The 57671-nt window shown below is 43.6% G+C and carries 43 protein-coding genes and 2 tRNA genes (1 of these 45 running past the window's edge); 25 read left to right on the top strand and 20 right to left on the bottom strand.

The genetic code is table 11. From position 1 onward, the window contains the following. The coding region annotated (locus tag ABV001_RS17255; protein ID WP_352423949.1) for an alpha-ketoacid dehydrogenase subunit beta crosses the window boundary (this coding region is incomplete at its 3' end): on the bottom strand, positions 1 to 393 show 393 of its 678 nt. 285 nt of the annotated region lie to the left of the window's left edge. A 206-nt stretch (positions 394 to 599) separates the two neighbouring features. Then, positions 600 to 1592: a thiamine pyrophosphate-dependent dehydrogenase E1 component subunit alpha gene (locus tag ABV001_RS17250; RefSeq protein WP_294081029.1), complete on the bottom strand. Its 993-nt coding sequence runs from the start codon at positions 1590 to 1592 to the stop codon at positions 600 to 602. A 463-nt stretch (positions 1593 to 2055) separates the two neighbouring features. Between ABV001_RS17250 and ABV001_RS17245 the strand changes: the two genes are divergently transcribed. The 5 genes from ABV001_RS17245 (at position 2056) to ABV001_RS17225 (ending at position 6884) form a co-directional block, all read left to right on the top strand. Beyond that, a complete protein-coding gene (locus ABV001_RS17245; protein WP_352423948.1) occupies positions 2056 to 2490 on the top strand; it encodes an RrF2 family transcriptional regulator in 435 nt (144 codons plus the stop codon). Between the two features lie 129 nt (positions 2491 to 2619). After that, positions 2620 to 3081 carry a hypothetical protein gene (locus ABV001_RS17240; RefSeq protein ID WP_294081024.1) on the top strand — a complete coding sequence of 154 codons (462 nt, stop codon included), beginning with the start codon at positions 2620 to 2622 and terminating at the stop codon, positions 3079 to 3081. Positions 3082 to 3105: 24 nt separating this feature from the next. Beyond that, positions 3106 to 5337: a nitric-oxide reductase large subunit gene (locus ABV001_RS17235; RefSeq protein WP_352423947.1), complete on the top strand. Its 2232-nt coding sequence runs from the start codon at positions 3106 to 3108 to the stop codon at positions 5335 to 5337. A 71-nt stretch (positions 5338 to 5408) separates the two neighbouring features. After that, positions 5409 to 6137: an iron-sulfur cluster repair di-iron protein gene (gene ric, locus ABV001_RS17230; protein WP_352423946.1), complete on the top strand. Its 729-nt coding sequence runs from the start codon at positions 5409 to 5411 to the stop codon at positions 6135 to 6137. A 117-nt stretch (positions 6138 to 6254) separates the two neighbouring features. Then, positions 6255 to 6884, top strand: a complete 630-nt coding sequence (locus ABV001_RS17225; RefSeq protein WP_352423945.1) for a thiamine diphosphokinase — start codon at positions 6255 to 6257, stop codon at positions 6882 to 6884. Positions 6885 to 7002: 118 nt separating this feature from the next. Here the strand turns inward: ABV001_RS17225 and recO are convergent, their stop codons facing one another. Then, the gene (gene recO / locus ABV001_RS17220; RefSeq protein ID WP_352423944.1) at positions 7003 to 7725 is read right to left on the bottom strand and encodes a DNA repair protein RecO; all 723 of its coding nucleotides are present in this window, start codon (positions 7723 to 7725) and stop codon (positions 7003 to 7005) included. A gap of 92 nt (positions 7726 to 7817) precedes the next feature. Beyond that, complete coding sequence (gene rplS, locus ABV001_RS17215; RefSeq protein WP_352423943.1) at positions 7818 to 8168, bottom strand: 50S ribosomal protein L19; 351 nt, start codon at positions 8166 to 8168, stop codon at positions 7818 to 7820. Between the two features lie 212 nt (positions 8169 to 8380). Here rplS and ABV001_RS17210 point away from each other — a divergent pair, with 212 nt between their 5' ends. From ABV001_RS17210 to ABV001_RS17170, 9 genes are all read left to right on the top strand, one after another. Then, positions 8381 to 9130, top strand: a complete 750-nt coding sequence (locus tag ABV001_RS17210) for a 5'-nucleotidase C-terminal domain-containing protein (protein WP_352423942.1) — start codon at positions 8381 to 8383, stop codon at positions 9128 to 9130. Between the two features lie 98 nt (positions 9131 to 9228). Further along, positions 9229 to 10062, top strand: coding sequence for a bifunctional metallophosphatase/5'-nucleotidase (locus ABV001_RS17205; RefSeq protein ID WP_352423941.1), 834 nt, complete (start codon positions 9229 to 9231; stop codon positions 10060 to 10062). Between the two features lie 135 nt (positions 10063 to 10197). After that, on the top strand, positions 10198 to 13170 hold the full coding sequence (locus ABV001_RS17200) for a serine hydrolase domain-containing protein (RefSeq protein ID WP_352423951.1): 2973 nt from the start codon (positions 10198 to 10200) through the stop codon (positions 13168 to 13170). Positions 13171 to 13181: 11 nt separating this feature from the next. Continuing rightward, on the top strand, positions 13182 to 14237 hold the full coding sequence (gene aroB, locus ABV001_RS17195; protein WP_352423940.1) for a 3-dehydroquinate synthase: 1056 nt from the start codon (positions 13182 to 13184) through the stop codon (positions 14235 to 14237). A 193-nt stretch (positions 14238 to 14430) separates the two neighbouring features. After that, entirely contained in the window at positions 14431 to 14952 is a 522-nt protein-coding gene (locus ABV001_RS17190; protein ID WP_352423939.1) for an RNA polymerase sigma factor, read from the top strand. A 64-nt stretch (positions 14953 to 15016) separates the two neighbouring features. Then, entirely contained in the window at positions 15017 to 16183 is a 1167-nt protein-coding gene (locus tag ABV001_RS17185; RefSeq protein ID WP_352423938.1) for a FecR family protein, read from the top strand. A gap of 107 nt (positions 16184 to 16290) precedes the next feature. Next, positions 16291 to 19698 (top strand): SusC/RagA family TonB-linked outer membrane protein, encoded by a 3408-nt coding sequence (locus ABV001_RS17180; protein ID WP_352423937.1) that lies wholly within the window; start codon positions 16291 to 16293, stop codon positions 19696 to 19698. 23 nt (positions 19699 to 19721) lie between these two features. Further along, positions 19722 to 21278: a RagB/SusD family nutrient uptake outer membrane protein gene (locus tag ABV001_RS17175; protein ID WP_352423936.1), complete on the top strand. Its 1557-nt coding sequence runs from the start codon at positions 19722 to 19724 to the stop codon at positions 21276 to 21278. 122 nt (positions 21279 to 21400) lie between these two features. Continuing rightward, positions 21401 to 23896, top strand: coding sequence for a glucosidase family protein (locus ABV001_RS17170; RefSeq protein ID WP_352423935.1), 2496 nt, complete (start codon positions 21401 to 21403; stop codon positions 23894 to 23896). A gap of 54 nt (positions 23897 to 23950) precedes the next feature. Here ABV001_RS17170 and ABV001_RS17165 read toward each other — a convergent pair whose 3' ends face one another. From ABV001_RS17165 to ABV001_RS17155, 3 genes are all read right to left on the bottom strand, one after another. Next, positions 23951 to 25030, bottom strand: a complete 1080-nt coding sequence (locus ABV001_RS17165; protein WP_352423934.1) for a glycosyltransferase family protein — start codon at positions 25028 to 25030, stop codon at positions 23951 to 23953. Between the two features lie 181 nt (positions 25031 to 25211). Further along, on the bottom strand, positions 25212 to 26552 hold the full coding sequence (locus ABV001_RS17160) for a dihydroorotase (protein ID WP_352423933.1): 1341 nt from the start codon (positions 26550 to 26552) through the stop codon (positions 25212 to 25214). After that, the gene (locus ABV001_RS17155; RefSeq protein WP_352423932.1) at positions 26549 to 27316 is read right to left on the bottom strand and encodes a polyprenol monophosphomannose synthase; all 768 of its coding nucleotides are present in this window, start codon (positions 27314 to 27316) and stop codon (positions 26549 to 26551) included. The genes ABV001_RS17160 and ABV001_RS17155 overlap by 4 nt, the downstream gene beginning before the upstream one ends. Positions 27317 to 27433: 117 nt before the next feature. On the opposite strand from ABV001_RS17155, the gene ABV001_RS17150 reads away from it, so the two are divergent. The 4 genes from ABV001_RS17150 to ABV001_RS17135 all read left to right on the top strand — a co-directional run bounded on the left by ABV001_RS17150 (position 27434) and on the right by ABV001_RS17135 (position 31547). Further along, a tRNA-Met gene (locus ABV001_RS17150) sits at positions 27434 to 27506 on the top strand. Between the two features lie 194 nt (positions 27507 to 27700). Beyond that, positions 27701 to 29623, top strand: a complete 1923-nt coding sequence (locus ABV001_RS17145) for a carbohydrate-binding domain-containing protein (RefSeq protein WP_352423931.1) — start codon at positions 27701 to 27703, stop codon at positions 29621 to 29623. A 101-nt stretch (positions 29624 to 29724) separates the two neighbouring features. Next, complete coding sequence (locus tag ABV001_RS17140) at positions 29725 to 30831, top strand: sensor histidine kinase (RefSeq protein WP_352423930.1); 1107 nt, start codon at positions 29725 to 29727, stop codon at positions 30829 to 30831. Beyond that, the gene (locus tag ABV001_RS17135; RefSeq protein WP_352423929.1) at positions 30828 to 31547 is read left to right on the top strand and encodes a LytR/AlgR family response regulator transcription factor; all 720 of its coding nucleotides are present in this window, start codon (positions 30828 to 30830) and stop codon (positions 31545 to 31547) included. Before ABV001_RS17140 ends, ABV001_RS17135 begins: the two co-directional genes overlap by 4 nt. Positions 31548 to 31604: 57 nt before the next feature. Here ABV001_RS17135 and ABV001_RS17130 read toward each other — a convergent pair whose 3' ends face one another. The 4 genes from ABV001_RS17130 to ABV001_RS17115 are packed head-to-tail and all read right to left on the bottom strand — an operon-like array spanning position 31605 to position 37150. After that, complete coding sequence (locus ABV001_RS17130; RefSeq protein WP_352423928.1) at positions 31605 to 33899, bottom strand: GH92 family glycosyl hydrolase; 2295 nt, start codon at positions 33897 to 33899, stop codon at positions 31605 to 31607. 21 nt (positions 33900 to 33920) lie between these two features. Then, positions 33921 to 35369 carry a glycoside hydrolase family 125 protein gene (locus tag ABV001_RS17125; protein ID WP_352423927.1) on the bottom strand — a complete coding sequence of 483 codons (1449 nt, stop codon included), beginning with the start codon at positions 35367 to 35369 and terminating at the stop codon, positions 33921 to 33923. 41 nt (positions 35370 to 35410) lie between these two features. Next, on the bottom strand, positions 35411 to 35884 hold the full coding sequence (locus ABV001_RS17120; RefSeq protein WP_352423926.1) for an Lrp/AsnC family transcriptional regulator: 474 nt from the start codon (positions 35882 to 35884) through the stop codon (positions 35411 to 35413). A 24-nt stretch (positions 35885 to 35908) separates the two neighbouring features. Beyond that, entirely contained in the window at positions 35909 to 37150 is a 1242-nt protein-coding gene (locus tag ABV001_RS17115) for a DUF1015 domain-containing protein (RefSeq protein ID WP_352423925.1), read from the bottom strand. A gap of 204 nt (positions 37151 to 37354) precedes the next feature. Here ABV001_RS17115 and ABV001_RS17110 point away from each other — a divergent pair, with 204 nt between their 5' ends. Continuing rightward, a complete protein-coding gene (locus ABV001_RS17110; protein ID WP_294080976.1) occupies positions 37355 to 37855 on the top strand; it encodes a DMP19 family protein in 501 nt (166 codons plus the stop codon). A gap of 143 nt (positions 37856 to 37998) precedes the next feature. Here ABV001_RS17110 and ABV001_RS17105 read toward each other — a convergent pair. After that, a tRNA-Pro gene (locus tag ABV001_RS17105) sits at positions 37999 to 38073 on the bottom strand. A 140-nt stretch (positions 38074 to 38213) separates the two neighbouring features. Between ABV001_RS17105 and aspS the strand changes: the two genes are divergently transcribed. Continuing rightward, the gene (aspS, locus tag ABV001_RS17100) at positions 38214 to 39968 is read left to right on the top strand and encodes an aspartate--tRNA ligase (protein WP_352423924.1); all 1755 of its coding nucleotides are present in this window, start codon (positions 38214 to 38216) and stop codon (positions 39966 to 39968) included. A gap of 21 nt (positions 39969 to 39989) precedes the next feature. Here the strand turns inward: aspS and ABV001_RS17095 are convergent, their stop codons facing one another. From ABV001_RS17095 to ABV001_RS17070, 6 genes are all read right to left on the bottom strand, one after another. Further along, positions 39990 to 40889: an EamA family transporter gene (locus ABV001_RS17095; RefSeq protein WP_352423923.1), complete on the bottom strand. Its 900-nt coding sequence runs from the start codon at positions 40887 to 40889 to the stop codon at positions 39990 to 39992. Positions 40890 to 40983: 94 nt separating this feature from the next. Beyond that, positions 40984 to 42306 (bottom strand): Gfo/Idh/MocA family protein, encoded by a 1323-nt coding sequence (locus ABV001_RS17090; RefSeq protein WP_352423922.1) that lies wholly within the window; start codon positions 42304 to 42306, stop codon positions 40984 to 40986. Positions 42307 to 42428: 122 nt separating this feature from the next. Then, positions 42429 to 43823, bottom strand: coding sequence for an efflux transporter outer membrane subunit (locus ABV001_RS17085; protein WP_352423921.1), 1395 nt, complete (start codon positions 43821 to 43823; stop codon positions 42429 to 42431). Next, entirely contained in the window at positions 43810 to 46983 is a 3174-nt protein-coding gene (locus tag ABV001_RS17080; protein ID WP_352423920.1) for an efflux RND transporter permease subunit, read from the bottom strand. The genes ABV001_RS17085 and ABV001_RS17080 overlap by 14 nt, the downstream gene beginning before the upstream one ends. Then, positions 46980 to 48140, bottom strand: a complete 1161-nt coding sequence (locus ABV001_RS17075) for an efflux RND transporter periplasmic adaptor subunit (RefSeq protein ID WP_352423919.1) — start codon at positions 48138 to 48140, stop codon at positions 46980 to 46982. The genes ABV001_RS17080 and ABV001_RS17075 overlap by 4 nt, the downstream gene beginning before the upstream one ends. Positions 48141 to 48607: 467 nt before the next feature. Continuing rightward, the gene (locus tag ABV001_RS17070; RefSeq protein ID WP_352423918.1) at positions 48608 to 49273 is read right to left on the bottom strand and encodes a Crp/Fnr family transcriptional regulator; all 666 of its coding nucleotides are present in this window, start codon (positions 49271 to 49273) and stop codon (positions 48608 to 48610) included. A gap of 257 nt (positions 49274 to 49530) precedes the next feature. Between ABV001_RS17070 and hcp the strand changes: the two genes are divergently transcribed. The 5 genes from hcp to ABV001_RS17045 all read left to right on the top strand — a co-directional run bounded on the left by hcp (position 49531) and on the right by ABV001_RS17045 (position 56399). Next, on the top strand, positions 49531 to 51180 hold the full coding sequence (gene hcp / locus ABV001_RS17065) for a hydroxylamine reductase (protein WP_352423950.1): 1650 nt from the start codon (positions 49531 to 49533) through the stop codon (positions 51178 to 51180). A gap of 213 nt (positions 51181 to 51393) precedes the next feature. Continuing rightward, positions 51394 to 51750, top strand: coding sequence for a toxin (locus tag ABV001_RS17060; protein WP_352423917.1), 357 nt, complete (start codon positions 51394 to 51396; stop codon positions 51748 to 51750). Then, positions 51747 to 52739: a type II toxin-antitoxin system antitoxin SocA domain-containing protein gene (locus ABV001_RS17055; protein ID WP_352423916.1), complete on the top strand. Its 993-nt coding sequence runs from the start codon at positions 51747 to 51749 to the stop codon at positions 52737 to 52739. The genes ABV001_RS17060 and ABV001_RS17055 overlap by 4 nt, the downstream gene beginning before the upstream one ends. A 172-nt stretch (positions 52740 to 52911) precedes the next feature. Then, on the top strand, positions 52912 to 55776 hold the full coding sequence (locus tag ABV001_RS17050; RefSeq protein ID WP_352423915.1) for an HsdM family class I SAM-dependent methyltransferase: 2865 nt from the start codon (positions 52912 to 52914) through the stop codon (positions 55774 to 55776). A 2-nt stretch (positions 55777 to 55778) separates the two neighbouring features. After that, positions 55779 to 56399: a hypothetical protein gene (locus ABV001_RS17045; protein ID WP_352423914.1), complete on the top strand. Its 621-nt coding sequence runs from the start codon at positions 55779 to 55781 to the stop codon at positions 56397 to 56399. 151 nt (positions 56400 to 56550) lie between these two features. Here ABV001_RS17045 and ABV001_RS17040 read toward each other — a convergent pair whose 3' ends face one another. After that, the gene (locus ABV001_RS17040; protein ID WP_352423913.1) at positions 56551 to 56853 is read right to left on the bottom strand and encodes a hypothetical protein; all 303 of its coding nucleotides are present in this window, start codon (positions 56851 to 56853) and stop codon (positions 56551 to 56553) included. A 125-nt stretch (positions 56854 to 56978) separates the two neighbouring features. After that, a complete protein-coding gene (locus ABV001_RS17035) occupies positions 56979 to 57476 on the bottom strand; it encodes a hypothetical protein (RefSeq protein ID WP_352423912.1) in 498 nt (165 codons plus the stop codon). Between the last annotated feature and the right edge of the window lie 195 nt (positions 57477 to 57671).

The following is a 57671-nucleotide window of genomic DNA, read 5'->3' as shown; positions in this document are numbered from 1 at the left end:
CGCGGCCGAACCAACGCCTCCTCCAGCGGCTGCACGGAATACCACCGGTATCTGTCCTTTTCCTCCGTACATATACCTTGTTTTGGCTGCCTGATTCACAATATTATCCATCATATAGACAATGAAGTCCATAAAAGTGACATCCACAATGGGACGCATCCCTGTCATGGCAGCACCTATGGCCGCCCCGGAAATAGCATTTTCTGAAATAGGGGTGTCGCGCACACGTTCTTTGCCGAATTCTTCGAGCATACCGACCGAGGTACCGAAGTCACCTCCGAAAATCCCTACATCTTCTCCCATCAGGAATACGTTCTCATCACGACGCATCTCTTCCGACATAGCCATGATAATGGCATCGCGGACAGACATGAGCTTTGTATTATTTTCCATCTGTTTTTTATTCAATTGTTATTCGATTGTTATTCAATTGTTGTTCAGTTGTTATTCGGTTGTTATTCAATTGTTGTTCAGTTGTTATTGAGCTACGTGCGAAGCATGAATAACGCACGAAGTGCGAATAACAGCGAAGCTGAATAACAATAAAATTGAATAACAGCGAAGCGAATAACTACTGTATAACGGCAAAGCCAAATATTTTAATCCGCAAAGATATCCTCGAATGCCGATTCCAGTGTCGGTTCAGGACTGCTTAACGCAAACTTCACAGATTCTTCTACTGCATCTTCAGAGGCTTTCTCAATCGCTTCTATCTCTGATGCGGTAGCTATCTTATTTTCAATAAGGTATCCTTTAAATCGTTCGATAGGATCTTTTTTCTTCCATTCATCCACCTCTTCCTTGGTACGGTATTTCCCGGGGTCAGACGTTGAATGTCCCAGCCAACGATAGGTAATCGCTTCTACCAACACCGGACCGTTACCATCACGTACATATTGCACCACCTCCTCGAATTTATTGTAAACGGCAAGCAAGTCATTGCCATCTTCAATAAAGTGTCCGGGAACACCATAAGCGGATGCTCGTTGATAATTGTAATCGATATTGATTACACTCTTGATGGGCGTGCTGATCCCATACATATTATTAATGGAGTAGAAAATCACGGGTAACTTCCAGATAGAAGCCATATTCAATGTTTCATGGAAAGTACCTTCGTTAACGGCCCCATCGCCGAAACAGCAGAGAATGATTTTTCCTGTCTTTTTCATCTTCTGGGTGAGTGCGGCACCAATAGCCATACCCATTCCACCGCCTACAATTCCGTTCGCACCCAGGTTTCCACCATCGAGATCGGCTATATGCATCGATCCTCCCTTGCCTTTACAGGTTCCGGTGGCTTTTCCCATGATCTCGGCCATCATACCGTTGAGATCTATCTCCAGGGCGATACTCTGCCCATGTCCACGGTGATTGGATGTGATCATATCGAATCCTTTCCTTATCGCACCGATAGCTCCCACATTGGCAGCTTCCTCCCCGACGGAGAAGTGCGTCATGCCGGGTATTTTCCCCTTTTTCACAAGCCGGTTTACTTTATTGTCGAAATTACGGATATCAAGCATCAACCGATGCATGTGCAACATTTTTTCTTTTGTTAATTCGCTTTTTTTTGATTTTGTTTTGGCCATAACAGCTATTACTTTACGATATAATATTTCTTAGTGTATCCTTAAATAGTTAGAACAATTCTACATAAGAACAGTTTTTCAATCCTATTGTTTGGAAAAGCAGTTCTTTTATGTTTTATTAAATATTTGACAGGAAGAGGGTAAAGACTTTTTTTAGAACAAAGAGTAAAGAATAAGGAATAAAGACTTTTAGAGTGAAGAACTAAAAACTAAAAACTGAGAACAGAGAACCAAGAGCCCTGAACCAAGACATAAAAAATATTTACGATATTTTTATCGGGAATTAAAAATAATATATATCTTTGGAGAAAATAAGATGCGCCCCGGAAAAGTATAAGCAAGCTTATCTTTTCTCTCGGCTTTCATTATCTTTAGATAAGATAGGATGCGCTTCGGAAATCTTTTGAGAATAAACTCTCACGATTTCTCTCAGCTTTCACTATCTTTGGCAAAAATAGATTGGATGTTTTCGAAAGCTTGTGAATATGGAATAAGGGCTACCCTTTATATCGCTTCTCAATCGTTAAAGGAGAATAGAGTGAAAATCGGCGATATTGTACAGAATACCGGTTCTCCCGAAGCCTTTACAGGGAAGGTACTGGGATTATTGTCAAAAAACGGTATTGTAGAGTCCTATACAGGTCCGAATGGGGGTTTTGAAATCAAGCGCGAAAACCTGCATTATATCACAATGGCCGATATCGTCAGGGCTATCGATGGGAATGCTTTCTTTGAAGGTTGTGCGCTGGGATTGGACCAGTGCGATGAAAAACGTCCCTGCCCCATGCACCACTCTGTGGAAGAGATCAGGAGAACGATGAGGGATGTGTTGAAGGAAACCACCGCTTATGAACTGGCAGTGGGAATAAAAAACAAGGAAACTCTGCTGAAACGATAATTTTTTACGATAATTTACGACAATTTTGTCGTAAATAAAACAGGTGTCTGCTTGAAAACGACTTTAGACATATTACTACGTCATACACAGTCAGATACAGATTTAAATCACGATCAAAATTAAAAAGAGATGCAAACAAAAGAAATTCAATTCTACCTGTTAGCGCTTCCCTCAGTTTTTCTTTGGATAGGATTTGTTTGTGCGATCAGCTTTATGGAGGCATGGTTAAAATTCAGGGCACCCGGAGTGACTTTGCCTTTAGGACTTGGTATCGGCAGTCTGATATTTAAAGCGCTAAACAAAGTAGAATGGGTATTCGCCATTCTCATAGCTATAGATTTGTTCCTGCTTCATCGGGGAATAGGAATGAACCTACCCCGTATACTGTTCCTGGCCGCACTATTGATACTTCTCACCCAAACACTTTGGCTATTACCTGCACTCGACGCTCGTATTCCGCTCTATCAACAGGGATTGGATGTGCCATCCTCACCTCTCCATTTTTATTATGTAGGAACAGAAGTGGTCAAGGTCGTCTGTTTATTCATGATAGGCATTCATTTTATACGATCAATCCGCATCATATCATAAAGTCTAACCTAAAAAATATTCAGTATGTCACAGAAAAAATTATGGATTGCATTTGCATTGGTGGTGGGTATTTCGTTTACCGTATTAATATTTTACGGCACTCAAATCTACCAGCAGGCTCCGCCGGTACCCGGACAAGTCGTTAACGAGTCGGGGGAGTTATTATTTACGGGTAATGACATCAAAGACGGCCAGAATATCTGGCAAAGCATTGGAGGGCAGGAGATCGGTACCGTCTGGGGGCATGGTGCCTATGTCGCACCCGACTGGACTGCCGATTATCTGCACCGGGAAGCGCAGTATCTCCTGAATAAATGGTCACAAGCCGATTACGGGAAACCGTTCGACGCATTGGCTCCGGCCGACAAGGCATCGTTAGAGTCAAGGTTGCAGCAGTTTCTCAGGAAGAACACCTACGATGCAGCAACCAAAACGCTCACTATTTTCAACGAACGGTATGAGGCATTCCTACATAACAAACAACATTATGCGGGACTCTTCATGGATGATCCGGCACTGGACAAATTACGTTCCGATTACGCCATCGCAAAAAACAGTATTAAATCGGAAGAGAGGATGGATAAAATGGCGAAGTTTTTCTTTTGGGCATCCTGGGCATGTGTCACTGAACGCCCCGGCTCGGATGTGACCTATACGCACAACTGGCCCCCGGACACACAGATAGGCAATGTGCCGACCAGCGACCTGGTACTTTGGACGGGATTCAGTATCGTCATGCTGCTTTTAGGGATTGGCATCATGATTTTCGTACAGGCACGCAGCCGTCAGGAGGAAACCCTGAAACCGAGGGAAGACCCGTTGATGAACCAGCACATCACCCCATCGATGTGGGCAGTAAAGAAATACTTCTGGATTGTGAACCTGCTGATTCTTGCCCAGGTACTGTTGGGTGTAATCACCGCCCATTACGGAGTGGAAGGAGATGCGTTTTACGGTATCGATATAGCCAAATTTATACCCTACTCCATCACGCGCACCTGGCATATCCAGCTGGCCATCTTCTGGATAGCCACGGCATGGCTGGCTACCGGATTGTATATTGCGCCCTCGTTGAACGGAAAGGATCCCAAATTCCAGAAGCTGGGAGTCAATCTGCTTTTTATCGCGCTGCTCATTGTGGTGGCAGGCTCCATGATCGGGCAATGGTTTGGGGTTATGCAGCGACTCGACCTCGTGAATAACTTCTGGTTCGGCCATCAGGGATATGAGTATGTGGACCTGGGACGTTTCTGGCAAATACTGCTGGTGGTGGGACTATTTCTCTGGCTCACATTGATGATCCGCCCTATCCTGCCTATCATCAAGAAAGGAACATCCGAAAGGGGATTACTCATCCTGTTCCTGATTTCTTGTGCCGCCATAGCGTTATTCTATGGAGCGGGACTAATGTGGGGAAGGACTACCAACCTGGCGGTAGCCGAATATTGGCGCTGGTGGGTAGTACACCTCTGGGTAGAAGGATTCTTCGAGGTATTTGCTACCGTGGTAGCCGCCTTCCTCTTTACACGCATGGGATTGCTGGGCATTAAATCGGCGACCAACAACGTGCTCTTTGCCACGGTGATTTTCCTGACAGGCGGCATTCTGGGTACTTTCCATCATCTGTACTTCACCGGGACACCGACGGCTGTTATGGCACTGGGAGCTACTTTTAGCGCCCTCGAAGTGGTTCCGCTGGTATTGATTGGATTCGAAGCCTATCACAACTACCGGATGAGTAAAGCCACCGAATGGCTGGCGGATTACAAATGGCCTATATACTTCCTGCTTTCGGTATCCTTCTGGAATTTCCTGGGAGCCGGAATCTTCGGATTTATCATCAACCCTCCCATCGCCCTCTATTATATGCAGGGATTGAACACCACACCGGTACATGGCCATGCAGCACTCTTCGGGGTGTATGGCATGCTGGGTATCGGGCTTATCCTGTTCGTATTGCGCAGTATGTACCGCAAACAAAAATGGAATAACAAACTGATTTCATTCACATTCTGGACTCTCAATATCGGGCTGTTCCTGATGGTAGTATTGAGCCTGCTGCCTGTCGGATTGATGCAGACCGTCGCCAGTGTCAAGGAGGGTATGTGGTTTGCCCGCTCCGCTGAATTCATGCAGCAACCATTGGTGAGCACTTTCAAATGGTTGCGTATTTTAGGCGACACTATCTTTGCGATAGGCACCCTTGCCCTGTTCTGGTTCGTATATACATTAACGATCAAGAAAAAAAAGCAATAATTATTCACATCCGGAGCATCTTCCCCGACCCTCTACCTGGAGTCGGGGAAAGCTCCCTAAAATTTATTATTATGGATATAAACAGTCAAAGTATTATAGGCAAACTTGTGGCAGAAAACTACAAAGCTGCCTCGATATTCAAAAAATACAATATAGATTTCTGCTGCAATGGAAACAGAACAATAGCCGACGCCTGCCGTAAAAAACAAATCGATGAAAACCGGTTGATCGGTGAACTCTCCGAAGTAATCAACGAAAAGGCAGCGGGAGATATCAACGTCAATGCTTTCCCACTCGACCTGCTGACCGATTACATAGAGAAAACGCACCACCGCTATGTGGAGAAAAAGATTCCGGAAATCACACCTTTCCTTCAAAAAGTGGTAAGGGTTCACAGCGATAACCACCCCGAATTGACCGAAGTGGAGCAACTCTTCTTCGACTCGGCGGCAGATCTCTCAGCACACATGAAAAAAGAGGAATTGATGCTGTTTCCCTATATCCGTCTCTTGGTAAGAGCCCAATTATCCGATGGTAAAAGGCCACAGACCGGATTAGGATCAGCCGCTGCCTACATCACCCAAATGGAACAGGAACATACCGCAGAAGGTGAGCGCTTCAGGAGAATCAGTGAATTGACAGGGAATTATACTCCGCCCGAAGATGCTTGTAATACCTATAGGGTGACACTCAGCCTGCTGAAAGAATTTGAAGAAGATTTACATCGCCACATCCATCTGGAAAACAATATTTTATTTCCAAAATCGATTCAGTTGGAGCAGAGACTGGAGAGACTGTAACGGATTTTATATTAAGCAACTGTGGAATTTATCCCTATGGGCATCTTTCATTGATCCTTCTTTTATACCTTTGCGATAATTTCATTTGATAAGAGTATAGAACCAAAGATATAAAAGATGAATAGAAGTAAGTCCGCCAGCACTGCGGTCATCATTGCCAATGGGCGATATCCAAAACACCCGGTTCCTCTCTCCTATATCCGGGAGGCGGAGTATATTGTCTGTTGCGACGGCGCCGCCAATGACTTCATTGCCCGCGGCGGAATGCCGGATGCCATTGTAGGCGACTGTGATTCCATCTCGGAAGAGAACAGGATCCGTTTTGCCGGTATCATCCATCCGAACCCCGACCAGGAGACAAATGACCTCACGAAATCTGTCCTGTATTGTGTGGAAAACGGAAAACAACAGATTATCATCATAGGAGGAACCGGAAAACGGGAAGATCATACCCTTGGGAATATATCACTGTTGGCCGACTATATAGAAATTGCGGAGGTTATGATGGTCACCGATTGGGGTATCTTTACTTCCATTGACACCCAAACGGAGTTCAGGAGCTACAAGGGAGAACAGGTTTCTATTTTCGCCATCGACCCCAAAGAACTCACCACGCACAACCTTAAGTATGAGGTCGACGGAAGAATATTGACAAACTGGTGGCAAGGGACATTGAATGAGTCATTGGGAGATTCTTTCAGTATTGAACCGGAAGGGAGATTGATCGTTTTTCAGGCATATAAATAATTTTAATTACCAATTCACTAATTACAATCACTAATTTGGATGGAATTGGATACTTGACTCTAATCTTGAATCTCCATTTCTAATTTTTAATTTTCCACTTTTCACTCTTAGTTCTTTATTATCCCAACTCCCTCAGGACTTCCAACGATTTCAGCGGCGGGAAATTATAGATATGCAGGCGGTAATAATCCAGTAATTGGTCAACAATCTCATTACGGTTATTCCGTGAGAGTTTAAAAAGGTGCATATTGCCGTAGTTGATGCGATTAAGATCGCGCAGGTAGGCGCTCTCGTTCCTCTTTAGGTAATAGGCGTGCAACGGTTCACTTACCACGAACTCACCATGCTGAAGATCAAAATAGGAGCGGTCACCACTAAATTCAGTGTTGGGATAGATTCCCAAAAATCGGGTTAACCCTATCATAAGAGCCAGATGGAAATTAGCCAAACCCTTCTCCGCGACTTCTAATGTCTCTATCGAATTTTTCAGATAACCGAAAGTCAATTCATTTTTGTCTGATTCACGGAGTACGACCGATAAAAATTCCGAGATAAAAAAAGCAAGGGACACCTTAGTAATGTTGGTACATAGTTCGTATAACGGAAATTGCCTCTCCACCTCCTTCAATCTCTGCACATCACGCAACGGCATATGTTCCACCTCCAGGTGTAATACCGACAAAGGGAAAAAAAGCGAGCTCCTGATTTTCGTTTTTTTTCCGTGTGACATGGGCAAAAGATAGGAGACCCTCCCAAAATCACGTGTAAAAAGATGGGCGATAGAGTAAGTATCGCTGTAGGAAGTCGTGCCGAGTACTATACCTTCTGTTTTGAATAACATGCTGCGGGTTACTGTTTATAGAATGCAGTGTAAATATATAAAAAAACTCCGAATAAATCCGGAGTTCATATATCTTTTTATCCTGCAAGTCATTAATAGACTTTTTTCTTGATACGGGCAGCTTTTCCACGCAGTTTGCGCAGGTAATACAGTTTGGCCCTGCGTACTTTACCTTCGCTGTTGAGTACGATATTATCAATGAAAGGAGAATTCATCGGGAAGATACGTTCCACACCAATGTTATCAGACATCTTCCTTACGGTAAAACGCTTGGCGTCACCATGACCGGCGATCTTGATCACCACACCGCGATACTGCTGTATACGCTCTTTGTTCCCTTCAGCAATACGGTAAGCCACTGTGATCGTGTCACCGCTCTTGAATTTGGGAAATTCCTTTTTTTCTCTCGCGAAAGCCTCTTCCGCGATCTTTATTAAATCCATTTTATCAAAGCTTTATGTTAATAATTAACCCTTTAAAACGCAATATAACGGCCTGTTGCCGACAGAGATTACGCAAAGCGGATGCAAAGGTAGATAATTTTCTTTAATCTCCCGCACAAAACGCATTTTAATATTTATTTTTTGTGCCACGTCTTGGCACACAAGGTAAAAAAATGTACTTTTGAACTGTTTTACACAATAAAAATAATAACATGCGATTAAAAACGATATGGATTGCCTGCATGACTGTCCTGTTCCTATCTTGTAACCAACAATACAGGATCACCAAAATGTCGGGCACAATTGTAGAGATGAACTCTGCATTCGACACGCAACCTCACCAACAGATGGAGGCGCTCGTTCAATCCTATAAAACGGAACTCGACCAGGAGATGAATGTAGTGATCGGCAGGTCGGCCCAATTTATGGATTATAAAAGACCTGAAAGCCTACTGACCAATCTCACGTCGGATGTCATGAAGTCTTATGGGGACGAACAGCTACCGGATGGTGCAGACATAGGCGTGATGAATGTCCACGGACATCGAGCCACCCTACCTGCTGGTGATATAACTGTCGGCAACCTCTATGAGATATACTCGTTCGATAATACCATCACTTTTCTGGAGTTGAAAGGAAATGACCTGAAAAAGATGTTCGACGCTTATGCGCGTATAGGTGGGGCGGGTATCTCTTCTAATGTGAAACTGATCATCGACGACAAAAAAGTAAAAAGTGTCACTATTGATGGAAAAACCATTGACAAGGATAAAATTTATCATATCGTCACTCTCGACTATCTGGCAGAAGGGAACGACAACATGAGCGCCTTCCGCGATGCTGTCAGCAGTATCAACACCGGCGTCACATTGCGTGATGTGATGATCGACTGGGTAAAGGAGCAAACCCGGCGCGGAGAAGAAATTGACTCCCAACTCGATGAACGTATTGTTATTCGATAATATGTTTCGCACGATAAAAATAGATGCTTCTCATGATAGTGCGCTTCGCGCGATAAAAGTTTTTCACTTTTAATTTTTCACTTTTCACTCTAAAAAAAATGTATTCAACAAACAACCTCATCATACTCTGCCTCTCGCTGTTTCTTTCCTTTCCGGCATTCTCACAAAAGAAGATGGTCATTCTTCACACCAACGATACCCATAGCCGCATTGAACCTCTGCCTGAAACCGACAGGACAGCTCCCGGCAAAGGAGGAGTGGTACGACGGGCATCTTATGTGGACAACGTCAGGAAAGAGAATAAGAATGTGCTCCTTTTCGATGCCGGGGATTTTTTGCAGGGTACACCCTATTTCAATCTCTTTAAAGGGGACGTAGAGGTGAAAGCAATGAACCTGATGAAGTACGATGCCGGTACGTTGGGGAATCATGAGTTCGATTACGGGCTGGAAGTACTCGCAGAAGTGATCCGTAAAGCCGACTTCCCCATTATTACCAGCAACTACGACTTTTCTGAAACAGTTTTATCGGGACTCGTCAAACCCTATATTATCCTGAAAAGGGATGGCATACGGATCGGCGTCATCGGCATCTGCGTGCAGCCACAGGGATTGATTGCCGCCGACAATTACAAGGGAATGAAATTTCTTGATCCGGTGAAGACAGCCAATGAATTGGCGGAGCAACTCCGTTCACAACATAAATGCGATATGGTGATCTGCCTCTCCCATCTGGGCTACCAACAGGACCTGTCACTGGCCGAATCAACCCGCAATATCGATTTGATCATCGGAGGACACAGTCATACCTACATGAAAGAACCCGAGATAAGGGAAAATCCCGATAACCAAGAGGTGATGATCTACCAGACCAACGGACGCGGAGTCTATGTGGGGAGGATTGATGTGGAACTGGAGAAAGTGAACAGGTGATTAGGTGGAAAGGTGGGAAAGTGCGAAAGTAGATATTCTCCATTTCTCAACTTCTTAACTTCAGACTTCTAAGTTTTTAGTTTTTCACTTTTAATTTTTCGTTTTTCAGAGAAGAGTGATATGAAGATACAAATGATGAAGAAAATATTATTTTTATTCATTTCTATTATATGTCCGGTACTTCTATCGGCACAGGTAACGACCTCCTTGTATGAGCAGGCCGATAAACAGGCTATGGGCAGATGGGTGGATTCGGTATATACTAAAATGACCCTCGACGAAAAGGTAGGTCAACTCTTTATGCCTATAGTGGAGCCAAACAGCGGATGGAAGACCCGGATATCGGGATATATCCGCAACCAGAAAGTAGGCGGATTACTATTCTCAAAAGGCACACTGGCGCAGCAGGCTGATATTACCAATTATGCCCAACAGCTTGCCGATATTCCGCTTTTGATCTCTCTCGACGGTGAGTGGGGATTGTCCATGCGGCTGACAGACGCTCCGAAATATCCACGAAACTTAGTCATCGGCGCGATACAGGATGAAGAGATCGTAAAACTCTATGGTCAGGAAGTGGCGCGCCAATGCAAGGAGATGGGCATCCATATTAATTTTGCCCCCTCGCTCGACGTACACAGCAATCCCAAAAATCCCATTATCGGCACTCGTTCCTTCGGGGAGAATCCGGTCAACGTGGCAAAGAAAGGGATTGCCTATGCGAAAGGATTGGAAGAAAACGGCGTGATGTCGGTAGCCAAACACTTCCCCGGCCATGGGGATACTTCGGAGGACTCACACAAGACATTGCCGACCATCGCACATAATCGCGAACGATTGGAACAGATAGAACTTTATCCCTTCCGGGAATATGTCAATGCCGGATTATCGGGAATGATGACAGGTCATCTGAACGTGCCGGCATTACAGACAAAAGGGATGCCGGCATCACTGTCCTACGGAGTGGGAGTACAGCTTCTGAAACAGGAGATGGGTTTTACCGGCCTCACTTTCACTGATGCCATGGCCATGAAAGGTGTTTCGGATCAGCCCGAAGCCAGTGTAAAAGCACTATTGGCTGGAAACGACATCATACTGGGAGTTGTAAACCAGGGTAAGGAAATCGCCTCGGTGAAGAAAGCTGTTGAAAACGGTACAATTTCCACTTCGCTCCTTGAAGAAAAAGTGCGGAAGATACTTTCCTATAAATATATACTCGGGGCAAACAAATTCACTCCCATCAACATATCCACCATCCACAACCGCGTGAATACTCCTTCTGCAGAGTGGGTACAAAAAAAAATCTACGACGGTGCCACTACCCTTCTTAAAAATGAGACAGAGTTGATTCCGGTAAAGAAACTCGATGCAACCAAGATCGCCGCAGTATCTATAGGTGCCGGTACCGGTAACACGTTTCACAAGTATCTGAAGAAATATGCTCCTGTAACCACCTTCAGTGCTCAATCCGTAGCAGCCCTGGCCGAAATAAGGAGATTGAAAGAATATGATCTGGTTATTATCTCCCTCCATTCAAATAATGCCGCAGATGCTGAAGCGCTACTGCAACTGACAAAAGAGCAAAAAACTATACTCACATTTTTCACCTCTCCTTACAGAATAGATAATTTTCAGGCTTCAGTCAATAACGCAACAGCTGTTATCATGGCTTACGATGCCACCGACTTCGCACAGATGAGCGCTGCGCAGGCTGTTTTCGGGGGAATTGGCATAAGTGGAAAACTCCCGGTATCTACCGGAATAATGAAAGAAGGTACAGGCTTCGACACAAGTAAGAGCCGTCTCAGCTATTCCATGCCCGAAGAAGTAGGCTTGGCTTCAGACAGATTCAACGAGATAGAAAGTATTGCATTGGAAGGAATCAGGCAACGGGCTTACCCCGGATGTCAGATTTTAGTGGCAAAAGATGGGGTGGTTATCTATGAAAGGGAATTCGGCAAATTCGATTATGAAGAAAGCCCGGAGGTGACAGACGAGACCGTTTACGATCTGGCTTCGGTTACCAAGACAACCGCCACACTTCCTGCCGTCATGAAATTGTATGACGAGAAAAAAATACGCCTTCAGGATCCACTCAGCAAATTTGTTCCGGAGACCAAAGGAAGCAACAAGGCAAACCTCACCATACGTTCCCTACTGCTGCACGAAACAGGGATAGTCGCTTTTATCCCCTATTACACCGCCGCCATTGATGAGAACAGCTACTCAGGTTCGCTGTTCGGCAAACAATCATCTGTATACCACGTTCGTTACGCGGGTGCGTGGGGTCGTACCGACTACAAGTTCCTTCCGGAGTTAATTTCCACACGTGAATCGGAACAATTTCATCTCCCTGTGGCAAAAGGGCTATATGCAAGTGACAAGATGCATGACAAGCTGTTGAAGGAGGTCATCGATACAGAACTAAAACGGAAAGGGAGTTACCGGTATAGTTGCCTTAATTTCATGCTGTTGAAGGAAGCAGTGGAGTCTGTTTCAGGGACTGACCTCGACACTTACGTGAAACAAAACTTCTACCATAAGTTGGGCGCATCTACCACCACCTTTCAGCCATTGAAGCAGACATCCATTGAAAGGATTCCCGCCACGGAGGATGATCCCTTTTTCCGTAAGCAGCACGTACGGGGTTATGTACACGATGAAGGTGCCGCCCTCTTCGGTGGAATATCCGGGAATGCAGGTCTTTTTTCCAACGCCAATGACCTGGCCAAACTTTATCAGATGTGGCTCAACGGAGGAGAATATGGAGGAGAGCGTTACCTGAGTGAGGAGACGGTAAGGCTCTTTACCACTACTAAAAGCAGTGTCAGTCGGCGTGGTCTGGGGTTCGACAAACCCGATCCGGCTAACAGCAGATTAAGTCCGACCAGCCCGGGCACACCCATTGAGGTATATGGCCACACGGGCTTCACCGGCACATGTTTCTGGATCGATCCTGTCAACAACATGACCTATATTTTCCTATCCAACAGGGTAAATCCTTCCCGGACACCCAACCGCCAATCCACGCTGAGTATCAGAGAGCGTATCCAGGAAGAATTGTATCTCGCCCTCAAAGCAATAAAAATTTCAGAAACAACCGATTAGAAATACAAGCTATGCAGCAAATCATCAAAAGCGACCATCTTGTCACCGACGTGGAGAAAGCCATTCAAGCGCTCCGGCACGATAAACTGTTTGTCCTCACAGACGAAAATACACACATCCATTGCTTGCCCCTGATTGCAAAAATCCCTTTGTTGCAGGAAGCCAAAGAAATTGTAATCCCCGCCGGCGATACCAACAAGACGATTGAGAACCTGAGCCGGGTCTGGCAATTACTCACCGAACACGGTGCTACGCGCCACTCACTACTCATCAATCTGGGCGGAGGGATGGTCACAGACTTAGGAGGATTTGCCGCCGCCACCTTCAAACGGGGCATCAGGTATATCAATATTCCTACTACCCTGCTGGGAGCGGTAGACGCTGCCGTAGGTGGAAAGACCGGCATCAATTTCGAAGGATATAAAAACGAGATCGGCTCCTTTTATCCTTCCGAATCGGTCATCATCTCTTCCGGTTTTTTCCGGACACTCGACCGGGCCGCGATCTTGTCGGGATATGCTGAGATGATCAAACATGCGTTGATCCACTCGGAAGCAGAATGGGAGGAAATCCTTGCCTATCCTTTTGATGAGGTAGATTATTCAAAACTAAACGAATTGGTTGTCCGCTCCGTAAAAATCAAACAGGATGTGGTGGAAAAAGATCCATTCGAAAAAAATATCCGTAAGGCATTGAATTTCGGACATACTACGGCTCATGCTTTCGAAAGTTTCGCCATGACCAATGGAAAGCCCATCCCCCACGGTTATGCCGTGGCATGGGGTATGATCGTGGAGCTCTGGTTGTCTCACAGGCTTTGCGGCTTTCCAAAAGAAAAACTGCAAAGGAGTGTCCGCTTTATCCAGGAACATTATGGTGCTTTTCCCATCACGTGCGATCATTATGAGGCATTGTACGAAATAACACGGCACGACAAGAAAAACATAGGCGCTACCATCCATTTCACCTTGTTGGGTGATATCGGCGATGTACGGATCGACCAGACGGCCGACAAGAAACTGCTGTTCGAAGCATTCGACTTCTACAGAGATTCGGTAGGGCTGTAACGATATCGCCTCGGCATGGTATCCATAATATATTATTCCGGAAATTCCGGACTAAATCCTTGTATCTATACATGAAAAATGTTAAAAACTATTTTTAAATAATACTTTTTACAACTATTAGTGTTTCCTTATATATGTCTTTGTAGAGGAATTTATGAAACGAGCATAAGAATTGCTCGTACAATTTAATCGTATGAAAAACGAAGAGGACAGGCTCATAAAAAAATTAAAAACCGGGGATAAAATAGCCTTTAAAAAGATATTCTATCTCTATAGTGACAAGCTTTTCGCTTGGGCACATAATATAACCTGCGACTCTTCTGCATCGGCTGATATTGTGCAGGATTTCTTTATCCGCTGCTGGGAAAAAAGAGAGATACTGCCTGACAACTGCTCTTTCAAAGCCTATGCCTATAAATCCATTTACAACGCATCATTGAATTACATCAGGGATAATAAGCGCTTCGTGTATGGTTATGAAATCACCATAGACCTCATTGATGACGATGTACGCGATGAAGATCTGGAAGAATTAAAAAGGTTACTCCTGAAAGCCATTGACGAATTACCCGACAGATGTAAGAAAATATTTGTAATGACGACCCTGGAAAAGAAGAAATACGTTGAAGTGGCCGATCTGTTGGGTATATCCGTCAATACGGTTAAAGTACAGGTATCCAAAGCTTATCGGATTTTAAAAGAAAAAATAGGATAAAGACACGATTTTTGAGTAATACTTTTTCAAAATCGTTGTGTTATAGGGTAAATAAACAAGCAATATGTTGAAGATAGAAAAAAATATCACTGATAAATGGAACCTGTTGTTAAAGGTACTAAGTGACGAGATACCTGAAAATGACGGTCATTTTCAACATTGGCTTAATGAAGATACAGAAAACAAAAAGCTTTACCTGTTATTAAAAGAAGGAGGGCATCATAACGAACTATTTGATAAGGATCAGATTTTCACTACTATTTCCACTAAGCTCAGCCTGAATACCGAAAGAAAAAGACGCTTATACCAAAAAAGATGGTTTAAATATGTTATCTCTTCTGCGGCAGTCATTGCCCTGTCTATTATAACACTCAATTATTTCACCTTTCATGAAAACACCATTCCCGAAAAAGGAGAAAAGAATATTTTTGATCCGGGCTCTAAAAAAGCCTATCTTCTTTCAGTGAAAGGTGAAAAGATCGACCTCTCCGAATCTTTTGAAATAGAAAAAGAGGATGGTACAGTTATTTCCAATAAAAGCGAGGGAGTGATCAGTTTTGAAAAGACAACACCTCTGAAGAAAACAATAGCACAACAGACCATCTATGTACCCAAATCCGGAGAATATGAACTGGTACTTGCCGATGGCTCCAGAGTTTTTCTTAATTCGGAATCACAATTGACATTTCCCTCTTATTTTGAAGGAGATACCCGCCGTGTGGAATTGACCGGAGAAGCTTATTTTGAAGTAAAAAAAGACGGAAGACCGTTTACTATCCAGACTCCGGATCTTAGTATCGAAGTGTTGGGAACCTCATTTAATGTCAATGCATACCAGACAAATCCTTATGTCAATGCCACTTTGGTGGAAGGGAGCATCCGCATTCGACTGCCCGAAAAGCAGGAGAGTTTTCTGTTACAACCCGATCACAATTTTCGGTTTGATAAATTATCGGAAGAAATATCCGTTCAGCAGGTAAATACAGATATTTATACAGCCTGGGTAAAAGGAGAGTTCATGTTCCGGAACCAGACTTTGGCTGAAATATTTGGCCAATTGGAGAGATGGTATGACTTCAAGATCATCTATGAAAATCCGGATATAGCGAAAATGCGGTTTACCGGAAGCGCCGAGAAAGTAAGGCCGCTCAACTACTTACTAAATCAGATACAAGCGGTTACAGACATCCAATACAAATTGGAAGGAGGTAAAATAATCCTCTATCGATAATGTGAAAGGCTGCCCGATCTTAGGCCTTTCGGGCAGCCTTATGCAATAAATAAACTGTTACCTTTTTTAATTTATTCATCAACAATTCATTTAAAGCGCTCAAATTTATGAAAAAAAAGAGACTTAAACAAGGATTCCCTTTGGGGGAATTAAAGAAACTATTTTGTATCATGAAATTGGTTTTTATCTTTTTGCTATTGAGTTCCAATTTAGTGTGGGCAGGGCAGACCTATGCCCAGATCACATCACTAAACCTGGAACTTAAGAATGTGACATTGGAAGAAGTTTTCGATGCTATCCGCAAGCAAAGCGAATTTGAATTCTTCTATAACAATGATCAGGTAAACACCTCGATGAAAGTAAGCGTAAAAGCAAAAAATGCTGATATTTACGCAATATTGGAACAAGCACTCCCCGATATCTATGAATACAAAATCAACGATCGGTATATCTTGATCAATAAACGGAGAGAAGTTGTTCCTGTGCTGTCGCCGGAACCTCCACAAACAAAAAGGACTATTACGGGACAAGTGATCGATAAAGACGGAGAAGCCATTATCGGTGCCAATATCGTGGAAAAAGGCACGACCAATGGTACAGTCACTGATATTGATGGCAGATTTTCACTTAACGTAGACAATGAAGCCGTACTTCAGATTTCCTATATCGGTTATATAAGTGAAGAGGTTCTGGTAGGCGAAAAAGAAGAGATAAATCTTGTTATGATCGAAAATGTCAGCCAAATCGATGAAGTTGTCATTGTATCCTATGGCACACAGAAGAAAAGAGAAATTACCGGTTCAATCACCAATATCAAGGCATCTTCGTTAGCTGATCTGCCGGTTGGTCAAATAGGTCAGAAGTTGCAGGGTCAGATTGCGGGCGTGCAAATTAACCAGACGACCGGTGTCCCCGGACAGGGGATGACATTCCGTATTCGTGGAGCGGCCTCTATCAGTAATTCCAGCGAACCTTTGATCGTAGTAGACGGCATGCCAATTTCTACGGGGTTGAATAACATTAATCCGGATGAAATTGAATCGTTTTCAGTATTAAAAGATGCAGCAGCTACATCGCTTTACGGATCAAGAGCAGCAAATGGAGTTATTCTGATCAATACCAAAAGAGGGAAAGAAGGGAGACTTACTGTCAGTCTGAATACCAACATCGGTATACAATCATTGAACGGATTGAAAAATATGGAAATTATGAATGGCCAAGAGTTTGCCCAGTTTAAAAAAGAGTACTACGAAGATCGGTTATTATACGAAGGTATAGCAATACCGGATGCTGCTATCGAAAAATATTGGAATCCTGAAAAATATGGTAAAGGAACGGATTGGTATGATTTGTTGACCCGTACGGGTGTAATGCAGACTTACAATTTAAGCCTGACGGGGGGTGGTGATAGAATGACCACGGCTACTACGCTAGGGTACTTCAAACAAGAAGGCGTCATTAAAAATTCGAAATTCGAACGTATAACGCTGCGTTCAAATAACGATTATGAGGTAAACGACCGCATTAAAATAGGCTTGAACATGGCTCCTATAGTGCAGATATTCCAGAATTCCAATACAGATGGTGACAGACAAATTCTGAGTGGAGCTATGATTGCCGATCCGACGAACAGCCCGTGGGATGAAAACGGAAATCGTGTATTATCTCTCAGTTCCCCGGATATGTTCTCATCCGTAAACTGGTTAAATGCAATTGATGATCGTCTTGAAGAAACCAGAGTTTTAACTTTACTTGCGAATGCATTTGCCGAAATAGATATTTGGGACGGACTTCAGTATAAATTTCAATTTTCCACCGATTTGCAGGGACGCAGATTTCGCAAATGGAGACCTTCTCATGCGCAAGGAGGCTGGTCTTCGGCGCCAACTCCGACTTCCGATCCTTCGGCAGAATTTAATACGGAAAATTATTATACCTGGACGCTTGACAACATGTTAACCTACGACAAAGCATTCGGTGATCATACGTTGGGGTTACTTGCCGGTTACTCTGCGCAAAAATATTCACAGGAAAGACAAACCTTAGTCGGCAGTCAATTTCCCGACAATTCAATCCCATGGGTAAGTGCAGGAGCTACCAGAATCGGGAATGTGGGTCTGGATCAATGGTCTGTTGCTTCTTTTCTCGCGCGTGTCGATTATAACTATAAAAACCGTTATATGTTGCAGGCAAATCTTCGGAATGACGGAAGTTCCCGGTTTGGCCCTAATGCTAAATACGCTTATTTCCCATCAGTATCTGCCGGTTGGATTATTTCGGACGAGTCATTTATGGAACCTCTCATAAAAACAATGAACTACTTGAAGTTAAGAGCAAGCTATGGTGTCACCGGTAATTATAATATCGGAAATTATTCACATACCGTATCAATAGCAAGTGCGGATGATTATGTTTTTGACGGAAAAATAGCACAAGGTAAGGTACAGAATATAATCGGGAACGCCTCTCTTACATGGGAAGAAACAACACAACTCAATATCGGCGTCGATTTGGGATTTTTAAAGGATCGTATTTTTTTCATGTATGATTATTATGATAAAACGACCGATGGCATGTTATCCAGTATAAATATACAAAAATCCAGCGGTTTCTCGAGTATCACCGGGAATATAGGTGAATTTCATGCCTGGGGACATGAGTTTACCGTAGAGTCGCGTAATCTGGTCGGGGAGCTTAGCTGGAAAACAAACCTGAATGTATCTTTTAATAGAAACAAAGTAATTAGATTAGGTCTAAACGATACACCGATGGGCGGTTTAACAGATATGTTTGGCGTAAGTGCCCTGATTGTCGGACAACCGATAGGTGTTTTTACCGGATTGGTTTTTGATGGATTATACATGAATCAGGAAGAACTGGATTCACAACCTAAACATGCAACATCTGATATCGGAACGGTCCGATATAAAGATTTAGGTGGTCCCGATGGTGTGCCCGACGGAATAATTGATGTATATGATAAAACAGTCATTGGTGACCCGAATCCAAAAATGCAATTCGGCCTTACAAATGAATTCAAATGGAAAAAATTTGATTTAAGCTTCTTGATGACGGGACAGGTAGGGGGCGACATCTATGCCAAATGTTTTGAAAATTTCTTAAACCTCGATGGTGTATTCAACGTACTGAAAGAGGTCAAGGATCGCTGGAGGTCTCCTGAAAATCCAGGTAATGGTAGAATTCAGAGAACCTTGTCCGGTAAAACCGAACTCTCAAGATCTTCTAATGATTTATGGGTGTATGACGGCACACAACTTACATTAAGAAATGTGACACTTGGATATACTTTGCCGGTTAAAGAAAATAAATACATCCGTCATGCACGTTTCTACATTACAGCACAGCAGTTGTTTGTTCTTTCAAAATACCCGGGACCTAATCCGGAAGTGAATAGTACGACAAATAATGAATTACGATGGAATGGTATGGGGGTAGACCGATCTGTATATCCCGTACCTCGTACATTCAGCGTCGGTTGTAATCTTACATTTTAATATAAATTACAGAATAATATAATATGAAAAAAATACTAATTATCTGTCTTATAACCTTAGGAATCAGTTCTTGCGGAGAGAATTTTTTGGAATTATATCCATTAGATAAATCAACAACCGGATCCTTTTATAAGACCGAAGCGGATTTCACCCAAGCATTGAATGGAACTTATGGTCCTCTGCGTCACTTATATGGTGTTGAAAACAGATTATACGTGCTTACGGAGCAACGTGCTGATAATGTACACTATACATATTACGCACCTGACCGTGGAGGCAGTGCTGTGGTTAATGAGCCGATATCGAATTTTTTCAATCTCAACGGACTTAACGGACGGGTTAACGGTGTTTGGGAAAGATTATATATAGGGATAGCAAGAGCGAACACTCTTTTAGGACATGTAGATGAGGCTCCAGAATTTTCGGCCGGATTTATGGACGAAATTGTAGGGCAAGCTAAATTTTTAAGAGCCTTCTATTATTTTCATCTCGTACAACTATTCGGAGATGTTCCTTTACATTTGACGGAAGTCACGTCTCCGGAAGAATCATTTTTAGCTCGTACACCGGTCAATGATGTGTATGCTGCAATTATAAATGATGTTACAGAAGCAATAAGACTGCTCCCTGAAGTTTCTTATAAAGACGGAAAACAAAGTGGTCGCGCAACCGAAGGTGCAGCAAGGATGCTTTATGCATATGTATTAATGACAAAACCTGACCGTGACTATGTGGAGGCGGAAAAACAATTAAGAGCAGTTCTTGCAATGAATTACGCACTTGAACCTGATTATGCAACTGTTTTTAATCCTTTATTTAAAAATGGAAAAGAATCTATTTTTGAGATACAATATTTGGCGGGTGATGTTGGAACACAAAACGCCGTGATTTATGACTTCTTGCCAAGAGCCGGGGATCACACCTTGATAACTGGCGTTACGGGTGGCGCAAATGATCTGGACGGTGGTTGGATGGTTCCGACCCAAGCTATGATCGACTCATATGAATCCGGTGATTTACGTCGCGACAAGTCTATTGCCATAGCAGTAGGTATCGGAGACCCCACAGGTCTTATGATTCCTCAGGCTGTCTTGTCTCCCGGGGATCCTGGCGTTGCAGATTATGCTATCGCAAGAGCTTTCACTAAAAAATTCCTGCATGAGTTTACGAAACAAAAAAACACTAACGATAACTGGCCTGTATACCGGTTGGCCGACACTTATTTATTATTGGCAGAATGCTTGGTGCTACAAAACCGAGGCAATGAAGCGAGTACTTATGTGGCTATGGTAAGAAATCGGGCTGGCCTGCAAACCACTCCGGCAACAATCACAATCGACGATCTGTTAATGGAACGCAAGCATGAACTGGCTTTCGAGGGACATCGTTGGTATGACCTGCTTCGTACAGGAAAAGCGCTTGAAATTATGAACGCATTTGGTATTTACATTAAGGCACTGGATATTAACTTGATTCCTGAAACGTATGATATCAAGCCTGAGTATCTGCTTTATCCTATTCCTTACAGCGATATTCAATTAAATGATAAACTGATACAAAATCCCGGCTATGCCAATTAATCTCCTAATTTGCATAAAGCGCAAATAAATTAAACTTCAGCAAGGTTAGTTGGATTAATATTATTATCCAACTAACCTAACTGAAAAACTGTGGCGAGTCATAGAAAACATACAATTGTAGAATGAAAAAGATAAAACAAATAGCCCTTACAAGCCTGCTTCTGCTACTCCCGATAGCATCAGGATATCCGCAGGAAATGAGTCGGATCAACCACGACAAGGGAAAAAAAATGATTTACTTAAATATCAATGACCAGAATCTCTCGCTACTGATTGATTATTCACAAGGCTGTAAAATCGCGGCATTAAATATAAAAGGTAAAAACACCTTGGCCGAAGATGGCATTTTTACAGGCTTCAGAACAAGAGGCGGCGTTTTTAGTTCCGGAAACGCCGATAATATTAAGACAGAAGAATCAAATGATAAAATCAGTTTATACAATATCGTATATGGCGACGACGCTATCAGCGTTTCCGAAATATGGACGTTTGAACTTGCCGGAGAAGATATCCATTGGACGATTCATCGAAAATACAGCAATGCAGCCAAACTGGAAGAAATGGCTTTTCCACAATGGAACTTTGCCGATCTCTCCGTATGGAAAGGAGGAATCATTGATAATGGCGGAATGGTCTGGTGCAAATACCTGAAAGAGGTAAATGACACGTATGGAGTCCACACGGGAGGCGTAACATTCTGGAATCCGGATTCGGGAGATGCGCTGCGTATTACTGCCCGGAAAGAGGAGGATAAATACATTGCTTCAACATTTTCACACCATGAAAACGGGACGTTCGCTTTTACGCAGTTTATTACAGACATCGAACTGGAACCTCGTTACAATTTAAGTCGTTTTGTTCATCAGAAAGCGGATGTGTTTGCTCCCTTCGACGTCCGGAAAGAGGAAATTTCCATTGCTATCGAAATCAAATATGTTGATTACAAGATTGCCTATTCAAGGGGAAAGCTACCGGGAATAGATGCTGATGCCGTGCGTGAGCTAATGAATACAACCGGCAGATATGGCGTAGTAGATAATGGAATAATAGGTGCCAACGGGTGGATTACCAATTGGAAATGCCTACATGAACCTTTCTTTTCCCAAATCGGAATGGCATTGAATGATTCGAATTATACCCGTAACATGAGTGCAACACTCGACCGGGAGAGAGATTTCGCCATCACCGACGAGGGACGCGTATTATCCAGATGGCATGATATCGACAACGATCAAATTCCCGGCACATATAATTATAAAACAGGATATTATGAAGCGATGTGGGGATACACGATCGATTCGCAAACCGGTTATATTATCAACACGTCCGAACAATTTGATTTATGCGGAGATATCGACTGGTTAAGATCCCATAAGAAAAGTTGCGAGAAAGCGTTGGACTGGTTAATCCGCCGCGATTCTGACAAAAACGGCATCTTTGAAATGTTGAATAATCATATCGACGAACAAAAAGCCAGCGATTGGTTGGATATTGTATGGGCCGGTTTTGAAAATGCGTTCGTCAATGCACAGATGTATGAAGCACTAAATCTATGGGCCGGATGCGAGGCGGTTCTGGATGATCCAGAGAAAGCCAGATACTACTCGTCCGTTGCCGCCAAGTTGAAAGAAAGCTTTAATAAACCGGTACAGGAAGGAGGCTTCTGGCATCCGGAAAAGAAACAGTATATCTATTGGCGTGATAACGACGGCCGTATTCACGGTGACAACCTGGTTACGCCGGTTAACTTTGCCGCGATCGCATTCGGATTATGTGACGACAAGGAGCGGATCCGGATCATTCTAGAAGAGATTGAAAGAAGAACCGAAGCTGAAGATCTTTTCCATTGGCCGCTCTGTTTCGATTCTTACAAAAGAGAAGAAGTACATATCAATAACTGGCCGTTTCCCAAGTATGAAAATGGAGATATCTTTCCGACATGGGGTTATCTGGGCATCAGGGCTTACGCAGATTATGACAAAAATCTGGCATTAAAATATATCCGAAACCTATTGAGCCAGTACAACAAAGACGGATTATCGTCCCAACGGTATAGCCGGATAACGCAGGAAGGATTGGGGAGTGACATCCTTGCTGGAATATGTACCACCATTACAGCGTTATACCGGGACATTTACGGCATTCGTCCGAAGTGGAACCGAATGGGACTCGAACCAAATATGCATAGAATGCTAAACGGAACAGAATTCACCTATATATTGCGAAATGTAGTCTATACGCTCCGACTCAACGTCAATGAATATGAGATGCAAACAGATCATTTTACGGTCAAAAGCAAAGAAGCTTTCGGAGCAACATACAACAACCATGAATTTATATTTTTCCCTCAAAACAGAGACGAAATACGCTTAAAACTGAGCGGAAAGACAAAGACTCCTATCCACATGGTATTGGATAAATATACCGAAAATGATTTTTCCTGGCGGATTGTTTCTACAGACGTATACGATTTTGCGGTGGAAGGGCTTGATCCGTCAAAAAAATATAAACTTAGTATCAATAACAAAATGACAGATATAATAATCGAAAAAAATGGTACCATCGCTTTCTCGCATAATTGTACCAAACCAACGACTTTCAGATTATATCTTCTTTGAAAAATCGCATTATGGTAAATCGGTCACGCCAGATTGTACAAATTTGCACATCACCTACCCACAAATTTCCTTTATAAACATGGCTTCGGCCTGGTGAACCCATTCCCTGAAGTGCTCATCGGGAGTATATTGGGGAATAAACTCAATTAATTTGCTCAGTTTGAATTTTTTGGCTGAAATTCCCACTCCCGAGAGACTTGCATCATAAGCGTTGAATTCCTGCTCCACATGCACGGGTACCATCAGCGTGGGCTTACGGTAGTAAAGCGCTTCACAAAGGGATTCAAAGCCCGATGTGGTGGCATAGGCCATACAACTGGCCATACTCCGCAGGAAACCCTCGTCGCTCAGCTTATGCAGCGTGAAGTTATCATCAACATGGGTCACCTCTTCAGCACCCTTCTTGTCCCAGAAAAAACGTAACGGAATATCGGGATTTTTTTTGTGCCACTCCAATACTTCGTCAAAATAGCCGGCATTCAGCATATAACCATGCACATAATCGCCCCGGACAGGTTCAACTTCAAGCACCTCATATCGTAATAGTGGCGGAACGGTCACGATTTTCTTCTTTTTCGATCCCGGCATATCCCTGAAAGAGAGCGCCAGTATTTTAGAGGCACGCGTGGAATTGATCCGGGAAAGCATCCGCAGAAAGTAGAATTTCACATCCTGTTCGGCAGTGGTTTTATAATGAGGATTGAGCAGCACATACTGATGTGCAAGGGTTATCATCTCTATCCCCATCTTCTTATCAAAACGATAGATGCCATACGCCATACCGGTAATCATCTCATAGAAATTGATCACCTTGTCGGGTTTTAATTCTTCAATTTTGTGTTTGATAAATTGCAGGCTGTCCTTGAAAACAAAAGGTCGAAGGAAATTGTTTGCCATGCTTATCAGGATATTGGGTCGTTTCTGCTTGTAGAAAGAAGTAAAGTTGGGACTGTCGAATTCAAAAAGGGGTGCCCCGATCTTGTCGATAAAGAAAGCCGGGATTTGCCTGGAATCACTTTTGCCAATAAGCACGGCAACCACTTCGTGCCCATGCTTACGAAGGACGGCAGCCAGGGATAATGCCTGCGTATAGTGGCCTCTCCCCTCACCCTGCACAGTAAAAAGAAATCTCACTCGTCAAGATTTTAAATAGAAATTCCGGGGCAAAAATACAAAATTGCCGTATAATCTCGCAACAAAAGGGGATAATTCTATCAAAATATTAAATCCTTTCGTTATCTGTTGCTCCCTTTTGATACTTGTTAACCACTTTGAAAGTAAATAGAGAAAATAAATGTGGCTTGCGACACTTGGATTACCTGCTAAATTCAAGTGCCTTTCCAAATACACCTTCAGCCACACTCCCATTTTGGTAGACAATATTTCCATTGACGAAAGTGGCATGGACGGAATAACCGAAGGTTTCTCCCTCGAAAGGCGACCATCCACATTTGTAAAAAAGGTTTTCCGGCGTAACGGTATAGGGTCTGGAGGGATCTACCAATACCAGATCGGCATAATAACCTTCCCTGATATAGCCTCTTTCCCGTATTTGAAATAGTTGTGCCGGCGCGTGACACATTTTCTCCGTTACCAACTCTTTGGTATAAATTCCTTTTTTTACCAGTTCTAGCATTACTTGCAGTGAATGTTGTACAAGTGGCCCCCCTGAAGCGGCCTGCAATGCCCCACCCTCTTTTTCGCTCAACAGGTGAGGTGCATGGTCGGTAGCTACCACATCAATCTTCCCGGTTTTCAATGCTTCCCGTAAAGCTTCCCTGTCTTCTGCTGTCTTCACAGCAGGGTTCCATTTGATCCGTGCTCCCAGCTTTTCATAATCGACATCTGAAAACCAGAGATGATGCACGCACGCTTCCGCCGTAATCTTTTTTTCCTCCAAAGGCTTTACATCAAACAGACTCAGTTCACGGGCGGTGGAGAGATGCAAAACATGCAACTTTGCACCGTATTTATCGGCCAGTTCCACGGCATGTGCCGACGATTGATAACACGCTTCCACACTACGAATCAACGGATGATATTTGATGGGAATAAACTCACCCAGTTCTTTTTTATAATGATCGATATTTTTTCGGATAATCTCCTCTTTCTCGCAATGGGTGGCAATGAGGGTATCCACCTCGGCAAAGATCCGTCGCAGGGCTCTATCATCATCCACCAACATATTTCCGGTAGAAGATCCCATAAAGACTTTCACTCCGCATATCTGCTTCAGGTCCGCTTTATTCAGTTCCTCCATATTGTCATTGGTAGCTCCCAGATAAAATGAAAAGTTGGCAACCGATTTTCCGGCAGCCATCTCCATCTTCCCACAGAGGGCATCCCATGTGACCGTCTGCGGATTGGTGTTGGGCATCTCCATATAAGATGTAACACCCCCCGCCACAGCCGCACGGCTTTCGGTATGGATATCCCCTTTATGCGTCAAACCCGGATCGCGGAAATGCACCTGGTCGTCAATCACACCCGGCATCAGCCACAAGCCACGGGCATCGATCACCTTTCGACAGGCATTCAATACCGTTTCCGGCACCTCTTCCCTGAAAATACGGGAGATTCTCTCCCCTTCCAGAAGCAGCGATCCGGTAAAGCTGCTTCCCTCGTTGATTATGGTCGCTTTATGAATAAGAATCATGATGGGTTGTTGAATGTTGAATGCGGTTTAATTTTTCCGATAGCCTTACGACGGCGCAGGTCAATCACCCCGAAAAACGCTTCACCGAAAATACTCGAATTCATTTTGGAGGTGCCGAGCCTCCGGTTCACAAAGATCACCGACACCTCTTTAATCCTGAATCCAAGTACATACGCCGTATATTTCATTTCGATCTGGAAAGCATATCCTTTGAAATTAATCTGATCAAGATCGATAGTTTCCAACACCTTCCGCCGGTAGCAGACAAATCCGGCAGTAGTATCCTTTATATTTAGCCCTGTAATAACACGTACATATTTCGAGGCGAAGTAAGACATCAACACGCGGCCTATCGGCCAGTTCACCACATTTACCCCCGTGACATAACGCGATCCCACAGAAACATCATACCCCTCGTCGTGACAAGCAGCATACAGCCTTGGGAGATCTTCGGGATTGTGTGAAAAATCGGCATCCATCTCGAAAATATACTCATAAGAACGTGCCAACGCCCATTTAAATCCATGAATGTAAGCCGTACCCAAACCCAGCTTTCCTTTTCTCTCCTCAATGAACAGCCGACCGTCGAACTCTTCCGACATTAAGTTCTTCACGATGGAAGCCGTTCCGTCGGGAGAGCCATCATCGATCACCAGAATATGAAAACTCTTCTCCAAAGCAAAAACTGCCCTGATGATATTTTCAATGTTCTCTTTTTCATTGTAGGTAGGTATGAGCACTACACTATCCGCACTATCTGACATATCAAGGAGAAATTTTTTCAAAAGTACGATTTTTCAGTCACAAATAAAAAAGATCAGGGAATATTTTGTTTTCTGAATAAAAAGATCTATCTTTGCAGTCCAATTAAGGAAAAAGATCGCGGAGTGGAGCAGTTGGTAGCTCGTTGGGCTCATAACCCAAAGGTCACAGGTTCGAGTCCTGTCTCCGCAACTATCGAACAGAAGCCGGCTTTCATCACAGAGAGCCGTTTTTTATTGCTCTATCCATTGATCCCATTCTCGGATCATCCCGAAAAATTCTCCATTCGTTGACAAAAAAGCGCTGTTCGTTGATTGTTTTAACATCTGTAATAGATTGTCATTATATTTGCGTCGAATTATCAATATAATAAATAACGACGCAACATGAAAAAGAAAAATTTACTACTGATAGTGTATCTGAGTCTCGTCGTACTGATAATGTACGCTTGCAGTACAGATGATATAGATGAATTGGATCCGGATGAGACGGAACAGACAGAAACGGAAGATCCTGAAGTACCTGAAGATACGGGTGATACGAAAGACGATGACCTTAATCCGAACTCCCAAACTGTTAGTTATGAGAATGCTGTCTTGATCGCGTTCTCCACAAGTGGCGCAACGGTCACCAACCCGTTTGAAGACAACGGAGTAACGGTAGAAAACAACAATGGGCATGTCACCATCACCTCCACACTGACCGAGACGGAATTGAATTATGTCCTTTCGGGAATCATTGCTGACGGGTCGGTGAAAATATATGGTGAGAAAAAGTTCGGACTGATCTTGAATGGTGTCGGGATAACCAATTCCACCGGTGCCGCCATCAATATCCAAAACAAGAAGAAATGCACCGTGACCCTTGTGGATAAAACCAACAACCGGCTTATCGACGGGTCGACATATACCTACACTGACGGGGAAGATATGAAAGCTACATTCTTCAGCGAAGGCAACGTCGTGGTTGAAGGAAACGGCAGTCTTGAAATCCGCGGGAAGAACAAGCATGCGCTTGCCACGGATGGAGCACTGACGATGACGGCAGGCACCATCAATATCAAGGAGGCTGCCAGCGATGGAATCCATACCAATGACGAAATAACCTTTTCGGGCGGCACCCTTTCAGTACGGTCGGTAGGCGACGGGATACAAAGTGAAAGTATCGATAATCCCATATCAATCACAGGTGGTGCCATCACTATCGTGACAACCGGCGAGAAAGGCCATGCCATCAAAACGGAACAGAATGTGGAGATCGAATCCACCGGAACGATCGACATCACCACTTACGGTGCAGCTTCAAAAGGCATCAAACCTACCGGAGATGCCACCATCCGTAAAGGGAGTATCACCATCAATACTGCCGGAAATGCTATCTGGGATACAAGTGAACTGGATATCTCATCAGCGGCAGGCGTGAAGTGTGATGGCAATTTCCTCATGGAGGACGGAACCCTTACGATATTGAGTACCGGCAAAGGAGGCAAAGGCATCAATGCCGATGGCACGCTCATCATCAATGGAGGTACTGTAACAGTTACGACAACAGGTGATCAATATGTGTACAACAGCAGCAATGACACAGCCGCCAAAGCAATCAAAAGTGACGGGAACCTGACCATCAACGGAGGCACTGTTAAAATACGCACTTCCAAGACCGAGGCCGAAGGATTAGAGAGCAAAGCCACTCTTATCATCAACGACGGAGAAGTAGATATTGAAGCCTACGATGATGCAATCAACGCCACCACACATATACAGATAAACGGGGGAAATATCTATTGCAACAGTACCACCAATGACGCCATCGACTCAAACGGCACGCTTACGGTCACCGGTGGGGTGGTTATTGCTGCCGGGGCCACACAGCCCGAAGCAGGATTTGACTGCGACAACAGCCGTTTCACGATTACCGGAGGTACGCTCATCGGTATCGGAGGAGATACCAGCACTCCTACCGCCAGTTCTTCCACCCAACGTTCTTTGATTTTTCATTCCTCCACATCCAATATCCAATATGTACGAATTGAAACCACTTCAGGTGGTAAGGAGGTATTGACGTTCAAACTGCCGAAAACTTATTCTTCGAGAATGACGATGCTTTTCAGTAGTTCGACTCTTGCTGCAAGTACAGGATATACGATTTATACAGGAGGCTCCATTTCAGATGGTACCAATTTCCATGGTTATTATACTGGGGCAACCTACACCAAAGGCAGCTCTGCCGGTACATTCACTACCGGATCAGCCGCCGGCGCCGTCACTACAGTGGGCACATCCCAAGGAGGCGGAGGAGGGCGCCCGTAAGATAAATGGTCAATAAATTTCATAAGTAAGCATATAATACCACTGTTATGCTATCTTTGCGTAACGGTGGTATTTGCTTTTAAACCGAGGCAAACACACAAATGATCAAGAGAAAACAATACATACTCGAAAACCTGATATATGCTGTTATATGGCTTATCATGTTTATCATACCTTTGGCCGGTTACAGCTTTGAGGGTAGTATCCACTGGAACGATGTGAGAAAATTCTGGGTACGGCTACTGCCGTTTGTCATACTTTTTCTCCTGAACAACTATCTGTTAATTCCCAAATTCCTGTTCCGGAAAAAATATCTGTTGTATATCGGGTTGTTGCTCCTGTCCATTCTTTTCCTGTTTATCGCCGGGCCGATAGTGACAGAAAGCCTGAATCCCGGTTCATATCCGAAAAAAGAGCAGATTTTCAGGAAAAATGACGGGAATCATCCCGGACCTCCTCCTCCCCCCGGTGACCGGAAAAAGGGCCCTCCATTGATGCAATTTCCCAAAAGATGGGGACCCTACCTCAACGGATTGCTGATGGCGATATTGGTGTCAGGATTCAACATCGCGATAAGCCTGCTTTTCAAGTCGATTAAAGATGCCAAACAACTCGATGAACTTGAAAAACGTACACTGCGCACCGAACTGAACTATCTGAAAGCCCAGATAAATCCCCATTTTTTCATGAATACCCTCAATAATATTCATGCGCTGATAGACATCGACGGAACCAAGGCAAAGCGGACGGTAGTCGAACTGTCCAAACTGATGCGATATGTTTTGTATGAGGCCGAGAAACCGCTGATCACATTGGATAAAGAGGTGGAATTTATAGAAAACTACATAGCGCTCATGCGGATACGGTATACAGAAGATGTGGAGATAACTTCCATATATCCTCAGGCTATCCCCTATATCCAGATACCGCCGCTACTCCTGATCACATTGATAGAAAATGCCTTCAAGCATGGAATTAACATAAACGGCAAATCGTATATCCATTCGCAGATGACCATTGAAGACGAACATCTTCTCTATTCCGTGGTAAATACTTTGCCCACGGATCCCATATCCACAACAGGCATGGGACTGGATAATTTGCGAAAGCGACTGGAACTGCTTTTTGGAAAGGACAACTATATGCTGGAGACGTACGCCGGTAACGGAGTGTTTATAGCGAACCTCAATATTCCCGTGAAAACATGAAGATCAAATGCATAGCGATAGATGATGAGCCTCTGGCACTCCAGCAATTATCAAGATATATACTTGATACGGAATTTCTTGAACTGGCGGGCTCGTTCCGTAACGCTTTAGTGGCAGGAAAATGGTTTTCCGAAAATAAAGCCGATGCAATTTTCGTGGACATAGAGATGCCGGGGATCAATGGGTTGGATTTTATACGGGAGATGAATCAAAAACCATTGGTTGTGTTTACCACAGCCCATTCCGAATATGCATTGGAAGGATTCAAGGTAGATGCCACCGACTACCTTTTGAAGCCGATCGACTATCGGGATTTTCTGCATTCAGCGGAGAAAGTGTATCGCCAGTTTCTCTTAATACAGGGGGCAGCTACAGGACAAGGCAATAAACATATCATTTTCGTCCGGTCGGAATATAAAACAATTCCCCTTGCCATCGAAGACATCATTTTCATCGAAAGCCAGAGTGAATATGTACGTATATTTTCACATGAGAAAAGACCTATTATGACACTTGGCAGTCTAAAATCGTATCAGGAGATGTTATCTCCCGGTTTATTCCTGCGTGTGCACCGTTCCTTTATCGTTAATCTTTCTTCCATAAAATCCATCGGCAACAAACAGATACTACTTACCAACGATATGCGCATACCTGTGGGCAAACTATACGAACCTGACCTGAAAAAACATATCAATGAGAATATTCACAGAAAATGAAAAAGTGCCATCCGATAACTTCCGGCGACACTTTTTTTATTTGATATTGCTATAAATTTATTTTTCGTTCGAGAATGAATACGGGAAATCAGACTCCTTTGTACCGCGCATTTTATTAGGGGTTTCGGACATAGAAAAATCAATCTTCGCTCCGTTCATCAACTGATCATGGGTGAAGTAATTTTTGGTGTATTCCTTTCCGTTCATCTTGATATCGGAGACGTATCTCGTTTCACAAGTGTTATCCGGCGCGTTGATCTCAATGGTCTTTCCGTTTTCCAGATGAACGGTCATCTTCTTGAACAAAGGGGATCCGATCACATACTGGTCGGTACCGGGGCAAACCGGATAGAATCCGAGGGAAGAGAAGACATACCACGCCGAGGTCTGGCCATTGTCTTCATCACCGCAGTAACCGTCGGGATTGGGGCTATAGAGTTTATCGAGCACCTCACGTATCCAATACTGTCCTTTCCACGGTTCACCTGCATAATTATAAAGATAGAGCATGTGTTGGATAGGCTGGTTACCATGTGCATACTGCCCCATATTCATCACCTGCATTTCACGGATCTCATGGATCGGAAAACCATAATAGCTATCATCAAAAATGGGAGGGATCACAAATACGGAATCGAGCATATTCACAAACTCCTTCTTGCCGCCCATCAGGTCGATCAATCCCTGCGGATCATGGAAAACCGACCAGGTGTAGTGCCAGCTGTTTCCCTCCGTGAAGGCATCTCCCCATTTCAGGGGGCTGAAAGGGGACTGGAACGAACCATCCTTGTTACGGCCGCGCATCAGTTTATATTCCGGCGAATAGAGGTTACGGTAGTTCTGACTCCGTTTGGCGAAGCGGTCGATCTCCTCCTGGGGACGGTTCAACTCCTTCGCCAGTTTGTAGATTGTCCAATCGGCATAGGCATACTCCAGCGTGCGGGCGGCATTTTCATGAATCCCCACATCATAGGGAACATACCCCAATGTATTATAATATTCATGGCCGTAACGTCCCGTGGCCGTAATCTTGGGATGCACATTCTCGGTCCCATGTAACAGGGCCTCATACAGTGTTTCTATATCATATCCGCGCAACCCTTTCAGGTAAGCATCCACCACCACCGAAGCCGAATTATTACCGATCATGCTCTGCCTGTGCCCGGGGCTTGCCCATTCAGGCAGGAAGCCACTTTCCTTGTAGGTATTCACCCATGCTTGCTGTATCTCCACGTTTACCGACGGGTATACCAGGTTCAACAAGGGAAATAGTGCACGGAATGTATCCCATACACCGGTGTCGGTGTACATATAGCCGGGAAGGATTTTTCCGTTATAGGGACTGTAATGCATGATATTTCCCTGTGCGTCTATCTCATGAAATTTGCGGGGAAAAAGGGTAGAACGATAAAGGGTTGAATAGAAGGTACGCTGTTGGTCTAGGTCACCCCCTTCAATTTCTATTTTACCCAGTACCTCGTTCCATGCATCACGTCCTTCCTGCTTCACGGTTTCAAAATCTTTTCCGGTCACCTCTCTCAGGTTTTGCCATGCCTGCTCGTAGCTGATAAAAGAAGAAGCTACCCGGGCAATCACTTTCTCGCCTTTTTGAGTAGTAAACCCAATGAAAGCACCGGTATGATCGGCTTCCGCCTTATTTCCCTGTCTCTGGATCTTACCATCTTTTACTACCTGCTTATATTGGAACAGTTTATCGAATACCACTACAAAATAATTTTTGAAGTTTTCGGGTACGCCGCCACTGTTTCGCGTAGTATAACCAATGATGGCATTCTTTTCGGGTAGAATTTCTACTCCCGATCCCCTGTCGAATGCGTCGACCAGCACAAAGGCTTTGTCCGTTTCAGGGAATGTAAACCGAAAAATAGCAGCCCGTTCGGTAGGAGTGACCTCCGCTTCAATATCATAATCGGCAAGATAGACACTATAATAATAGGGTTTGGCAACTTCGGCCTTGTGGGAATACCAACTGGATCGCTTCTCCTGGTCAAACTCCATCGTGTCCGTCATCGGGAAAATGGAAAACTGTCCGTAATCATTGTTCCAGGGACTCGGTTGATGGGTTTGCTTGAACCCGTTGATCTTGTAGTCCGTATATACATACTGCCATCCATCGCCGATCTTGCGGGTCTGGGGTGTCCAGAAGTTCATTCCCCAGGGAACTGCTATGGCCGGGTAGGTATTTCCATTTGAAAGAGAAAACTCTGATAAAGTCCCCATCAGAATATTTACATAATCAACCGGGGCACTCTCCGGCTGGTGTGCTGCGCTTCCGAAAAACACCACTGACAGCGACAAAGCTGTTACAATAACAAATAGTTTCCTTTTCATTCTTTTTTATAGATTATCTTGCTATATCGAATTGACCAAATCCATTTTGCCTTCACGTTCAAGATCCACGATCAATTCTCCGAACAGGGTATTTACCCAGGCAAACCATTTCCGACTAAACCGGGTAGGATCATCCTTATGGAATGACTCATGCATAAAGCCCGTATTGCCATCGGTATCGCGTAACATCCGCAGACAATCCCGGATCTCGTCATCACTGTTACTGGTCTGTGCACGCATGATAATGCTCATTGGCCAAATCATGTCATATCCGATATGAGGACCTCCGATCCCTTCCCCTGCCGTTCCTCTGAAGAAGTAGGGGTTATCTTCGCTCCAAATTAGTTTACGCGTATTCAGATAAATGGGATCATCCTGTGCCACACCGTCCAGATAAGGCAATGCCAACAAGCTGGGTATATTGGAATCATCCATTAAATAGGCATTCCCAAAACCATCCACTTCAAAAGCATATACTTTTCCATATTTGGGGTGTTCTACAACAGCATATTGCTGAAGTGCATTGCTTACCTCGTCGGCCAACGCCTTGCTTTCAGTTGCCAGTGCGTTATCACCGACAACTTTCTCAGCAATCTCAGCGATCTGATTCAGCGAGGTGACAGCAAAAAAGTTGGACGGAACAAGGAACTGGAAGGTAGTAGCATCGTCTGACGGGCGGAATGTGGAAACGATCAGCCCCACCGGTCTGACCGGATTACCATATCCGTCATTGTTGACAGTATCCAATTGACGTTCCGTTACCCGTTGAAATTTATAGGGTCCAAGACCCTCTTTGCGTTGCTGTTCTTTGAATGTCTTGATCACGAGCGCCATAGCCTTTTTCCAATCGGTATCGAAGACGGAAGTGTCACCCGTGATTTTCCAGTAGTTATAAGCAAGTCTCACCGGATAGCAGAGCGAGTCGATTTCCCATTTACGCTCATGCAACATGGGATTCATATCGGTACGATCCTTCCTCCACTCACCATTCGGATTGGGATTGGCATAAAAGGCATTGGCATAAGGATCTATAAGGATACATTGCGTTTGTCGGTTGATAACTCCTGCAATCAATTGTTTCAATTTTGCATCGGATCTGGTAAGCGATACGTAAGGCCATACCTGCGCCGATGAATCGCGAAGCCACATGGCATCGATATCGCCGGTAATTACGAAAGTATCCGGTTTACCATTCTTCGTACTGAAAGTTACCGTTGTATCCAATGTATTGGGGAAGCAATTCTCAAACATCCATGCCAGTTTCGGGTCTTTTATCTTCGCTTTTACTCTTGCAATGGTCTCTTCAACAGCCGTTGAAGTAAAATGGCGATCGCGCATTACTGGGCGATTGGAAACAAATTTTGTTTTTGCAGCCGTATCTCTTACTGATGAGGCCGCCCAGACTGGAGGCACAGCCAATACGGTCAATCCCATGGCGCTTTTCCTAATAAAATTTCTACGAGTTATCATAATTATGGTAATTTTACTATACTATCTTTTCAACAGCTTTCTTATTCTTCTTCACTAAATTGAATAGGTATTTTTTTACGGAAACCTTCCTTAAAACACATCATAGTTTCAGTTCTCGATAATCCCAACGGCTGCAATTCGTCGTGGATAATCCTCAACAAGTCTTTATTGTTTTTCGCGAACACCTTGACCAAAAGATCATACTGGCCTGTGGTATAATAACATTCCACCACTTCGGGTATCTTTTCCAATTCGGTTACCACATACTCAAAGGTAGAAGGAGAGGTCAGGAAGATCCCTACATACGCGCAGGTTTCATAACCAATCTTTTCGGCATCCAGCAAAAACTCGGAGCCTTTGATCACCCCTATTCCGGTAAGTTTCTGTACCCGTTGATGGATAGCGGCACCCGAGACGCCACATGCGCGGGCCACTTCCAGAAAAGGGATACGTGCATTATCCACTATCATTCTAAGGATTTTTTCATCCAGTTCGTCCAATTCATGATGTGCCATAGATCTGTTGTATATTAAATATTATTAGTGTAGTTGATGTATCACAAGTCCCGAGCGTAATTTCGGTTCAAACCAGGTAGTTTTGGGAGGCATGATATTACCCGTATCGGCTATATCCATCAGTTGTTTCATTGAAACGGGGTACAAGGCAATAGCAAGGGCCATTTCCCCACTGTCTACCCGTTGCTTCAGCTCGCCCAGCCCGCGTATACCCCCCACAAAATCGATCCTTTTATCACTGCGAAGATCCTTGATACCCAGTATTTCATCCAGTACCAAGTTAGAAGTGATGGTCACGTCGAGTTGACCGATAGGGTCGTTATCATCATACGTCCCGGGCTTTGCCGTCACGCTAAATGAGCGACCGTCGAGATAAATGGAGAATTGATGGAGATTTTGCGGTCTCTGTATCTCGGAACCGGTTGGTTCTACTACAAAGTTGTTCTCCAATTTTTGTATGAATTCATCGGGAGTGAGTCCGTTCAGGTCTTTCACCACCCGATTATAATCGATAATGGTCAGTTGACTGTCGGGAAAACAGACCGCCATAAAATAGTTGTACTCTTCATCCCCATTATGATTGGGATTGTTTCTTGCTTTTTCCGCACCCACCAATGCGGCCGCAGCGGAACGGTGATGTCCGTCGGCGATATACATTGCCGGAATGGCATCAAAAATTTCTGTGACTTTTCCAACAGTCTCTGCATCCGGAATTAACCAGAAATGGTGTCCTACCCCATCGGCCGACACAAAATCATATTCGGGTTCACGAGCCGTGACTTTATCCACAATTCCATGCAATTCCCTGTTATCGGGATAAGCGAAGAAGACAGGCTCCATATTGGCATCGGTGATCCGTACATGCTTCATACGGTCCTCTTCCTTATCGCGGCGTGTCAGTTCATGTTTTTTGATTTTCCCGGTCATGTAATCCTCCACATAAGCACCCAACACCAAACCGTACTGGGTTTTACCGTTCATCGTCTGTGCATAGACATAATACATCTCTTGATCATCCTGAACAAGCCAACCATTGTTCCGGAATAACTTCAGGTTTTCGGCGGCTTTTTCATATACGTCTGCATCGTGCTCGTCCTTTCCCACCGGGAAATCGATCTCCGGCTTGATAATACGATACAATGACTTTTCATTTCCCCCGGCCTCTTTGCGGGCTTCTTCTGAATTCAGCACATCATACGGGCGCGAAGCCACTTCTTTCACTAATGCTTTCGGCGGACGGATGCCTCTAAAAGGTTTTACTTTCATATGATTAAAACTATTTATTTTAATTTTATTCTTGAAGGATTTATTGCACGCAAATATAGCTATTTTCTCCCGAATAATAGGACATTACAAAGCCATTTAAGAAAAAACTATTACTTTTGTTCCGCGGAGGCAGCCGGATAAAACAAAGACTCCGGACAATCGTTTTACCGCATGTTCCTCTTACAACAAGTAAACAAGACTCAAATGATACAGATTCACGAAAGCAAGCTTATCGAGGCTGCCGAAAAAGGGATGGATGAATTCCTGAAAGTGTTTACCGATGCTTATCTTGAAACATTGGGAGGAGAGATCACTGCAGAAAACATGGATCTACTGAACGGGTATCAGCACACGCTTCTTGCGCTTCGTTTTTTTACAGAAGAAGTAAATGAGGGTGGATTCGTCCAACTCATCCAGAATGGCTATGGAGGTTATATCTTCGACAATCCGGTCGCCAAAGCGTTGAAACAGATGGGGGCAAAGGGATTTTCAAAAATCCTCTATAAGGCAAAAGAGATATATGACACCCATCGTACCGAACTGGAACGAGAGACTACCGAAGAGGAGTTCACAGCGATGTATGTCGACTTTGAGCAGTTCGATGAACTGGAAGAGAAGTTTTTCTATACCGAAGAGGAGGAGATCTCCATTATCGCGCAATACGTGGATGAGAACCTGGAAGATTTCGCCGAGATACTTAAATAGGGCGTAACTCTACCGTCATCCCCATGGCAGCCGCTATGTGGTACAAAGTTGATACTGTAGGTAAAGTTATATAGTTATACAACTTTTTAATTTTAAAAAAAGCACCTACCAGAAAAAAACTGATAAGTGCCTTATTATCACCGTCGGGGTGGCGGGATTCGAACTCGCGACCCCCTGCTCCCAAAGCAGGTACACTAACCGGACTGTGCTACACCCCGAAATCGGATGCAAAAGTACAACTATTTTCCAATAATCTCAACATCTAAATGGTTTTTTTATTGAACCGCATGATTCACGCGATATATTGTGTAAATTTGCAGTCTAATTTCAGTGAAACATTAACAAGAGATAGTATCTTATGTACAGAAGCAACACTTGTGGCGAACTCCGGTTGGCCGACGTAGAGAAAGAGGTGACTTTAGCCGGTTGGGTATCCAAAATCCGCAAGATGGGAGGGATGACCTTTATAGACTTGCGCGACCGGTATGGTATTACACAACTGTCGTTCAATCAGGAACTGAATCCCGATCTCTGTGACCAGGCCAACAAACTGGGACGTGAGTGGGTAGTCCAAATCACAGGTACTGTGAAAGAGCGCAGTAGTAAAAATCCAAATATTCCCACCGGAGACATTGAAATCATTGTCTCAAAGCTGAATGTGTTGAATGTTTCCAAAACACCTCCCTTCACCATCGAAACCGAGACTGACGGAGGTGACGAACTACGGATGAAATACCGTTACCTGGATCTGCGCCGCAATGTGGTAAGACAAAATCTGGAATTACGCCACAAGATGGCTTTCGAGACACGCCGCTACTTAGATGAGAGGGGATTCTTAGAAGTGGAGACACCGGTACTCATCGGCTCTACCCCCGAAGGGGCACGCGACTTTATTGTCCCTTCCCGTATGAATCCGGGTGAGTTCTACGCCCTACCCCAATCGCCACAATTGTTTAAACAGTTGCTGATGGTATCGGGATTCGACCGTTATTTCCAGATCGTAAAATGCTTCCGCGATGAAGACCTGAGAGCCGACCGGCAACCGGAGTTCACTCAGATCGACTGTGAAATGTCGTTTGTCAACCAGGAAGATGTACTACAAATCTTTGAAGGACTGACCAAGCACCTGTTCAAGTCGATCAAAAATATAGAAGTACCCGATTTTCCACGTGTAAGTTATGCCGATGCCATGCAGTTATATGGGTCGGACAAACCGGATACCCGTTTTGAAATGACTTTTACGGAGATAAAAGACTTAACCGTAGGAAGGGAGTTCGGGGTATTCGACTCCGCAGAATACGTAGCCGCCATTTGTGCGAAAGGATGCGCTTCCTACACCCGCAAGCAATTGGATGAACTGACCGATTTCGTAAAACGTCCCCAGATAGGAGCTAAGGGATTAATATATCTGCGATATAATGACGACGGTTCATTGAAATCGTCGGTCGACAAATTCTATACAGAAGAAGATCTCCAAAAATGGGCGGAGAGATGTGGCGCCCAACCGGGCGATTTAGTGCTGATACTGGGCGGAGAAACCGAAAAAACGCAGAAACAATTATGTGAGCTGCGCTTAGAAATGGGAACCCGTCTGGGACTGAGGGACAAGAACAATTATAAATGCCTGTGGATAACTGATTTTCCGTTACTGGAGAAAGATGAAGAGTTGAATCGCTTTTTTGCGAAGCACCACCCATTCACCTCACCCAAACCGGAAGATATCGCATTATTGGACACCGATCCCGGCGCAGTTCGCGCCAATGCCTACGATATGGTGATCAATGGCGTGGAGATAGGCGGAGGTTCTATCCGTATCCACGACAGCGGGCTGCAGAAGAAGATGTTCTCTGTACTCGGATTTACTGAAGAACGGGCACAGGAGCAATTCGGATTTCTGATGAGTGCCTTCCAGTATGGAGCCCCTCCCCACGGAGGAATTGCTTTTGGACTGGACAGGTTTGTCTCTATCTTCGCAGGGCTGGACAGCATCCGCGATTGTATTGCCTTCCCGAAAAACAATGCCGGACGCGATATGATGATCGATGCGCCTTCCCATGTGGAACAGGAGCAATTGGATGAATTAGGCATCTTACTGAAAGAACAGGATAAATAGCAGAATCGAATATAATCCCAACTATTTCGTACCCAGATAAAGGAAAATCATTGCCAAAACGATCAAGGAGAGATCGATAATTTTCCCTTTCAGGTTTTTCTCATGGAAGAAAAGGACACCACCGGCAAAGGAGACCAAGACACTGCTCCGGCGTACCATCGAAACGATGGAGATCATTGCGCCGGGCAATGAAAGCGCATAGAAGTACACAAAATCGGCAACAGTTAAAAACAATGATACCAGCAGGATACTCCATTTCCAGGAAAAGGGGGTATTCACTTTTCTTCTGGGATACCATAGCAACAGGACAATTATTCCCATCAGTATGCACTGGTACAGGTTATACCAGAACTGAACGGCGATGAAACTGAAACGCTGCATCAGGTATTTGTCATATAAACCGCTCACGGCACCCAAAACAGCCGCGAGTATGATGAAGAATATCCATTTGTTGTGTGTGAAGCGGATTCCTTCTTTTTTACCGGAAACGGATAGCAAGACGAAGGAAACAATCGTGAGCAGAACACCGATAGTTTGGTACAGATTCAATCGTTCACCAAAAATCAACAATGCTCCGACCAGCGTCATCACAGGACGTGTGGCATTGATGGGGCTTGTGATCGTCAGCGGAAGATGTTTCACTGCGAAATAGCCGAAAAGCCACGACGATAGTACAATAACCGATTTCACGAATATGTAGATATGCGTCTCGAAATCAACATCCGGAACATAATAAATTGATCCGTAAAGTGTTCCGGGAAAATAGCGGGAAAGGACAAAAAGGGGGGATAATAATAATGTACAGAACAGTGTATTCAGGAACAGTACCGGTACGACCGCATTTCCGTTCACCGATTTTTTCTTACAAATATCATAGCATCCTAAAAAGAATGCCGAAACAAACGCTAAAACAATCCACACTTTCGAAAAATTAAAATACTGAATGGTAAAATATACAGTAAAAGCCGCCCGCAAGGCAGCCCTTACTGTAATTGATCACTGTATATACATCCACTTAAAGGATATAACCTTCGCTATAGGTTTTATTGAATAACCGGTTCGCATCTGCCTCCGGATCATCTACAAATTTCTCTGCAGCCGGGTCCCATTTGACGGGACGTCCCAGATCATACGCAATATTTCCCAACGTACAGACCGTACATGAACTGTGTCCTATTTCCACGGGAACCACCGGATCAGTATTATTCTTTATCGATTCAATGAAGTTCACCTGATGCGGGATCTTTGTTTCATAGGCACCTTCCGTTTTTTCCGCCACCGGAGGAAGCAAGCTGTCATCGGAAGCTTTAAAATGGTCTCTCGAGACTTCGATCCAGCCTTTATCACCCCAGAATTTTACTCCTTTCGTCTTCTCCTCATTAAACGGTTCCTCGGTCATCACCACTCCGTTCGCATATTTATAGGTCAGGTACTGGGTATCCTCATATCCTGCCGGGATAATCTCAACCGGACCATTTCCGTCCATCCCAAGTCCCCACTGGACGATATCAAACATATGAGCACCCCAGTCGGTAGTGAAACCACCGCCCAGTTCCTTATACCAGCGCCATGCTCCCCAGAACTGTTCATTCTGTTCCGGATCGAGCGAGACGGGAGGATTCAACTGGGAATTATAATGCACATACTCTGACGGCCCTAACCACAACGGCCAGTTCAGATCAGCAGGCACAGGTTCTTCAGGCAGGTCATAGGGTGTGGGAGGAGCACCTACATAGGCATTCACACGTTCTATTTTCCCGATTTTACCTTCCTGTACCATTTTCACGGCATGCTGGAAATTGGGGTCGGAACGTTGCTGACTACCCACTGCCAGAATCACCCCGTTGTCACGGACAGCTTTCTTCAGCATTTGTCCCTCTTTGATAGTGAATGTCAACGGCTTTTCCAGATAGACATTTTTCTTTGCCTTGCACGCTTCCATCGCTATAAATGCATGCCAGTGGTCGGGCGTCGCAATGACCACGGCATCGATATCCTGGCGTGCGATCAGATCCTTGTAGTTTTCATATACCTCCACGGCTACCTCCGACTGGGCATCAGCATAGTGTTTATTTACACGCTGCAGGAAACGCTCCCTCTTGATACCGTACACATCACATCCGGCAACTACCTGTACATCCGGAATGCCGATAAAACCATTCAACAGAAACATTGCCTGCTGTCCAAGTCCGATAAAACCCAGACGAATCATTCCATCGTCAGTTTCCTGGCTCTTGTTTTGTTTACACGAGGTAAGGAACTGTGGAAAAACAGCCACACCGACCGCGCCTACAGCGGCCGTTTTAAGAAACTTTCTTCTTGTTAATTGATTGCTCATGACTTTTAGATAAAATAAATAGTTGCTTTCTACTGCAAATATATGGTTTTATTATCAATTACTTTATTTTTAACCGAAAAACATATAAAAACAAATCAAAATAACAATATAATTAATGGGACTTAGCGTGTAATTCCTCCTCCAAGAGCCTTGTACATATCTACGGTAGCGATCAATTCATTGAGCGTTGCATCATTGAGGGCGATTTCCGCGTCAAACAATTGACGCTGGGAATCAAGTACGTCGAGATAGCTTACTATACCATTTATATATTGCAATTGTGCCAATTGATGGTATGAATAAGCCGATTCGTACAGTTTCTGATGCGATAACCTCATCGTCTTCGCCTTTTCCAGTGAAGAGATTGCATTATTCACTTCAGCAAATACATTCAATATGGTTTTCTCATATTCATACACCTGGGCCTCATAAGCGGCCTGGGCAGCAGTATGGCGCGCCTTGTTTTTTCCGAAGTTAAAAACAGGTCCGGTCAGAAAGCCTGATATAAACCATGTAGGGCTCTGGAGAAAGTTGCCCAATTCGTCGCTTTCGCCACCCAATCGTCCGGTAAGATAGAGCCTTGGAAACATATCAGTCAATGTTGCTCCTACAGCTGCATTTTTCTCTATCAGTTCTTGTTCTGCCTGCAGGATATCGGGTCGACGGCGCAAAAGGGATGACGGCAGGTCAACGGGAAGTTGTGGCGGGAAATCGATCTCGTCGATACGTTGTCCCCTGGGAATGACAGAAGAGGGATAATCACCCACCAATATGGCCAGATCATTTTCCTTCAGCTTGATTCTATTCTCTATATCGGGCACTAATGTCTCGGTACGTGCCAACTCTACCAGACTCTGCCTGTAAGGAATTTCGGAAGTTAGCCCACCCTCGTAGCGAAGTTTTGCAAACTGTACCGCCTGTTCTCTCGATATCAGTGTCTGCCTGACAATGATCAACCGCCTGTCCAGTGCCCTCAGTTCGAAATAGGCCTGTGCCACCTGGGCCACAACGGTCAGGTGCAAGGCACGTTGTGCTTCCACCGATTGCATATAGGCTGCTACTGCAGCATCGTTCTGCCAGCGTAAATTACCCCATATATCAATCTCCCATCCCGCACTCATATTCGCCCTGAACTCCGGATCATACTTTTTGTCATCTCCGCCATAGTTGAGCATTTCCTTTTGTCCTCCGGCTTCCAAGGATACATCCGGGAGCATCGATGCAAAGGTGATACGCTTGTTGGCGATCAACTCTTTGATGCGCGCCGTTGCAATGAGCATATCTTTATTGTTTTCAAGCGCCTTATCTATAAGATCCTGCAAAACAGGGTCTTCATACAGTGTGCTCCACCCTATGTCGTTTACGGATAATTCGAGGCCCTGATCCTCATTCGCACCGTTAAAATGTGCAGGCATGTCCGCCAATTCAACACGGCTGAACTCCCGTCCGACCTTGCAAGAACTTAACAAAAGGCCCAGCGTGCATATAATCGTTATATAGCAGTTAAGTGGTTTCATTCTTTCCTTTGCCTTTCTTGTTGTAAAATGTTTTGAATTTATCTCTCACCCTGGGGAATCTGGCCCAGGCGGGAAAGGAGACCTTATTCTTTAACCGGTAAAGCAGTACAAAGAAAAACGGCACTGCTATAATACCCACCACTGTCGCAAAGATCATCCCGAAAAAGACTCCCGTACCGATTGAATGACGGCTCGCCGAACCCGGACCCGATGCAACCACCAAGGGAAAAAGCCCCAGGATGAACGCAAGGGATGTCATCACGATTGGACGAAAACGCAGCCTTGCCGAATTAATGGCCGCCTGCACGGGTTCCACTCCCTTGTCGACCTGCACTTTGGCAAACTCAACGATAAGGATGGCATTCTTCGCTGCCAGACCTATCAATGTGACCAGACCTATCTGGAAGAAAATGTCATTATTCAATCCCACGGCCCATATCCCCAGGTAGGCGCCCAATGCAGCCACAGGAAAAGAGAGGATGATAGCCATGGGGATGGACCAACTCTCATATAAAGCTGCCAGGAACAGGAAGGCGAAAAGGAATACCAGCCCCAGCACAAGGAAAGTGTTACCCTGGGCTCTCTGCTCCTGGAATGATAAACCGCTCCATGAAAGCCCGATATTTTCGGGTAAACGTTCTTTTACGATCTTTTCTATGACAGCCATGGCTTCGCCCGAACTATAACCCGCGGCAGGAGTCACCTGTATCGATGCCGATGTGTACATGTTAAACCGGGATATATTCCCCGGACCTGTAGTATATTCCATCGAACCGAGAGAGGTCAGAGGAACCATCGTCCCGTTGGAAGCCTTCACAAAGAACAAGTTAAGATCATCACCCGTCATCCTGAAATTTTGATCAGCCTGGATATATACCCTGTACACACGGTTAAACATGTTGAAGTCATTTACGTATACCGCACCCAGATAAGCCTTCATAGTAGAGAAGATATCCGAGACAGGCACTCCCAGGGCCATTGCCTTATCCCGGTCGAGGTCGAAATACAACTGCGGTATCTCCGGTTGCAGAGAAGCGGAAATATTGGCCAACTGACGACTATTATTCGCGTAATACATAAAGGTATCAGTCGCTGCCACCAATTCATCCCATGAAGCCTCCGACCGCGCCTGCAACTTCATTTCAATGCCTCCTGCCTCCCCAAGTCCGGGTACCACCGGAGGCCTGCTGGCAAAGACCTTGACTTCGGGATAATGATAAAACTCCTGTCGGATATCACTGATCACATCATCGACACCCATATCCCGCTCCTTCCATGGTTTCAGGATCACCGTCAGGGTCGTACGCCCCTGGTTAGTACCCACGCGAGGACTGGAACCGGTTGCATTCTGCACGTGGTCCACAGCTTCGTGACGGTCGATATAGGTTATTGCCTTTTCAGCCACTTCACGCATGCGTTCAATGGTAGCTCCCTCCGGCATCTCCAGTTCTACCGTAAAGAAACCCTGATCCTCCTGGGGAATAAAACTCGATGGAACCAACCGGTTCAACAGAAATATGGCAACCAAAACCATTCCAAACCACCATAAGATCCGCCGGGAATGGTTGATGGTCTGGTAAATACCTTTTATATATAACCGGGTTCCCTTCGCAAACCAATTGTCGATCCGCCGGAAGATGACATTTTTCTTCCCATGCCGTGGTTTCAGGATCAATGCACACATGGCCGGACTGAGAGTCAGAGCCACTACTGTCGATATAATTACCGAAACGACAATGGTAATGGTGAATTGCTGGTACATGGATCCGACAATCCCTCCCAGAAAACTCACCGGAAGAAAAACAGCAGCCAGCACCAGCGACGTGACGATGATCGCCCCGGTGAGTTGCCTCATTGCCTTATGGGTCGCTTCACGGGCGTTCATCTTGTTCTCTACCATAATACGTTCCACATTTTCGACCACCACAATCGCATCATCCACCACTATCCCGATGGCAAGTACCAACCCCATCAGCGTAAGCGTATTCAGGGTGAATCCCATCATCAGCATAAACCCGAAAGTGCCAATCAACGAGATAGGCACCGCTATGATCGGTATCATTGCCGTCCTCCAACTTTGCAGCGAAAGAAATACCACCAGGATAACCAGTACCAGGGCCTCGAAAAGTGTTTTATACACTTCCTTTATCGATTCAGAAATATATTCCGTGATATCGAAAGGTATGAGATAGTCCAATCCCTCAGGAAAATCTCCCGATATGGTGTGCATGGCATTTTTTATCTCCCTGGCGACCTCCATGGCGTTGGCGCCCGGCAGCATATACACAGTGAGGATCGCTGCATTTTTTCCGTCCAGTCCACTTTCCGTGGTGTATGTAGATGCCTCGAGGGACACTCGTGCCACATCGCCGATACGGATAAACGAACCGTCGCTATTGGCCCTGACAACCACATCCTCGAATTCCTGTACCGTAGATAAACGCCCGCGTGCGGTGATGGGAATGGATATATCCACCCCCTCGACCGGCGGTTTACCCAACTCTCCTGCGGCTGACTCGCGGTTCTGGTCCTTCAAAGCCTTTTGTAGATCCTGCACAGTGAGTCCGTAACTGGCCATCCGGTCGGGATAGACCCATATCTGCATACCGTAATAGCGGCTCCCCACATTGGATACACGCCCTACCCCCGGAATACGTCGTATTACATCCAACACGTTGATGGTGGCGTAATTACTCAAATAGATCTCATCAAATTTCGGATCTTCAGACACAAGTGCCAATGTAACCAGCTGGTTGGATGCCTGTTTCTCCACACTGATGCCATTCTGCAGCACTTCGGCAGGGAGTCGCGCCTCGGCGAGTTTCACCCGGTTCTGCACCTCTACCGCCGCCAGATCCACATTTGTATTTACATCGAAAGTGATGGAAATAGTCAAACCTCCGGTATTACTGCTGTTCGATTCCATATAGAGCATTCCGGGGGTCCCGTTGAGTTGCTGCTCGATGGGAGTAGCCACTGCCTGCGAAACCGTGGTCGCATCAGCTCCCGGATAGGAAGTACTGACCCTCACCATCGGAGGAGTTATTTGGGGATACTGTTCAACCGGTAACGAAACAAGTCCTATAATACCAATTATAACGATAAAAAGAGATATGACGGTAGAAAGGACAGGTCTGTCTATAAAAAATCCCTGCTTCATATACTATCTCCTTGCATTCTGTGCTGTTCATCTGCCTCTACCTGCTCCCGGGTACGGGGAATTACCTTCTGCCCGTGGGTTAATTTATGATAGCCTTCGGTAACAATTTTCTCATCGGCAGAGAGTCCGCGGGTTATCACTACTTTATTTCCCTGTTCATAACCTGTCTCCACAAAACGTCTTTCGGCGACGCTGTCCGGGCGGATAACAAATAGAAAGGCTCCTCCTTTTTCAATGATCAGGGATTTACGTGGTGCCACTACTACATCTTCCAATACATCCAGCAACAGATTCACCCGGGTAAACTGTCCCGGTAAGAGTTCCTGGTTGGTATTTGGAATAGCGGCGCGTACGCCAAACGTGCCTGTCTGCGGATCGACCAAAGGTGAGGCAAAATCAACGATCCCCTTTTCAGCATAAGTGCTGTTATCAGCCAAAGTGATGGTAACGGTGGGCTGCCATGAGCGGGTAGCGTCCAACTCTCCCAACCGCACATTCCGTTGTTGGCTCCTTAAATAATCCAATGCGGTCAGCTTGAACTCCACAAATACGGTATCACGTTCGACCACCGTAGCGAGCAACGACGACTTTGATGTGCCAACGAGCGTACCCACATCCACATACCGCTCACTTATATATCCCGAGAGGGGCGAACGGACAATCGTATAGCTCAATTCCAGCTCTGCCTGATCCAGCTCTGCCTTACTCATAGATACACTGGCATCAGCCATCTCCCTGGCCGCAATCGCGTTATCGAGATCTAACCGGCTCGCCGCATTCTGTTCATAGAGCGGGCGAAGGCGTTCTTCATCACGCCTGGCCTTGGCCGCCATTGCTTCATCTTTCTTCAACAACGCCCGGGCCCTCTCTACTTTTGCCTTGTAAGTCGCATTATTGATATAAAAGAGCGGCTCTCCTTCTTCAATCCTTTTTCCTTCCTCGAAAGTCATCTTCTCCAGATATCCCTCCACTCTTGCATGTATTTCCACTTTCCTGTAAGCCCGGATAGAGCCCACATAATAACCCTGAATTTCAATATTATCCCGGGAAACATTCTCTATTTCCACCACAGGATATACCTCTGCCGTTTCTTTACAGGAATAGAAAGGAAGAAATAAGCATACAAGCAGTAATCCCAAGAAGAATCTTCTTTGCATTATACACATAAGTGATTGTAGTTTGTTTGTTTAAATAAATACCCGACGGATGTATTTCCCGGTTGTGTATCACAAATCTGACTTGTTTAACACTTCGGAATAAAAACATGTTCAATATGTCCGTGGGTACTTTTTCTTTTTTAATATTCGAATTGAATTCGAAAATTGAGCTACGAATGATCGTATTCTCCAGTTTTATCCCACTATGGGAAAGATTAATACTTTAAACGATAAACAGAAATTCGCCCACAGAACAAGCTGAAAAACAGAACCATAACAAGCACACTCAACCATTCCCGAGCGATTTCCACTATGGCAAAGGTATAAATATTTTCTTTGAAGGGCCAAAATATAGAGAATGATCCCCCTTCTATGAAGTAGTAATTGACTTTTTTTAACCGGGGAAGGGGCTTTTTCGTTTCTTTTTCAAAAATTTCCCCACTCCAACCCTGCTCACAACCGATACGTTAAACCAATTCTTCCAGTTTCCTCCTGTCCAGCACTTTCAGCTCCCTTTTATAAAGTGAGATCATCCCTTCCCTGATCATTTCCCCCAAGGTACGTGCCAAAGAGGGACGCTGCACACCGAAATATTCCGCGAGTTGGGTCTGGGTACGTCGTAAGATGAAGGAATCCTGCTGCGGGGTTGTATTTTCCAGTATATAGAGGGATAACTTTCCTTTCAGGCTTTTGATAGACATCATTTGTACCTTTTTAGAAAGGAAAACAGTCATATTGGAATTGACCTTCATAAAATTGGTCATCAGCGTCTCATTCAGCATCATATCCCTCATCCACAACGACTTGGGGATCACATAAAAGGTACTTTTCTCAGCGGTGATCACATCCACCGGATAGCGGTTCTCGGCGGCAACCAGAAAGGCAGGGGCCAACGGTCTTACCGGCTCGATAAACTCAATTTCCAATACATTTCCCTCTTTTGTCACCATCTCGGTGCGTACCAGGCCATCCATCAGCAGATAAAGGAACTGAACCGTATCTCCCTGCCGGACTATATAGTTACCCTTATCGACTTCCCGCACTTCAGATACTGAACGTTCTAAAATTTCGCCTATTTCATCACTGGAGAGATGAAAGAAAAGAGGACAAGCAGATATATCGTAATCAGACATAACAGTTTCATCGTTTTGATACAAATTTACAAGATTTCTTTTTAAAACCGCCCAGGTGAATAGAAATACCCCATAAATAAAGAAATAGTCTAATATATATTGAACATATCCCTCCAAAAGCAGAACGGGCGAGGTCCGGGACTATTAAAATCGGTTAATACAATAGGATGTAACCCTGGTTACATATTTTGCCGTTATAGTCCGGTACCTTTGCGATACACAATTACACAAATCAATCATTGAGTTATATGGAAAAAATGTTTTGTTATCAGTGTCAGGAGACGAGTAAGAACGAAGGATGCACCATACAGGGTGTTTGCGGAAAAACAGCCGATGTGGCCAACCTGCAGGATCTGTTGATGTTCTTATGTAAAGGTATCTCCCACTACACTGTTCGCTTGAGGGAACTGGGGATCGAAATTCCCCAGATCAACAAGTTTATTACTGATAGTTTGTTTATGACTATCACCAATGCCAACTTCGATAAGAGCCGGTTTATCACACGTATCTTAATGGCTTATAAAATGAGAAATGCCGCTCAGGATCGGTTACTTTCCGCTGGCGGGAATGTAGAGGGAATCACTTTTGACGGAGCTTTCTGGAGAGGAGATACCGAAGAGGAGATGGCCGAAAAAGCATTGGAAACAACTATTCTCGGCACCGAAAATGAAGATATCCGCTCACTTCGTGAATTGACGATTTACGGATTAAAAGGAATGGCTGCCTATGCCAAACATGCATTCAACCTGGGTTATGAAGAGAACGAAATTTACGGTTTTATGCAACGCGCACTGGTGGATGTGACCAATGATTCGCTGAATGCAGAAGAGTTAACAGGATTAGTCCTGGAAACCGGGAAATATGGTGTACAGGTAATGGCATTATTAGACAAGGCCAATACTTCAAGTTACGGCCATCCGGAAATCACGAAAGTAAACCTGGGCGTTCGCAACAATCCCGGCATACTGATCAGCGGCCACGACATGAAAGATATGGAGGAACTGTTGAAACAAACCGAAGGCACCGGTGTAGATGTTTACACCCATAGCGAGATGCTTCCGGCCAACTATTACCCGGCCTTCAAGAAATATAATCATTTTGTAGGGAACTACGGCAGTTCATGGTGGCATCAGATTGAGGACTTCGAAAATTTCAACGGCGTGATCCTTTTCACTACCAACTGTATCGTACCTCCACGAAAAAACTCCACCTATGGTGACAGGGTGTATACTACGGGTGCTTCCGGATTTGAAGGATTCAAGCATATTGAAGACCGTAAAGATGGACAACCGAAAGACTTTTCTGCACTGATCGAACACGCAAAAAAATGTGCTCCTCCCAAAGAGATGGAAACTGGTGAGATTATCGGAGGATTTGCCCATAACCAGGTGATTGCCCTTGCGGACAAAGTGGTGGATGCTGTAAAAACCGGTGCAATCCGCAAGTTCTTCGTGATGGGCGGATGTGACGGACGCCTTAAAGGTCGTAGCTACTACACCGAATTTGCAGAGAAGTTACCCAAAGATACGGTAATCCTTACTGCCGGATGTGCGAAATACCGTTACAATAAGCTGCCTTTGGGCGATATCAACGGCATTCCCCGCGTGCTGGATGCCGGACAGTGCAACGACAGCTACTCTTTGGTAAAGATTGCATTGGCTTTGAAAGAAGCTTTCGGCCTTGATGACTTAAACGATCTCCCTATTGCATACAATATTGCATGGTATGAGCAAAAAGCGGTCATCGTACTGTTGGCACTGCTTTCGCTCGGAGTAAAGAATATCCATCTGGGTCCCACCCTCCCGGCATTTCTCTCACCGAATGTGGTCAACGTATTAGTCAATAATTTTGGGATAGCGGGTATCACTACCGTGGATGAGGATATGAAAGCACTTTTAAGTGCGTGATAGTAAGGTAAAATTGATTGTTGAAAAGCCGGTTCTAACAAAGCCGGTTTTTTTTATTACAAAGAATATTCACGAATTTGTGAATTCGATACATTTTACCTAATTTATAATTCCGATCCAAAATAAAACTTTAACGTTTTATTTTTTGCTATTATAGTAAATAATTCATACTTTTGCATTGTGATCGTAAATGTGAATATCTAAATGTGATACATGGCGACCAAAGATGAGGTAAATAGATTCTTATCAGCATTTAATGCTAAAAGTAAAATATTCAATGTCATCTTTTTGTCGAGGGATAAAAATTTGCAGGCATTACTTTTTCTGGAAATTACGGCATCATCAAGAAAAGAAATTATAGAGTCTTTGACTTTTGAAGACTATTCAGAAGGCCCGGTAACTGATACTTTAAATAAAGGATCTGATATGTGGATCTTCGGCAAAACAGTTAAAGATCATGAGGTGTATATCAAAATAAGCATGGGTACTCCCAATAATTCAACAATCTGTATTTCTTTTCATCTTTCAGAATATAAAATGGCTTATCCTCTAAAAAAGAAATCATTATGAAAGCAAGTCCATTTACAGGAGGTAAAGTGACCCTCAAAAAAGAACGAAAAGAATTTGAATTTAGAAAATCCAAATTTGAGATAATATACCATTATTATGTTTGTGAAGATACCAAAGAGGAATTCACCGACACGCAAATAGACGAACTCAACCTGGTTCAGGTTTATAACCAGTATCGGGAGAAAGAAGGCATCCCTTTTCCTCCCGAGATAAGGGGTATCAGACAAAAATATGGTATATCGGCAGCTAAGATGTCTCTTATTTTGGGATTTGGGACAAATATGTATGCTAAATACGAGGCGGGCGAGATGCCCAGTATCTCTAACGGCCGGATGATCAAAAGTTGTGATGATGTGAACACATTCAAGAATTATGTATTCAATTGTGCCGATATTAACGAAAAGGATCGAAGCAAAATATTAAAAAACATCCACATAGTCGCTCCTTATGACAAATTTACAGAAGATTGGTTGACTAAGATGCTTTTTGACTGGAATAACAGTGGAAAGGAAAGCGGCTATACCAGTTTATCGTTAGACAAGGCAAAACAGGTCGTTCTTTATTTTGCTGGTTTATGCAGACCGTTTACCACAAAAATGAATAAACTGTTGTTTTACTCCGATTTCCTTCATTATAAGCGCTTTGGGAACTCCATCACCGGGCTTAATTACATTGCAATTGCCAAAGGCCCTGTACCCAAACGATATAGTACGCTGTACGATCAGACCGAAACAATTTGTAAAGAAGAAATTATTTTCTTCAATGGTAATTCGGGTGAACAGCTTGCTCCACAGAAAGACAGCGTATTTGACCGTACATTATTTTCCAAATCTGAAATATCTATTTTAGAAGAAGTAGGAGCAAAATTAAAGGATATAAAAACGAATGATATTGTAACCTTGAGCCATCAGGAAGCAGCCTGGATTGATAATGAAAAACAGCATAAGTCAATATCCTATGATTATGCTTTTTTTCTCAAGGCCTTTTGATACTCTTTAAACTTTAGAAGTTGGTTTGAGAGAAAATATATATCTTTGTTATTAATCTGGTTGTATTGTGTAAAGTATGAACTCGAATGTAAATTCCATATTTCAAGCCATTAAATTAACGGGATACGAGCACAATTTGTATTCTGTTGATAGGGTATATGTAGACAGACGAATGGAATATTATAAAATTCAGGCTCAAATTGTTAATGCAGACTATTTTTACTGTTTCAACAATTTAATTGAAAATCAACCTATTCCATTCATATATATATACGACCAACGGAAAGAGTATAAAGAAAGGGATGTTGACTTAGTTGAGATAAACAAAAAATTATGGACACTTGGCGAAATTGCGTTAGCCATTGTCGTTTATGATGACGGTTTTAAGATAATTGACACGAGACATCCAATTAAAAGCGAGTCAGAACCTGCCTTTCTGGATAATATATCCCAATCCATAAAAGAGATAGATTCAATCCTTAAACATAGAATTTTTGAAGGACGTATACTTGAGGAATCCCCTGCCGATTATGTAAGTGTTTCTCCATACAAGAAGTTATTGAAATATATAGAAACAGAAATTTTAGGTAAAACGAAAAAAATTGGTTGCAGGCAAGACCTCCTGAAAAAATTACTGGTAAAATTTATTTTGATAAAATACCTCGAAGAACAAGTTGATGAAGATGGTAATAGCGTGTTCGAAGACGGTTTTTTTGATAAATTTATCAACAATAAAGAAAACGATCTTTTTTGTAATGAAAAAACATCGTTTTGTGATGTTCTCAAAGGAAATGATGTCGCAGGGCTTCTATCTTTTCTTAATACGAAATTCAATGGAGGAATTTTTAATCTTTCTGAACAGGAAGAAGAAGAGTTAGAGAAAGCAGACCTTCGCATAATTGCAGATGCCCTTGATGGAAATAAGACTCCTGATGGGCAAATGTCCATTTGGAGATATTATGATTTTAATTTATTGCCTATTGAATTTATTAGCAGGCTATATGAACATTTTGTTACTTCTGTCGATGGTAAACAAAAGAGTACCGGAGCATTTTATACCCCGCCCCATTTAGCAAGGCTACTAATAGATGAATTGCTCCCATTTGACAAAGAAATTGATTTTAAGGATTTTAAAATTCTGGACCCGTCCTGCGGTTCGGGAATTTTTCTGGTTTTAGCTTATAAAAGATTGATAACCCTTTGGCTGTTGAAAAATGGAAAACAAACAATAAGAGGAGAAGAAGATATAAAGCACATTAAGGAAATATTGTCAGACTGCATCTATGGCATTGATATTAATGAAGATGCTTTATCTATCACAGCCACTTCTTTGCAAATAGAACTTTCAAGCCATATCCGTCCTAAAGAAATATGGGAAAAACTCACTTTTGATAATCTAGAAGAACAGGGTAATCTCGCGAATATTGGTTTCTTTAAATGGTATAAATCAACTTCATTGACTTTTGACGCAATCGCAGGTAACCCACCTTTCAATATTGCTGAAAGCGAACGAAAAAGAAACATCCGGTTAGAACGGGATAATGATTTTTCAAAAGAGAAATATAAAGATTACAAAGGGAAAATACAATCTTTCCCTAACAATAATCCGGCGCTTATCTTTTTACACCGGTCTGTTGAGCAGTTATTAAAACCATCTAAAGGTTCATTGTTTATGATAATGCCTGCTGCAAGATTTTTGTATACTACAAAATCATTCGAGTATAAAAAGAGCTTGGTATCATTTTGGAATATAGAACGGATATACGACTTCACACCATTGAGAGAACATTTATGGGGGAATACAAAAATAGCAACGATCGCTGTAAAGATGACTAATAAGACTGCAGGTTTAAAATCTAAAATAGAACATATAATTGTTAGGAATTCTTCTGCTAATGAAAAAGGGGCTATTCGTTTTCAAATAGACAAGTATGATAGATTTTATGTCCCGTCTGATTTCGTTTTCTCTAACAAACATATTTGGAAAATAAACTTATTAGGTGGAGGTAGACTTGGTTTATTTATTGAACGGTTCAACCAATACCCGACAATTTCAGATTATTTCAAACATATTAAGTTTAGCGCCAATATAGGATATACCAGGGATAAGTATGTCATTCACGATTTGCAGAAAAGGGAAGAAGAGGAAAACGTAATAAACTTGAAAGGGCAAAATATTGTTGATTCGGAATTATTTAACTCAGACAATCTCTTGGAGAAAGCTGTACAACCTGTTTTGCAGGATGATTGGGTAAGGATTCCCAAAAGTGGCTTTACCCCTCCTAACGTATTAATCCGGCTGAATATCAATGTTAATCTTCCTATTGTGTATAATAAGCGACAACTGGCAATACCCAATGGAATATTATATATAAAAGGGACTGATACAGAGGAGATGCAACATTTCATTTCCGTGTTTAAAGAGAACAGGGAACTTTATATATTTCTTATAAAAGCTTTATCTCCTAAGACATATATTCAACAAGGAGGGGGATATAGCGTAAATCGACAAGATATTCTGAATTTGCCAATAGAAGTAAATGAAAGGGGATCAATTATCCCTTTCCAATCAGAAAAACACAACGATATTGCTGTCCTTGAAGACACAAGAATTATAGCAGACAGCTTAAATAAAACAAATAGTATCATCTTTAATCCAATAGATGAAATTGCTCTGTTGCAATACAGTGATATTTTTTGTGGAATCCTTAATCTCACATATGAAAACGGAGCTTATAAGTTTAAACCGATAAGGCTAATAATTACAGAAGAGTACGTTTGGGCAACATTTGAACATACAAACCAAAATGCTACGATAGAAAAGAAATTTAACAAGCAAAATCAAGTAGAATTTAATAAGATTTTATTTGATGATATTTCTAGCAATGCATTAATAATAAATAGAATTATTACTCATTATGGTAGAAGTAATCAAATAAGCTTCATAAAACCGAATAAGTTGAAATATTGGATGCGGACTATCGCCTATAGGGATGTAGAAAACGTCAAGGCTGAGATGTTTAGAAACGGATATTGACTATGCAATTTGATAATATAGATAACTCTCATAAATATTTAAAAGATATTCTTTGTATTATTAGACAAGGTATCTCTCAAAAGCATCCAACGCTCAATAAAAAGAAACGGGAAGGCTTAAAGACCCAACAACTCGTTGAAATATTTAACGTTATCGGAACAACAGGATTAGTATCTGATACATGGATTGGTGCTCAAAAAGAGCACGAGCGTGAGAAAGACACAAATAAGGAAGATGTGTATTTTCACTTGAATGATGACAACTATACCCGTGTATTTTATGTTGAAGCCAAACGATTACCAAAGTATAAGTCTGTCAATTCGGAAGAATACGTGACAGGTGTAAGCACATCCCGTAATCCGTCAGGAGGGATTCAACGCTATAAATTAGGTAGCCATGGTAATGTTGAACTAAAATATAACGGGATTATTGCTTACATTGAAAACAAATCGATTGAAACATGGCTTTCTCATATAAATAAAAGGATATCTGAAGAATATCCAAATGATTCATTATTGGCCTCCACCGACTACGAGAATGAATTCGTATCAACACACTCGTATCTTCAAAAAAACGGCACATTTATGATGCATCATTTTTGGATTAATCTAGTAAAGAATTGATTATATGCTTCAAGCAGGATTAACTTCACTTTAAAAAAATCACATAAAAAGGAAGTACTAAAAACTTCTATAACCACCTTTTCCTCACCAGCCTGTACGCCAGATAAATCAGCAGTAATGCGGTTAAAACATTCAAAATCTGGAGCCTGATTTATTGCCATTTGGTGAGGTAATTCACTGGAACCTCTTTTTCAACGATGATTGGGATACTGTCCCTACGCTCATGGTACACCGTATCCCGTACAAACCGTTCACGCCAGCGGACAATATCCTTATAGACAGTATCCCCGCGGCTGTGCAGCCGGATGGTGTCGCGATAGAAAATACTATCCAGCCGGAGGCGGTCTTTGTATTCAACCGTGGTACACTCCACAGGGACATAGACGGTATGGGTTTTGCATCCGGACAACATAATGAAAAGGATGACAGCGGGTAAGATATAGTGTGTTTTCATTTGTCAATAATTTGTTTGATGGTTATTATCTTTATTGTATAGCCGAAGGCACTATCGCGAACGAAATGGGCATTATCATTTATTGCCGATGGCTTTATCTATTTGCTGGAAGGAATTGTAGGATTTTATTCGAACAGATGTTTGTATTGTTTCGGTATCGAATTCAGCAATGCCTGCCGTATCTCCCATTTATGAATATCCAGATCCTTATTAATATCCAGGGTGGGGTTCTGTCGGGCTACCTTGTCGGATTTGATGACATAATCGTCCGGTTTACCGATCGCTGCCGACCAGAACACTGCGCAATACACATCCAGCCAATTGTCCATTCTCCCCCGGTAGGGAGCAAGGTACCGTTTCACGTAATCCAACTGCTCCACATTGCTCATTTGCCGCAGTTGTCCGGTCGTGGTACCCAGTGACCGCACCGTTGCCGGCATAAACTGGATCAATCCTGTTACCCCTGATGTTTTATTGACGATGCGGTGATCCAGCGTGCTGGCCGTCTCGAACCACATCACCAGCATAATCCAGTCGGGATCGATACCCAGATATACGCAGACATCCTTCACCTTTTCCGTGAACGCCTGCCTGTTCTCTTTTATCAGATGTTCGAAAATCATCCTTCGCAAGTTTACCGTCGTGTCCCTATTCCTTCGCTTTTAATGAATCGTTCCGGCGTTTGATATTCCGATGATATGCACCCAGTGATTCCGGTGATACCCACCCACTGGCTAAACTATCAATTTGACAAAGTTATCTTTTTTTTCTTAAACTATCTCCTTTTAACTCTATTCTGTGAGATGTATGGATCATTC

Source organism: Proteiniphilum sp. (assembly GCF_040307845.1).
Taxonomy (GTDB): domain Bacteria; phylum Bacteroidota; class Bacteroidia; order Bacteroidales; family Dysgonomonadaceae; genus Proteiniphilum.
Note: the sequence above shows the minus strand (reverse complement) of the source record. Positions and strands in the feature narration are given on the sequence as shown.

Coding starts and splice junctions, on each gene's coding strand:
- ABV001_RS17200 (WP_352423951.1), top strand. CDS start 10,198: ATGAAGAAAATATTATTTTTATTCATTTCTATTATATGTCCGGTACTT.
- ABV001_RS17225 (WP_352423945.1), top strand. CDS start 6,255: ATGAATAGAAGTAAGTCCGCCAGCACTGCGGTCATCATTGCCAATGGG.
- ABV001_RS17055 (WP_352423916.1), top strand. CDS start 51,747: ATGAAAGCAAGTCCATTTACAGGAGGTAAAGTGACCCTCAAAAAAGAA.
- ABV001_RS17210 (WP_352423942.1), top strand. CDS start 8,381: ATGCGATTAAAAACGATATGGATTGCCTGCATGACTGTCCTGTTCCTA.
- ABV001_RS17040 (WP_352423913.1), bottom strand. CDS start 56,853: ATGAAAACACACTATATCTTACCCGCTGTCATCCTTTTCATTATGTTG.
- aroB (WP_352423940.1), top strand. CDS start 13,182: ATGCAGCAAATCATCAAAAGCGACCATCTTGTCACCGACGTGGAGAAA.
- aspS (WP_352423924.1), top strand. CDS start 38,214: ATGTACAGAAGCAACACTTGTGGCGAACTCCGGTTGGCCGACGTAGAG.
- ABV001_RS17125 (WP_352423927.1), bottom strand. CDS start 35,369: ATGATAACTCGTAGAAATTTTATTAGGAAAAGCGCCATGGGATTGACC.
- ric (WP_352423946.1), top strand. CDS start 5,409: ATGGATATAAACAGTCAAAGTATTATAGGCAAACTTGTGGCAGAAAAC.
- ABV001_RS17175 (WP_352423936.1), top strand. CDS start 19,722: ATGAAAAAAATACTAATTATCTGTCTTATAACCTTAGGAATCAGTTCT.
- ABV001_RS17060 (WP_352423917.1), top strand. CDS start 51,394: ATGGCGACCAAAGATGAGGTAAATAGATTCTTATCAGCATTTAATGCT.
- ABV001_RS17140 (WP_352423930.1), top strand. CDS start 29,725: ATGATCAAGAGAAAACAATACATACTCGAAAACCTGATATATGCTGTT.
- ABV001_RS17180 (WP_352423937.1), top strand. CDS start 16,291: ATGAAAAAAAAGAGACTTAAACAAGGATTCCCTTTGGGGGAATTAAAG.
- ABV001_RS17110 (WP_294080976.1), top strand. CDS start 37,355: ATGATACAGATTCACGAAAGCAAGCTTATCGAGGCTGCCGAAAAAGGG.
- ABV001_RS17085 (WP_352423921.1), bottom strand. CDS start 43,823: ATGAAACCACTTAACTGCTATATAACGATTATATGCACGCTGGGCCTT.
- ABV001_RS17190 (WP_352423939.1), top strand. CDS start 14,431: ATGAAAAACGAAGAGGACAGGCTCATAAAAAAATTAAAAACCGGGGAT.
- hcp (WP_352423950.1), top strand. CDS start 49,531: ATGTTTTGTTATCAGTGTCAGGAGACGAGTAAGAACGAAGGATGCACC.
- rplS (WP_352423943.1), bottom strand. CDS start 8,168: ATGGATTTAATAAAGATCGCGGAAGAGGCTTTCGCGAGAGAAAAAAAG.
- ABV001_RS17070 (WP_352423918.1), bottom strand. CDS start 49,273: ATGTCTGATTACGATATATCTGCTTGTCCTCTTTTCTTTCATCTCTCC.
- ABV001_RS17250 (WP_294081029.1), bottom strand. CDS start 1,592: ATGGCCAAAACAAAATCAAAAAAAAGCGAATTAACAAAAGAAAAAATG.
- ABV001_RS17050 (WP_352423915.1), top strand. CDS start 52,912: ATGGAATATTATAAAATTCAGGCTCAAATTGTTAATGCAGACTATTTT.
- ABV001_RS17120 (WP_352423926.1), bottom strand. CDS start 35,884: ATGGCACATCATGAATTGGACGAACTGGATGAAAAAATCCTTAGAATG.
- ABV001_RS17130 (WP_352423928.1), bottom strand. CDS start 33,899: ATGAAAAGGAAACTATTTGTTATTGTAACAGCTTTGTCGCTGTCAGTG.
- ABV001_RS17185 (WP_352423938.1), top strand. CDS start 15,017: ATGTTGAAGATAGAAAAAAATATCACTGATAAATGGAACCTGTTGTTA.
- recO (WP_352423944.1), bottom strand. CDS start 7,725: ATGTTATTCAAAACAGAAGGTATAGTACTCGGCACGACTTCCTACAGC.
- ABV001_RS17160 (WP_352423933.1), bottom strand. CDS start 26,552: ATGATTCTTATTCATAAAGCGACCATAATCAACGAGGGAAGCAGCTTT.
- ABV001_RS17155 (WP_352423932.1), bottom strand. CDS start 27,316: ATGTCAGATAGTGCGGATAGTGTAGTGCTCATACCTACCTACAATGAA.
- ABV001_RS17090 (WP_352423922.1), bottom strand. CDS start 42,306: ATGAGCAATCAATTAACAAGAAGAAAGTTTCTTAAAACGGCCGCTGTA.
- ABV001_RS17035 (WP_352423912.1), bottom strand. CDS start 57,476: ATGATTTTCGAACATCTGATAAAAGAGAACAGGCAGGCGTTCACGGAA.
- ABV001_RS17240 (WP_294081024.1), top strand. CDS start 2,620: ATGCAAACAAAAGAAATTCAATTCTACCTGTTAGCGCTTCCCTCAGTT.
- ABV001_RS17045 (WP_352423914.1), top strand. CDS start 55,779: ATGCAATTTGATAATATAGATAACTCTCATAAATATTTAAAAGATATT.
- ABV001_RS17145 (WP_352423931.1), top strand. CDS start 27,701: ATGAAAAAGAAAAATTTACTACTGATAGTGTATCTGAGTCTCGTCGTA.
- ABV001_RS17080 (WP_352423920.1), bottom strand. CDS start 46,983: ATGAAGCAGGGATTTTTTATAGACAGACCTGTCCTTTCTACCGTCATA.
- ABV001_RS17115 (WP_352423925.1), bottom strand. CDS start 37,150: ATGAAAGTAAAACCTTTTAGAGGCATCCGTCCGCCGAAAGCATTAGTG.
- ABV001_RS17075 (WP_352423919.1), bottom strand. CDS start 48,140: ATGCAAAGAAGATTCTTCTTGGGATTACTGCTTGTATGCTTATTTCTT.
- ABV001_RS17135 (WP_352423929.1), top strand. CDS start 30,828: ATGAAGATCAAATGCATAGCGATAGATGATGAGCCTCTGGCACTCCAG.
- ABV001_RS17235 (WP_352423947.1), top strand. CDS start 3,106: ATGTCACAGAAAAAATTATGGATTGCATTTGCATTGGTGGTGGGTATT.
- ABV001_RS17170 (WP_352423935.1), top strand. CDS start 21,401: ATGAAAAAGATAAAACAAATAGCCCTTACAAGCCTGCTTCTGCTACTC.
- ABV001_RS17245 (WP_352423948.1), top strand. CDS start 2,056: ATGTTTTCGAAAGCTTGTGAATATGGAATAAGGGCTACCCTTTATATC.
- ABV001_RS17205 (WP_352423941.1), top strand. CDS start 9,229: ATGTATTCAACAAACAACCTCATCATACTCTGCCTCTCGCTGTTTCTT.